Origin of the sequence: Rhizobium sp. Root1204, from assembly GCF_001424965.1 — a bacterium.
Taxonomy (GTDB): Bacteria; Pseudomonadota; Alphaproteobacteria; order Rhizobiales; family Rhizobiaceae; genus Pararhizobium.
In genome coordinates this window covers 499,488-556,415 of record NZ_LMCZ01000034.1, presented here as the reverse complement: position 1 = coordinate 556,415, position 56,928 = coordinate 499,488, and the positions used below count along the sequence as shown (strand labels likewise).

The window sequence follows — 56,928 nt, the reverse complement described above, 5'->3', positions numbered from 1 at the left end:
CTCGAGGAAAAGATCGCCGAGGCCGATGCGTTCATCATTGTCACGCCGGAATACAATCACGGCTATCCGGCTCCGCTCAAGGAGTTGATCGACAGTTGCTATGAGCCCTGGCACGCAAAGCCGGTCGGTTTCATTTCCTATGGTGGCGTCTCGGGTGGGCTGCGGGCCGTCGAGCAGTTGCGCCAGGTCTTTGCCGAATTGCATACGGTCACCATCCGCGACACGGTCAGTTTTTCCAATGTCTGGGCGCAGTTTGATTCGGCCGGCAATCCCTTCAAGGCGGCGGAAGCCAAGGCCGGACTGATGGTGATGCTGCGGCGGCTGAAATGGTGGGCGAGGGCGCTGAAGACTGCCCGGGCCGAAAACACCTATAGCGGAGTGGCGGCGTGATGTCAGGCCGGCAAGTCTAACCGTTGACCTGCCGGATCGCTTCACCGGCGATCATTGCCACCGACATGGCGACATTCAGCGACCGCTGCCCCTCGACCATCGGCACGATAATGCGTCCATCGGCCTTGTCGTGAACGTGATCCGGTACGCCTGCGCTTTCGCGGCCGAAAAGCAGGGTATCGTTCGGCTGGAACGCAAAGCGGGTGTAGCGCTCGGCGGCCTTGGTGGAGGCGAGCACCAATCGACGGCCCTGCGCGAGCCTCTCAGCTTCGAACCGCTCCCAGTTGACGTGGCGTGTCAGCGTAACCGCGGCGATATAGTCCATGCCGGCGCGCTTGAGGTTCTTGTCCGAGAGATCAAAGCCCGCGGGCTCGATGATATCGACGGCTAGTCCCAGGCATGCGGCAAGGCGCAGGATCGTCCCGGTATTGCCGGGAATATCGGGCTGGTAAAGGGCGATGCGGAGCGAATGTGGCGACATATCAACAAGTCTTATGGGGTTCATCAATGGCCGTAATCAATCTGTGCCGTAATGGCAACAGAATCCTGATTGAGACAAAAATGACGAAAAAAACGCCAGCGGCAATCTGGCGTACAGGCGCAAATCACTCTATGTCTTGCTGCATCTGCAACGCGAACCATAGGAGGCTTACATGGATATTCGAATGACCAACAGCCTCCAGGCTGTGCCTCCAGTCCTCTTGGACTGACCGGTTTCGCGCTTTTCCTTTTTTGCACTATTGCGCACGACCGCCCGCTTTCCGGACGAACACGTCTCGTGTGCAAGATTGAGCTGTTTTCCGGTTTTTAATTTCTGATCGATGAATGCGGGTCTTCCCGCCTTCCTTCACTGGATTCCTGAAGGAGCTTATAATGTTCGGCTGGTTTGAATCCCGCCTCAATCCCTATCCCGTCGAGGAGCCTACGGTTCCGCCTCAGGGGCTATTTGCATTCTGCTGGCACTATACCAAGCCGGCGGCCCCCTGGTTGCTGACCATGTCGGTTTGCACCATGCTGATCGCGATCGGCGAAGTGGCGCTGTTCCAGTTTCTCGGCAATGTCGTCGATTGGTTGTCATCGGCCAAGCAGGATACGTTCCTGCAAAGCGAAGGCACCAAACTGATCTGGATGGGCGCGCTCATCCTGATCGGCCTGCCGACGGTTGTCGCCATCGATTCCGTCATCATGCACCAGATTCTGCTCGGCAATTATCCGATGATCGCGCGCTGGCAGATGCATCGTTATCTGCTGCGGCAGGGCATGACCTTCTTTGCCAACGAGTTTGCCGGCCGTGTCGCCACCAAGGTGATGCAGACGTCGCTTGCCGTGCGCGAAACGGTGATGAAGATCCTCGACGTCTTCGTTTATGTCGTTGCCTATTTCATCTCAATGCTTGTTGTCGTTGCGGCGGCCGACTGGCGGCTGCTTGCGCCTCTGGTCATCTGGATCATCATCTACGTCTGCATCGTCACGTACTTCGTGCCGCGCCTGCGCAAGATCTCCAAGGATCAGGCGGATGCGCGCTCGATGATGACCGGCCGCGTCGTCGACAGCTATACCAATATCGCCACCGTCAAGCTGTTCTCGCATGCCGGCCGCGAAGAGGTGTATGCCAAAGAAAGCATGGATGCGTTCCTGCAGACTGTACATCGGCAGATGCGCAAGGTGACGCTGTTCCACGTTCTCGTCTATACGAACAACTGCATCGCGCTGTTTGCGATCTCGGCGCTTGGCATCTATTTTTGGATGACCAGCGGCATGTCGGTCGGCTCGATCGCCATTGCCGTGTCGCTCGCCATGCGTATCAACGGCATGTCGCAGTGGATCATGTGGGAAGTCTCGGCGCTGTTTGAAAACATCGGCACCGTCTATGATGGCATGAGCATGATGACCAAGGCGCATGACATCGTCGACAATGACGATGCCAAAGTGCTGAAGGCGCCGCAGGGGGCCATCGCGTTCGAAAACATCGGTTTCCACTACGGCAAGAACAAGGGCGTGATCGAAAACCTCTCGCTCGCTATCAAGCCGGGTGAGAAGATCGGTCTGGTCGGACGCTCAGGCGCCGGCAAGACGACGCTGATGAACGTGCTGTTACGCTTCTACGATCTTGAATCCGGCACGATCCGCATCGACGGGCAGGACATTTCCAAGGCAACGCAGGACAGCCTGCGCGCGCAGATCGGCGTGGTGACGCAGGATACGTCGCTGCTGCACCGGTCCATCCGTGACAACATTGCCTATGGTCATCCGGAAGCCGACGATGCAGCCATCATCGCCGCCGCCAAGCGGGCCAATGCCTGGGACTTCATCGAGTTGCTCGAGGATAACCAGGGCCGCAGGGGGCTCGATGCGCAGGTCGGCGAACGCGGCGTCAAGCTCTCGGGCGGCCAGCGCCAGCGGATCGCGATTGCTCGTGTCTTCCTGAAGGACGCGCCGATCCTGATCCTCGATGAGGCGACCTCGGCGCTCGATTCGGAAGTGGAAGCCGCGATCCAGGAAAACCTGTTTGCCCTGATGAAGGGCAAGACGGTGATCGCGATCGCTCACCGCCTGTCGACGCTGACGGAGATGGACCGGCTGGTCATTCTTGAGGCCGGCAAGATCGTCGAGACCGGCAGCCATGCCGAGCTGGTCAGCCATAGCGGTCTTTATGCCGATCTCTGGTCGCGGCAGTCCGGTGGCTTCCTCGCCGAGGATGGGGATGCGGCAAACCAGAAGGAGGAGGCGGCCGAATAGGCCGCCTTCGAACTTTCCACATGGTATCTCCCGGAACGATCGGCGTGAGCGATATCGGTTTTGAATTTGACATCCTGATCCAGGGTGAGCGAACGGAGGCTTTCGATGCCTTCGCCGCTGCCAATCCGGACTGGGGATGCCGCTACGGAAAGAACGGCGGGTTCCTCGCCGAACCGCCGCAACTGGCCACCGGCGAGCCGTGTGCGCGTACGTATGTGGCGCTGCATGTCGATGCCTATGCGGCCCAGATTTCGGCACTGCGGCCTCTCGGACATGGCCACGCTATTCGCATCGCTGTGTATTTTGACAGTATGACGGTGCCGCCCTTGTGCCTTGGCCTCAAACCCTCGACCATGGCGCTGGTTTCAGCGCTTGGCTATGAAGTCGAATTTTGCCTTTATCCTTGTGCAGACCACGATGACGACGGAAAATCAGACCTCAATCCCACCTTGGGAACATGACGGATTTGTAATCGAAATCACCGGCGCCTGCGGCCGATTAGCGATTGCCGTACGCGCGAAACCGCCTATATCGGACATATGTTCTTGCGCGCCCTGTTTGCCACTTTCGAAAACTGGATACAGCCTTTCGCAGCGCGCGACAGCCTGCAGCCGCCTGAACGGCTGATCCCGTATATCTGGTTCTATATCAGGCAGGCCAAGGCACCGTTCATTGCCATGCTGGTTCTCGGCGGCATGACGGCGGCGATCGAGGCGACACTGTTCTGGTTCGTCGGCCGCGTCGTCGATATTCTTGCAACCGTCAAACCTGGCGACGGCTGGAGCGGGCTGCTTGCGGCACACGGCACCGAGCTGTTCGGCATGCTCGTCCTGATCGGTGTCGTCCGCTTCGTCGTATCGCTGCTGATGTCCCTGGTCGATCAGCAGGTGATCACGCCGGGTTTCTACAATCTGGTGCGCTGGCAGTCCTATTTGCATGTGTCGCGGCAATCGTTGTCTTTCTTCCAGAACGATTTTTCCGGCCGCATCGTCACCAAGGTCTGGTCGGGCGGGCAGGCGGTCGGCGATGTCGTCACGTCATTGATGGAAAGCGTCTGGTTCGTCGGCATCTATTCGGTCTCGACACTGGTGCTGGTTGGTCAACTTGACCTGTCGCTCGCGGTGGTCGTGTTCTTCTGGCTGGTCGGCTTTGGCTTCCTTGCCCGCTATTTCGTGCCGCGTATCCGTCAGCACTCCAAGGAGACGGCCGAAGCGTCCTCGATGCTCAGCGGCCGTATGGTCGACGCCTACAGCAACATGCAGACGCTCAAACTGTTTGCCCGCGACGAGGAAAACGACCGCTACATGCGGCAGGGCTTCGATATCTTCCAAGATACGATCATCCGCTTCACCCGGTTCATTACCGGCGTGCGTGCCTCGATGGCGCTTCTGTCGGGGATCATGATCGTTACCATGGCGGCGATGAGCATCGACCTGTGGCTGTCCGGCGCGATCAGCTCGGGTGCCGTCGCGTTCACAATGGCGCTGATCCTACGGCTGAATTTTCTGTTGAGCCGGATGATGGTGCAGTTCAACGGCATCATGCGCAATATCGGCACGATCCAGAACGCCGCCGAAATGATTTCCCAGCCGGTGCAGCTTGTCGATCAGCCGGATGCGCCAAGCCTCGTCGTCAACAGCCCGGCGATCCGTTTTGACAATATCCGGTTCCATTACGGCAAAGGGCAGGGCGTCATCGATAACCTGTCGCTGACCGTCAAGCCGGGTGAAAAAATCGGTATTGTCGGCCGCTCAGGGGCTGGCAAGACGACACTCGTGAATCTGCTTCTACGCTTTTACGACCTGGAAGCCGGCCGTATTCTGATCGATGGGCAGGACATCTCGATGGTGCGGCAGGAAACGCTTCGCATGCAGATCGGTGTCGTCAGCCAGGATACATCGCTGCTGCATCGATCGATCCGAGACAATATCCTCTTCGGCCGTCCGGATGCCGACGAACACGGCCTGCGCGAGGCGGCCGAAAAGGCCGAAGCTCTGGATTTCATTGAGAGATTGCAAGACCAGCGCGGCCGCTGGGGATTTGACGCCCATGTCGGCGAGCGCGGCGTCAAGCTGTCGGGCGGACAGCGGCAGCGCGTGGCGATTGCGCGGGTGATGCTGAAGGATGCGCCGATCCTGGTGCTTGATGAAGCGACCTCGGCACTCGATTCGGAGGTCGAGGCTGCCATCCAGTCCAATCTTGACCGTTTGATGCATGGCAAGACCGTGCTGGCGATCGCCCACCGGCTCTCCACCATCGCCGCACTCGACCGCCTGATAGTCATGGATCAGGGCCGGATCGTCGAAGACGGTACCCATGAGCAGCTCATCGCGGCAGGCGGTCTCTATGCCGATCTCTGGCTGCGGCAATCCGGCGGATTTCTCGCCCGCGAGGCTGCGGCCGAATAACGCACCCAGGTGTCGCCAGACGGCCTTGTGATGCCGTGTTTTGATCATGCCGGGCGGCGAAAAGCGGTTTGCGAACATTGGCTTCGGTTTTCCCGCGACAATGTGGCTCACCTCTTGCGCTCAAGGCTAGACATCCCCAACGATCAAGCATAGAACGCGCCGGAATGCCGGGGGAATCTGCCGTTTTTTGGGATGGGCAAGGTTTGCCCGGTTTTGGTGCATGAGCGCGGAAGGCGAAAGTTTTCTTCGAATCGTGCATAGAGGCTTATTGATTTGGCGCTGTTCTTTCGCTCAAGTGTCAGCACGGGGCGCGGATCGACGCCGGGGACAGTGCGGTTTCCGCATACATTGCGTGAGAGGATGGTTTAGCCGTGAGCGAACACGAGATATCAAGCGAAACCTCGGGCGAGCCCACTCGCCGCGATTTCCTGTACTTGACCACCGGCATGGCCGGTGCGGTCGGTGCGGCAGCCGTTGCATGGCCGTTCATCGACCAGATGCGCCCTGACGCCTCGACCTTGGCACTCGCTTCGATCGAAGTCGATGTTGCCAGCCTTCAGCCGGGGATGTCGCTGACGGTGAAATGGCGCGGCAAGCCGGTGTTCATCCGTAACCGTACCGACAAGGAAGTCGAGGAAGCCAATGCTGTTGCGCTTGCCGACCTGAAAGACCCGGTTGCGCGCAATGCCAACCTCCCGGCCGATGCGACTGCGACAGACCTTGATCGCTCCGCCGGCAAGGAAAAAGAAAACTGGATCGTCATGATCGGCTCCTGCACGCATCTCGGTTGCGTTCCGCTCGGCCAGGCTGGCGATTTTGGCGGCTGGTTCTGTCCCTGCCATGGCTCTCACTACGATACGGCCGGCCGTATCCGTAAGGGCCCGGCACCGCAGAACCTCGCCGTACCGACCTTTGCGTTCGCTACCGACACAGTCATCAAGATCGGTTGAGGGGAATACTGATTATGAGTGGTGATCATTCAACCTATACGCCGACGTCCGGTATCGAGAAATGGGTGGATTCGCGCCTGCCGCTGCCGCGGCTCGTGCATGACAGCTTCGTTTCCTATCCGGTTCCGCGCAATCTGAACTACGCCTACACATTCGGCGCCATGCTTTCGGTCATGCTGATCATCCAGATCCTGACCGGCGTTGTTCTCGCCATGCACTATGCCGCAGAAACGACGGTTGCCTTCAACTCCGTCGAAAAGATCATGCGTGATGTCAATCAGGGTTGGCTCTTGCGCTACATGCATGCCAACGGTGCGTCGTTCTTCTTCATCGCCGTCTACCTGCATATCGGCCGCGGTCTCTATTACGGCTCGTACAAGGCTCCGCGCGAAATCCTCTGGATCCTCGGCGTTGTCATCTACCTTCTGATGATGGCTGCCGGCTTCATGGGCTACGTTCTGCCCTGGGGTCAGATGTCCTTCTGGGGCGCCACGGTTATCACCGGCTTCTTTTCGGCCTTTCCGCTTGTCGGCGAATGGATCCAGCAGTTCCTGCTCGGTGGCTTTGCCGTCGATAATCCGACGCTCAACCGCTTCTTTGCGCTGCATTACCTCTTGCCGTTCATGATCGCCGGTGTCGTTGTCCTGCATATCTGGGCGCTGCATGTCGTTGGCCAGACCAACCCGACCGGTGTTGAAGTCAAGACCAAGACGGACACGGTTGCCTTCACGCCTTATGCGACCCTCAAGGACGCACTCGGTGTATCGGTGTTCCTGCTGTTCTACGCCTGGTTCGTCTTCTACATGCCGAACTTCCTCGGTCATCCGGACAACTACATTCCGGCTAACGCGCTGAAGACCCCGGCTCACATCGTCCCTGAATGGTACTACCTGCCGTTCTACGCGATGCTGCGCGCCATCACCTTCAATGTTGGCCCGATCGACTCCAAGCTTGGCGGCGTTCTGGTGATGTTCGGTGCGATCATCATCCTGTTCTTCCTGCCCTGGCTCGATACGTCGAAGGTTCGCTCCGCCGTCTACCGTCCCTGGTACAAGCTGTTCTTCTGGCTCTTCGTCATCAATGCCATCCTGCTCGGCTGGCTGGGCTCGCGCCCTGCTGAAGGTCTCTATGTCGTGATGTCGCAGCTCGGCACTCTCTACTACTTCGGCTTTTTCCTCGTCATCATGCCGGTTCTCGGCCTGATCGAGACACCGAAGCGCATCCCGAATTCCATTACCGAGGCGGTTCTGGAAAAACAGGCTGCGAAGAAAAAGCCTGTTGCTGCGTGATGTCTGCGAAGATCAAGGAACCCAAAACAATGAAAAAGCTTGTTACAGGCATTCTTTCGCTCGCAGTCGTCGCCGGACTTGGTGCAGGCATGGTGTTCGCCGCTGAAACCGGTGAAGCCAAGCCTGCTGGTGCTGCCGCCGAGGAAGAGCACGCTGGCGCTACGCCGCACTACCCGATCCACAAGCCGGAGCAGGAAAAGTGGTCTTTTGCCGGACCGTTTGGTCACTATGACAAGGGCCAGCTGCAGCGCGGCCTGAAGGTCTACACTGAAGTCTGTTCCGCCTGCCACTCGATGAACCTTGTGTCCTTCCGTACGCTGGAAGGCCTCGGCTATTCGCCGGCCCAGGTGAAGACCTTTGCCGCCAACTACGAAGTCCAGGACGGCCCGAACGCCGACGGCGAGATGTATACCCGCAAGGCCGTGCCTTCGGACCATTTCCCGTCGCCGTTCCCGAACGCCGAGGCTGCTGCTGCTGCCAACAATGGCGCGGCACCGCCGGACTTCTCGTTGATCGCCAAGGCACGCGGCATCGAGCGCGGCTTCCCGACGTTCATCTTCGACATGTTCACCCAGTATCAGGAAGGTGGCCCGGATTACATCCACGCGCTGCTGACCGGCTACCAGGACGCGCCGAAGGGTGTCGAGATTTCCGAAGGCACGCATTACAACCCGTACTTCGCCAATGCTGCGGCTCTTGCGATGGCAAAGCCGATCTCCGACGATCAGGTCACCTATGACGACGGTTCGCCGCAGACAGTCGAGCAGTATTCGCGCGACATTTCCGCGTTCCTGATGTGGGCCGCAGAACCGCACCTGGAAGCCCGCAAGCGTACCGGTTTCATGGTCATGGTGTTCCTGCTGATCTTCACCGGTCTGATCTACCTGACGAAGAAGTCGGTCTACGCCAACAAGGAACATTGATCGGCGGCCGGTCATCCGGCACTGCATCGAAAGGCCCGGTTCACTCGATGAACCGGGCCTTTTCTTTTTGGTTGCGAGCCTGCATTGCAGGTTGCAATGATGAGCAACGGCGATAGTCTGTCGGCCATATCCTATGGAATAAGAAGGAGGTTTTGTTGCAACTGAACCGTTTCGTTTCCTGGCTCGCGGTGACGGCAGGCTTCATGGCATCATCCCTTGCAGCCGCTGATTTCGATCAGCAGCGTTTCCCGGATGAAAAGGAGTGGCGGGTAATCGTCAGCCCGTATGTCTGGGCCGCATCGCTCAAGGGCAATGCTTCGCTCGCGGGTTTTGACACCGATGTCGAAGTTCCATTCTCCGACACATTCGATCATCTCGATTTAGCCTTCATGGGCAATGTGGAGGTTACCAACGGCACGTGGGGTGCATTCATCGATCTCCAGCACGTGAAGACGAGTCAGGGTGAGGAGCTCCAGTCGCAACAGCTGGATCTCGGCATAACCATGAACACCGTCGAGGGTGGTATCTATTACCGTGCTTACGAGGCGGCGCTTGGTGGTGAAACGGTGTTCGGCCAGCCGCGGCGTCTATCGGTCGAACCGCTGATCGGTGTGCGCTGGAGCCAGCTCAAGGGAACGGTCGAGGCGCTTGGACGAAAAGTGGAAAAGCAGTCGGACTGGTGGGATCCGTTCGTCGGGTTGAGGGTCAATATCGATCTGAGCGACCGCTGGAACCTGTTTACCGAAGCAGATATCGGTGGTTTCGATGTCGGATCGAAATTTACCGTCAATGCCCAGAGCTATCTCGGCTACCGGACAATGATGCTCGGTCAGCCGACCATCCTGCGCGCCGGCTATCGCGTGCTTTATCAGGATTACGAAACCAACGATTTCACCGGTAATCATTTCCGCTGGAATGTTACCCAGCATGGACCCGTGGTCGGTCTTTCCATGCAGTTCTAGTTTTTTATAACGATCGGAGATGATCATGATCGATGGACGTTCAACGTTGATTACCACTATCCTGTCTGCCGTTCTAGCTGGTACGCTTGCAATGGCGCCCGTCGCCGAAGCCTGCACGCGGCTTGTCTACCTGGGGCCGGAAGGCAATATCATTACGGCGCGTTCCATGGACTGGAAGAGCGACGTTGCCACCAATCTCTGGATTTTGCCGCGCGGTATCGAACGAAGCGGGCAGGCCGGTGAAAACTCGATCAAATGGAAGGCGAAATACGGCAGCGTGGTTGCGACCGGCTATGATATTTCGACAACCGATGGCGTCAACGATGCGGGGCTGATGGCCAATGTTCTTTGGCTGGTCGAATCGGAATATCCCAAGTTCGACGGCCAGAGCAAACCCGGCTTGACGATTGCCGCCTGGGCACAGTACGCGCTTGATAATTTCGCCACCGTGGCCGAGGCCGTCGAGGCACTTGAGCGCGAGCCTTTTATGATTGTAACCGACAATGTGCCCGGGGAAAACCGGCGGACGACGCTGCATCTGTCGCTGTCGGACGCGACAGGCGACAGCGCCATCATCGAGTACATCAAGGGCAAACAGGTCATCCACCATGACCGTAAGTATCAGGTGATGACAAACTCTCCGACGTTTGACGAGCAACTTGCGCTGAATGCCTACTGGAAAAAGATCGGCGGCACCGTGATGCTGCCCGGAACCAACCGCGCGGCGGACCGGTTTGCGCGTGCTTCCTTCTATGTCGATGCCATTCCCAAGGAGGAGGACGCAAACCGGGCGCTCGCCAGCGTCTTCAGCGTCATCCGCAACGTCTCGGTCCCCTATGGTCTGAATACTCCAGAGGAGCCGAATATCTCCTCGACCCGTTGGCGTACTGTCGTCGATCACAAGCGCAAACTCTACTTCTTCGAATCTGCGCTGACGCCCAATACCTTCTGGGTCGATCTCAAAACCATCGATTTTTCTGCCGAGACTGGCAAGGTCAAGAAACTCGACCTTGGCGAAAACCAGGATCACACCTATTCGGGCGACGCGACCCCTTCGTTCAAGGACGCCAAACTGTTCCAGTTTCTCGGCCTCTGACCACGATAAACTCGCTGCATCAGCTTAAGGTCACAAACGCAAAACGCCTTCAGGTTATCAGCCTGAAGGCGTTTTTATTTTGGCTTTTACGGCCCGGTACCCGGGCTTAGCTGAAGCGTCCGGCGGCGTGTGCCAGCATCGTGTAGACCTTGCCGGTATCCGACGTGAGGTAGGTCTGGGTCATTACCTTGTCGCGGTCATTGCGGGCGACGTCGCCGAGCAGCTTTTCGAAGTCGGCGATGTAGCGGTCGACTGCCGTGCGGAACTCCGGCTCGCGATCGTACTTGCGCTTGATCTCGTCGAAGGTCTGCTGGCCCTTCAGCGTGTACAGGCGGCGTGTGAACACGTCGCGCTCGCCGCGCTGGTAGCGGCGCCACAGATCGACCGAGGCATCGTGGTCGATTGCGCGGGCGATGTCGACCGACAGCGAATTCAGCGATTCCATCACGTGGCGCGGGTTGCGGGTGTCGCCAGATCTGGTTGCGGCTGCAGGCTGCGCTTCGGCGGCACGCTGCTGGACTGGTGCTGCGGTTGCAGGCTCCTCTTCGCGCGAGGCGCCGCGCAGCAGGTCACGCATCCAGCCGCTGCCTTCTTCGGTCCGCTGACGGGTGGCCGCCTGTGGCTCGGGCTGACGGGCAACCGGCTGCTGGACGGCAGGCTGCTGGGCGGCGGGACGCGGCTGCTCGATGCCGAGGCTACCGCGAAGGGCAGGCTCCGGGCGGCGTTGCTCGACGGCAGGCTGCTGGGTGACGGCGCGGACCGGGGCGGGCGCCACGGCCTGTTGAACCGCCTGCTGCGCCGCTGTCTGCTGACGGACGACTGGTTGGGCGATCTCGAGCTGGCCGGAAGACTTGCCGATGATGTCGGAAAGCTCCTGCAAGGCCTTGATCTGCTCGGCGACCGCACGGCGCATGACCGAGGCATTTTCCTTGGCTTCTTCCGGCAGGTCGAAGGCACCGCGCTTCAGTTCTTCGCGGGTCATGTCGAGTTCCTTGCGGATCTCGTGGGCCGAGCGGCGGATCTCGTCGGTGGCGCCGCTGAAGCGGCTGACCGCTTCTTCGACGGCCTGGCGGATGGCTGCACCCATGTGCTCGGCTGTACCGTCGGACTTCTTGCTGGTTTCGGTCATCAGGCGGTCGATGTCCGACAGCGAGGCGCCGACACTGCCACGCAGACGCGAAGCCACTTCCTTGGAGCGTTCCTCGGCGCGGACGAAGGCACCTTCGACGGAGAGGCTGGCGTCTTCACCAGCCTTGGTAACGGCGGCGCGCATGGCTTCGCTGGCCGACGCGGCGCGGGCTTCGGCTTCCGACAGCGTCTTGCTGACATTGGCGAAGGACGACTGGACGCCGGCACGCAGGTTGCTGGCGATCTCGTTGGAGCGTTCTTCTGCCCGCACGAACACCGATTCCACCGACATGCTGGCTTCGTCGCCGGCCTTGACGACGGCATTGCGCATGGCTTCTGCTGCCGATGCGGCGCGCTGTTCGGCTTCGCTCAGAATGCGGCCGACATCGCTGAAGGACGACTGGATGCCCGAGCGCAGGTTGCCTGCGACCTGGGCCGAGCGGTCTTCGGCGCGCTGGAAGGCGCCATCGACGAAGCCTTCAAGCGCGTGCATGGTCTTTTCGATTTCTTCCGAGCGGCTGACGAGGCCGATGGAGAGCGTGCGCAGCGCATCCTGGCGTTCTTCCAGCGTGCTGACCAGATTGGACTGGGCGGCAGCGAGAAGGTCGGATGCCTGGCCGAGAACCTTGGAGTGATCCTCAAAGCGGCCGACGATGCCGCCGATCTGCGACAGGGTCGAGCCCGAGATGTCGGCGAGCTTGTCAACCTTGCCTTCGAGAAGGCGGGTCGAGGTCGACAGCATGTCGGAGGCGCGGTTGGCGGATTCCGAGAACCGCGTAGTCGTCGATTCCAGCTGCTCATCCATGGCGCCGAGATTGGCGCTGGCCTGCTCGATGACACCGGCAATCGAGCTGTTGCTTGCCGACAACTGGTCGATCAGGCCCATCGCCGTCGATTGCAGACGGTTTTCAACCATCTTCATCGCCTTGGCCGTCTCCTCGGCGCGGGTCGAGATCGCATTCAGCGTTTCGCCGGTGCGGGCGGTCAGGCTGTCGAGCAGCGTGGCATTTTCGGCGCGCAGGCGGTCAGCACTCTGCTGTGCTACTTCGCTGATCCGATCGGCCGCTTCCTTGCCGGTTGCGGCGTACTGATCGATGATCGGGCGGGCCTGTTCGTCGATGATGCGGGACAGTTCGGCGGAGCGGCCGGCCAGCATCGAGTTGAGCTCGCGGGTGCTGTCGTCGAGCGTGGTGCGGATCGTATTGCCACGGGCCTCCAGGGCCTTCTCGACGTCCGTAAGGCTTTGGGTCAGCGACGATGCCTGTTCGGCGACGCGCGATTGTGTCTGAGCAATTCGGGCCGCTGCGCCATCGGATGCTTCGCCGACGGAACGGGCAAGCTCGGCGCTGCGCATGGCTGCGGTCGCGGCCGTCTGTTCCACGGCCGTCTGGAAATCGGCCTGCCGTGCAGCCATCGCCTGAGCGAAGTCTTCACCAGCCTTGGCCAGCAGTTCGGCAGAGCGCTGCGCTTCCGCATCGATGCCCTGGGCTGCTTCGCCGACGGCGCCGCGCAGGTTGGTGACGAGGCCTGCGGCCTTGCCCTCGATCGTGCGGCTGACATTGTCGAGACCGATCGAAAGGGCGCGGTCCATGGTGCCGAGACGTTCTTCGATGCGGCCGGTACCGCCTTCGATGCTGGCTTCGATCCGTGTGGCGGCGGCTGCCGTGACGCGGTCGAGTTCGGCCGTGTGGGTGGTCAGCGTCTCGGTGATACGATTTGCTGCTTCGCCACTGATGCGGTCGATCTCTTCTGTCCGGCCTGCAAGGCTATCGGTGATCATGGCAGCTGCTGCCGTGCTGATCTGATCGAATTCAGCCGTATGGGCAGACAGTGTCTCGGCAATACGTGCTGCGGCAACGCCGCCGATACGTTCAATTTCGTCGGTGCGGCCGGCAAGGCTGTCGGCGATGCGCGCGGCTGCGCGGTCGCTGACCTGATCCAGTTCGGAGACCTTGGCCGACAGGGTATCGGCGATCCTCTGGCCGGCATTGTCGACAAATTCACTGACGCCGCCAACGCTTTCGCGGATGCGGCTTTCCAGCACGCCGAGGCTGCTTTCGATGCGTGCGCCGGTCTCGTCAACACTGCTGTTGATATTGGTGAGCGAGGTGTCCATCCGGTGCGTCAGCGTGTCGGCGGCGCGGCTGATCTGATCTGCCGTCTCGCCAAGCTGAGTGGCAACGTGGCTGGTGCTGGCAAGCATGCGCTGTTCAAGCGCGAGCGCGCTCTTGTCTATGGTGCCACCAAGTTCCGCCTGGCGCTCGTCCAGCGTCATTTCCAGCATGCTGGCGCTGGTGGCCAGCGTCGTGGCGATCGACATCGACTGTTCGGCCAGCACGTCCGAAAGCTGGTCGGTTCCGTGGGCAACCGCGACATTGATCGCGTTGATCCGGTCGTCGAGCGTTGCCCTGATCTGGTCATGCGTGGATGCAAGCGATGTCGACAGCTGGTCGGCGCGGCCGGCAAGTGTCTGCTCGATATCGGCGGCCCTGCCGGTCATGGCGAGCGCCAGTTCGGAAGCATGGCCGGAAAGGGCGCTGGCAATCTCTGCAGATGTGCTGGTCATGGTGCCTGCGATATCGCTGACACGGCCGGACAGATTTTCGGCGATCTCGGCAACACGGCCGGAAAGCTGTTTTTCGATATCCCCAACCCGGTCGGCCATCGTTTCGGCAATGGCGCTGGCCCGGTAGGACAGGCTGTCGGCAATTTCTTCTGTATGGCTGCTGAGCGTATCCGTCATTTCGGTCGCGCGCGCAGACATCGTGCCGGCGATTTCAGCCGAGCGTTCGGACAGAAGCGTGTCGAGGCTGGCCGTCTGGGTAGCGAGGGTGTCGCCAAGCGCACGGCCATGTTCGGACATCAAGCTATCCAGGCGCTCGGTGGTGCCGCCGATGGCCTGTTCGATTGCTCCAGCCGAGGAGGTCAGAACGTTGGCAAGCGCGCCGGTACGGTGAGACAGGATCGTATCAAGTCGCTCTGCCGTGCCATCAAATGCACCGTCGATGGCCGTTGTCGATGAAGACAGGACGTCTGCGAGGGCACCTGTACGCTGCGACAAAATGGTATCAAGCCGCTCTGCCGTGCCATCGAATGCGCCGTCGATCGCCGTTGTCGACGACGACAATACGTTTGCAAGGGCGCCTGTACGCTGTGACAGGATGGTGTCGATCCGTTCTGCCGTGCCATCGAATGCGCCGTCGATTGCCGCTGTCGAGGAGGTCAGGACGTCTGCGAGGGCGCCGGTGCGCTGTGACAGGATGGTGTCGATCCGTTCTGCCGTGCCATCGAATGCGCCGTCGATGGCTGCCGTCGAAGAGGACAGGACGTTTGCAAGGGCGCCTGTACGCTGAGACAGGATGGTATCGATCCGCTCTGCGGTGCCTTCAAAGGCGCTGTCGATGGATTCCGAGCTTGCGGCGAGCAGGCTCGAGAGTTCGACGGTGCGCTCGGACAGTGTGTTGTCGAGCCGCAACTGGCTGGCGGCGATCGACGTGGTGATTTCGTCGGCGCGGTTGGTCAGTGTCTCCTCGATACGGCCGTGGATCGCCTGCAGGCCGTCGATGAAGCCGGTCGTGTGCGTATCCAGGTTTTGAGCAAGCTGCTGGTTGCTTGCAGCAATCGCACTGGTCCGGGCGTCAAGCGTTTCGGCAAGCCGCTGCTGGCTTTCGGTGAGGGCTGTTTCAAGCGAGATCGCGCGGTGGGCGAAGCCGTTCTCAAGCCGGTCCTGCGCCGCTGTCAGTGCGCCCATCAGGCTGCCGGAGCGTTCCTGCAATACGCTGTCGATGCGGACATGCGCGTTGCCGATGGCATCGCTGAGTTCAGCCGTCTTGCCGCTGATAGTCTGCTCGATGAAGTCCTGCGTCGTGCCGAGGGTCGTCGCCAGTGTCAGTGACTGATCCGACAGGGCAGACTCAAAGCGCTCGATACCGCCGTCAAGAATGCTGCCGATGGAATCCGCGCCGCCGTTGACCGACTGGTTGATGCGGGCGAGGCTTTCCATCAGCTTGCTATCGAGCAGGCCGGCACGCTTGTCGAAGGCATTGGCAAACTCGTGGAACCGGCTGTCGAAGGCGGTTGCCAGATGACCGACGGTCGTCTGCAGCTTCTCGTCGAAGAATCCGGTGCGCAGATCGATATCCATGATCATGTCGTCGGCGCTGGATTTCAGGCTCTGGCGGAAGCTTGCGCCCTTTTCGTCCAGCGTCGCGTTCAGCGTGTGGAGAATGTCGTCGAGGCCGCCAGTGATGGCTTGCTGGCCAATGTTCAGGCTCTCGTTGAGATCACGCGTGCGGGCGATCAGCGTCTCGTTCAGCTGGCGGGCGCGTTCGTTGAGGGCTGCGTTCAGCTTTTCGGTATTGGCGTCGAGCGAGGAGGCGCGGGTCTCGAACTGACCGAGCAGTTGCTGGCCGCGCTTTGCGAGCGTCTGGCTCAGATTGTCGAGACGGGTATCGAATTCGTTGCTGAGCGAAACGCCAGCGGTCGTCAGGCCCGAGAGCAGGGCATCGGTGCGGGTCGACAGCATGGCGCCGATCGTCTGGGTGGCGCTGTTTGAGCGCTCCATCAGGGCTGCGGCACGGGTCTCGATCATCGATGCAAATGCCTCGCCGGACGTGGCGATGCGGTTGGAAATATCGTCACCGGCAAGTGCCAGTTCGTCCTTGAGCTGGGTATGGGCGCCGGAAATCGATGAACGGATGCGTTCGGCATGGCCGACGATGGATTCGCGCTCGAGGCCGAGCTCCTGAACCAGCGTGCGGACGCGCAGTTCGTTGTCGCTATAGCTGCGCTCCAACGCGTTGACTTCGGAATGAACCAGGGTTTCCAGTTCGGTGGCACGGGCGATCGTCCGCTCGATACCTTCGTTCATTGCCGAAACTTCGCGGCGGACGGCCTGGCCGACCGTCATGATGCGTTCGGAGGCTGCGGTTTCCGGCTCGGCCAGGCGCAAGGCGACTTCGGCCATGGAGCGGGCGGCGCTGCGCAATTCCTGGGCGCGCGAAATCATGATGGCAAAGGAGAAAAACAGCATCACCGGCAGGATGATGAAGATCGCTACACCGATGGCACCCGGCATGGCCGACAGGTCGGTAAGCGAGCGGATTTGCCAGATTTCCGGGCCGTAGAGAAGATTGGCGACACCAAGGCCACCGATGATCCACAGGGCGGAGACTGCTGCAGCGATGCGCATCGCCGAGCGGCTGGAGCGGACGTCCAGCGATCGCAGGATCGCGGCCGGAGTCTTGCGGCCATCGTCGTTTGCTGGCGCAAAAGAGGGTGCCTTGGGGGCTGGCTCCGGAGACAGGTTTCTTTGGGTTTCGGCAGCGCGGGCAGCCTTGGCTGCCTGTTCCTGCTGGGCTTTTTGCGTCTTCGCCTGGCTGAGTGCAGGTGACTGTTTGGCCGGCTCCGACACTTTCTCCTCTGGATGATCCAGCGAAGTCTTGTCGTTGAGGGCAGACTTAAGCTCGTCAAAATCGATTTTCAGAGCGTCTTCCAACGCCTGAAATGCCTTGTCGTCGATCGACTCATTGCTTTTATTTGTCGCCATGCGGATACGCCTCGTTACCAAACTGTCCTTTCGGAAGGATCCGCCGCAACACCGCCTGCATTGGGAACACCTCCGAAACTCGGACGGTGACATGAGGATACGCGCATCACATTTACGCAGAACCCTGACATGCACCCATTTCAAACACGCACCGGCGGACAACGCATTGAGACCCGTAGGTACTTCATTCAATACAGCTTTCCGCCAGGACCCGATTACACCCGGAGATGTAAACATATCCCTCAACGTACCGTAGTGACACATTCACCGGTTTCTTACAATTAAGCCCCTCCGGCATTCGTTAAAATCCTAACAAGTTCTTAATGAAAATTGGAGGCGTTTTGGCCAAAAACCCTTGTAATCAGGCGGTTTAATGGCCGTTAACTATGACAAGCGAAAGCTGCCCGCATTGCGCCGCGTTTTAATCAGATAGCAGCGACGCTCCGGCTTAATCAGCTTCAGAGGTAATGCAAATGGCGGCTTTGCAGGGCGGGTGACCATACGGTGCGCGCCATCTTGAAGCCACATAATAGGTAGACGGGTCAGGCACTTCCAGACAAATCCGGGCAATCCGGGACGTCATGGAAGAGCGAACCGGGTAAAAACGGGACGACCGGTTGCGAGCCGGTGCGTCAGAAAAAAACACAACAAGGACATTGGCACATGGCGGCTCTCAAGATCGCATTCGAAGCACCTGACAATTTCGGGGGCGCTTGCCCTTCCACGTCGAGGCCCATCGATCTCGTGCATCTGGCGACGCAGACGATGGGTGACAAGCTTCTCGAAATCGAAGTGCTGCAAATGTTTGCCCGCCAGACCCGGCAGTTGATGAAGGACCTTTCGTCCGACAGCGCCGACGCCAGGCTGGCGACTGCCCACCGGCTGCGTGGAGCGGCGCTGGCCGTTGGCGCTTTCGGTGTGGCCGAGACCGCCGCCGCGGTTGAAGCGGCGCCGCAGGATGCCGGCAATCTCGCCGCCCTCGGCGCGGCCGTGCTTGAGGCCGAGCTGTTTATCCTCAAACTCTGCCGGTAGTTCATGGCAATGGCCGCTCCGGCAAATGCCGCAGCGACAAAGGGCCACGGGTGCTGCTGCTCCAGGCCCGAACCCCTTCGAGTTGACTGGCGAAGGGATTTGTTGGAAGAAATCGGATGAATTCGCCGCGTTTCAACGCCGCTCCAGTTTCGGGGCGGCGCTGTTTTTCCTGCGGCTAGCCGAAACAACGCCAAGCATCCGGAAGAAACAATGCCAAAACTGAGTATCATCGCCTTTGACGGCACGCGCCACGATCTTGAGGTTCAGGCCGGCTCCACCGTCATGGAGAACGCCGTACGCAACTCGGTGCCCGGCATCGAAGCCGAATGCGGCGGCGCCTGTGCCTGTGCTACCTGTCATGTCTATGTGGATGATGAATGGTCGGCGAGGGTGGGTGCGCCGGAAGCGATGGAAGAGGACATGCTCGATTTCGCCTATGACGTGAAGCCGACCTCGCGGTTGTCCTGTCAGATCAAGATGAGCGACGGCCTGGACGGGCTCGTCATTCATGTTCCCGAGCGTCAGGCCTGAGTTTCTGGCGAATTCCGGTTGTGATGACCAAAAAAAGCCCCGCTGTCGCGATCGACCTGCGGGGCCAGGAGGGCGCATCGCATGCAGATGAGGGAGGGAACATCTGCTGCATCAAGATACGCCAGGAGAACACAACTTGCCTGATGGCTCCGGCCGGTCGAACATCAATCCGGAACGGGACAGTCAAGCACAAGACAATACTTCCGGTTTGGCGCAGTCCACGCGGTGGCGCATTCAGTAATCCGGAGCGGAGTGAGGTCAGCTTGTTTTTCTGCTCTTCACTCTATGCTTTCACTGTACATCAACTTTCCACGTTGTTGTATCGCTAGAAATCACCAATGATATACTGTTGACGCGCAAGCTGCGTGGTTTCTCAATTCGGACTGTTTGAGGCAGCGATTCGGCGGCAGGGGCCGCGTTTACTGCTTTTTCAGTGTATCAAGCCGGTACTGCAGCAAACGGATCATCCGGCGGTCGAAATTGGCGGCTTCCATCCTGTCGAAGCGTGCCTGATCGCGGTCATGATCCTGGATCGCGCTTTCGCTCAGCCGTGCAACACGGGCTTGCATGCGCTCGCAATCAGCCTCCGGTCTCAGCGACAGGAAGTCCTTTTCCAGCTTGCGGGCATGATTGCGGGCAATTTCGGCATGGCGCTCCTCGTGGCGCTTGATGTCACTCGACAGCGTATCCCAGACGAGGGCGAGGTCGCGGTTTGCCTTGTTACGATTTTTCCAGCGGGGCAGGATCAACCTTGTGCTGAGTGTGACTTTTGCACTGCCGACTGCGCAGCGATTGCCGTGCTTCACATAGGTCACCGTACCGCCAAACTTGATCTTGGTGGCGCCAGGATGGCGTGAACCGCTGCTCTTCATCATCGGTCCGTTTTCCGACAGGGCCTTGTCCAGCTCCTCCGCCGTGCGGCCACCGATCGAGAAATACGTGATGCTCTTGTTCACTACGGTTTCGGCATGGGCTATCGAAGAGGAACTCGCCACGACGCTTGCTATCAGAAGCGCGGCGAATGAAATGCGGCCAGTTGGCATATGTTTACAGGTCTCGGCAGTTGAACTTCTCAAGAGCTTGGGGCATAGCCAGCCGGAGCGCAACAGCAAATAGGCAACAGCCCCCGGTAAACCGGAAAAGCCAATGTATTTCGGGTATTTGCGGTTAGACAATTCTGTTTGCACCTCTGGTGCTGCCAAATGCTCGCCGATCTGCAAGCCGTGTGCAAGAAAGGGAATGAAACAGTCATGACCGATCCTTTCCAGCCATTCGAATGGGTGTTGGCGCATGGCCGTTCATTGACGCTCGGTCCGAAAGGGCGATTGATGGCGATTATCAACGTGACTCCGGATTCGTTTTCCGACGGCGGCAGCTATAGCGAAACAGAGGCAGCGGTATCGCAGGCGCTGCATTGCATCGAAAACGGCGCCGAAATCCTCGATATTGGCGGTGAATCAACCCGTCCTGGCGCCGCCGTGGTGACGGCTGCGCAGGAGCAGGACCGTGTGCTGCCCGTGATCGCCGCTCTTGCCAGCCGGACTGACGTGATCATTTCCGTGGATACATACCGCGCCGAGACGGCCAGCCTCGCGATTGCGGCAGGCGCCCATATCATCAACGATGTCCACGGGCTGCAGCGTGAGCCTGACCTTGCCAATGTTGCGGCGGCGACCGGCGCGGGCCTGTGCATCATGCACACGGGCCGCGACCGCGAGAAGCTCACTGATGTGGTCGCCGATCAGTATCATTTTCTTGAACGGTCGCTGGAGATCGCGGCAGCAGCCGGTGTCGACCGTCAGCGGATCGTGCTCGATCCGGGCTTTGGATTCGCCAAGGATACAAACGAGAATGTTGCATTAATGGCGCGGTTTGACGAGTTGTCGGGTTTCGGTCTGCCGCTTTTGGCGGGCACCTCGCGAAAGCGCTTTCTCGGGGCCATTACTGGCCGGGAAGCGCCGGAGCGGGATGCTGCTACCGCCGCAACAACGGCGCTGCTGAGAATAGCAGGCGCTGCGGTTTTCCGGGTACACGATGTCGCAATCAACAGGGATGCGCTTCTGGTGGCTGATGCTATGCTGGCCGCAAAAAGAAACATGACGGGACGGCCTGGGAAGGAAAATCGACTATGAAACCGATCTACACGATCACCCTGAAGAACTGCGCCTTCTTTGCGCGCCACGGCGTCCATGACGAGGAGGAATTCCTCGGGCAGCGTTTTTTCGTCGATGCGGAGCTGGATGTCGAGCAGGGGACAGCGCTGATTGAAGATTCTATCGATGATACAGTGCATTACGGCATTGCCTTCACCGAGATCGAGAAGATCATTACTGGCCGTCGGCGCTACCTGATCGAGGCTTTGGCACTGGAAGTGGCGACCACGCTCTGTTCGGTTTTCCCGCAAGTCCGCCGGGCAAAGATATCGATCCGTAAGCCGAATGCGCCGGTTCCCGGTGTGCTCGACTATGTCGAAGTCACGGTTGAGCATTTTGCCTGATATGGACGGGCATCTGGCGACGCTTGGCCTCGGTGGTAATATCGGCGACCCGGCCGTGTCGATGGCGCGCGCGCTCGTCCTTCTGGACACGCGGGCCGATTGCGCGGTGGCGCATGTATCCAAACTCTATCGAACGCCGCCCTGGGGAAAAATCGATCAGGACTGGTTCTTCAATGCCTGTGCTGCGGTGAGGACCACGCTGTCTCCGGAGGATCTGCTCGATGCCTGCCTGTCGATCGAGCGCCAGATGAAGCGGGAGCGGCTGGAGCGCTGGGGGCCGCGGACGATCGATATCGACGTGCTGACCTATGACGGCCGCACCCAACATTCGCAGACGCTGGAAATACCGCATCCGCGGATGACCGGGCGTGGATTTGTCCTGAAGCCGCTTGCGGATTTCGCGCCGGATCTGGCCATTGCCGGCCGCACCGTTGCGGAGTGGCTGGCGGATGCCGATGTGGTGGGCATCGAAATTGCTGATCCACGCAGCGACTGGTGGCGACAAATTTCGGCAGCGGCGTCACCGTGAACGCAAAAGAGCCGGACAAGCCGGCTCTCTGAAGGTGTTTTACAGGTAAGTTTTACTCGATCGAGCCGACAGCCATGTTGTCGACCTGGCGGTTAAGGCTGACGCCGATCAACGGAACCATCGTGTCTTCGACCTTGACCGAGATGGTGATGTTGAGGGTGGACGGATCCTGCAGCCGGGCGATCATCGCGCCGTTCAGCTTCTTGCGATTGATGCCGACGACGACCTTGTCCTTGGCGACGTTGCCCGAGACAATATCCAACCCCTTGCCATTAGCGCCGTCGAGGAACTTGCCGGTATAGGTCTTGCCTTTCTGAGTGATCAAAGCTGTCATCGGCTGCTTGAAAACGCCGACGCGGCAGGTACCATCGAGTTTGATGCCTGCGGACGCGCCTTCCGCCGGTTCGCCGATCAGGTCGCAGGTGAATTTCGTCCCCTTGTACTTACCGGCGACGATTTCGCCAGGGCCTTTCCATTGACCGGAAACCTGTTCGAAAAACGCCTTGTCATCGCCCGAAAAAGCGGGCGACGCTGCGCAGGTCAGGGCTGCGAGTGAGGCTGCGGCAACGCCGCGAGCGATCAAAGAAGGGCGCGAAAACATGAACGATCCTTGAAGGTCGATGTCAGGAATGTGAGGCTACATTTGCACTTAAATGGTTAATGGAGCGTTGCGTCGGTCTGCTGGATGATGGTGAAAAGAGCCCGCGGAATGTTTTGTCAGGATGTTTCCACGCAGTTGAAACCATTGGAAATGCTGATTTTTCACGCGGGATCACCATGACGTGTGCAGCGGTGACCGGATGTGCTTTTGAAACCGCTGCGCTGTTTGTTACGTAGTTGCGCATATAAAGGGAGGTTCGGGATGACCATCATGGACGATATCGAGTCGCGCCCCGCGCCGCAGAATGACGAAAAAACCATCATATACCGCCACCGCATCGCCACGCGCATAACCCACTGGATCTGGGCGATTACGCTTTTCTTTTTGTTGTTGAGTGGGTTGCAGATCTTCAACGCCCATCCTCAACTCTATATCGGCAATCAATCCGGCTTCGAATTCGAAAACAGCGTCCTCTCAATGCGTGCAATGCAAGCCGCCGACGGGACGGTTGGGGGGTACACGACAGTTCTTGGTCACAGTTTCGATACGACCGGCGTGTTCGGCATGAGCGGCCCGGCCGGTAACCCATCCTATCGCGGTTTTCCCGCATGGGCGACGCTGCCTTCCTACCAGGATCTGGCGACTGGCCGCGTCATACACTTCTTCTTTGCCTGGCTCTTCTCCGCCGCCTTCCTTGTCTGGTTCGCTAGCAGCCTGATCAGTGGGCATCTGACGCGCGATATTCTTCCCTCCGTCGCCGATATCAGGTCTTTGCCGCGTAGCATCGTTGATCATCTGCGCTTCCGGTTCCATCATGACGGCCGTTACAACGGGCTGCAGAAATTGGCCTATGCTGGCGTGTTGCTGGTGATCTTTCCGCTGATCATTGCGACCGGTCTGACAATGTCTCCGGGTATGAATGCGGCGTGGCCGTGGCTGCTTGATATTTTTGGCGGCCGCCAGACGGCGCGGACCATCCATTTCCTCTGCATGGCAGCGCTGGTGGCTTTCTTCGTCATTCATATCCTTATGGTGATCGCGGCAGGACCGCTGAATGAAATGCGCTCGATCATTACCGGCTGGTATCGCGCAGACAAGAAAAACGAGGAGCATTCGGCATGACCCGGTTTATCATCAACCGCCGAAAGTTCCTGACCCTTGCAGGCGTCGCCGCGTCTACCGTTCCGCTTTCTGGCTGCGATGCCTTTGACAGCTTTCTCTCAGGTCAAAGCCCGGTGCGCGAGTTCCTTGCGTCGGCAAACGGGCTGACCTACCGCGCCCACCGCGCGCTGATTGGCGCCGACACGCTGGTGCCGGAGTTTGCAGCCAGCGAAATCCGTCAGGGCCAGCGGCCGAACGGCTCCACCGACCCGACTGATGCGGATTATCTTGCGTTGAGGGAGACGAGTTTTTCCAACTACCGGCTGGTAGTCGGCGGGCTGGTCGAAAAACCGCTCAGCTTCAGCCTCGATGAACTGCGCAATATGCCGGCGCGTACGCAGATCACCCGCCACGACTGTGTCGAGGGATGGAGCTGTATTGCCAAATGGACCGGCGTGCCGCTCCGCCAGATTCTCGATGAGGTCCAGGTGAAACCGGAAGCGCGTTTCGTGGTGTTTCATTGCTACGATACGATGGACCTCGGGCTGCAGGGCGCCGTGCCTTACTACGAATCGATCGATCTCATCGACGCGCGCCATCCGCAGACAATTCTGGCCTATGGCAATAACGATAAGCCGCTGGCGATTGCCAACGGCGCGCCGCTGAGGGTGCGTGTCGAACGGCAACTCGGCTACAAGATGGCGAAATACATCAAGGGTATCGAGCTTGCATCTTCGCTGGCGCCGTTCGGCGGCGGCAAGGGCGGCTTCTGGGAAGATTTGGGTTACGACTGGTATGGCGGCATCTAGAGGTGCTTCATCGTCAAACGGGAACGCTTTATCCGTCGCCTTCCGGTGTCTTCGTCCTGGATGATCCGGGCGTCAGATCGCCGATGAAATCGCCGATGCCGGGGCGTTTCAGCGCCCGGAACGGCATCGGCCGGCACAGGTCCATCGCGGCAATGCCGATGCGCGCGGTCATCAAGCCGTTGATGACGCCTTCACCAAGCCGCGCCGATAGTTTCGAGGCAAGGCCATGGCCAAGCACTTGTTGAATGAGGCTGTCTCCGGCGGCAATCGATCCGGTGACCGCCAGATGAGCAATGACGTCGCGCATCAGCCGCAACAGCCCCAGTGTACCCGGCCGGCCGCCATAGAGGTCGGCCATTGCCCGGATCAACCGCGCCGACTCATAAATCACATAGCCGAGGTCGACGAGGGCGCGCGGGCTGACGGCGGTGACGATCGAAACGCGCTTGGAGGCATTGAGGATCAGGCCTCGGGCTTCGCGATCAAGCGGCGTCAGCAGCTCGCGCTCGGTCAGATCAAGCAGGTGAGGACCGTCGATAATCTCCGTTTCGGTTTCCTTCAACCGAAGCCGGCCCCGCGCCGTCTGCGGCTTGCTGGCCAGCAGATGGACGAGATGGGCCATGACCTGCCGCGCCGGTTTTGCCGTTTGAGACAAGCTGGCATCGATTGTTTCCTGTTTCAGGGCCTGTACGGCATTCAGCCGCATCAGGCCCGACAATTCGCGGGCGATGATAACCAGGAAGGCGATCAAGCCGATGGCGGCAGCGGCGATGGCGAGATAACCGAGCCAATCCGACCGGGTGAAGAGATCGCGTATAAGGCTATCGACCCAGAGGCCGACGGCCAGCGATACGAGAACGCCTGCAGCGCCGACCGCAAGCTTGGCAAAGGAGAAGCGGCGCTTGCGCGGTGCCGCCTCCGGCGTGTCGGGCAAAGCGGTCGTCGTCGCCGCGAACGGATCATCCGCGTCCGCCGTCATGACGATCTTGTCGTCGAAACTGGCCGGTGGACGTCTCGTCGGAGCCTGCTTTTCGGCAGAGGTGGGATCATTGCTGATCGTGAACACAGCGGGCTTGCGCTGCGGAAACTTGGGTGTGTCGCTCATGCCAGCCGGTCTCCGAACAGGAACTGCATGGCCCGGTCGAGCCGGATGTGCGGGACGGACAGTTTCAGGCCGCCGCCGGTCTCCTCGATATGCGGTGGCCGGAAGCGGACGAAGCTCAGCTCGGGTACCAGGCTTTCTTCCGGCTTTGCCTCAAGATCTTGAAAAAGCTCATCAGGATTCTTCGGTAAGTCACCGGTAAATATAGCTGTTTTCCGTTCTCCATCGAAGGTTTCGCCATTGATTTTTTCGCCGGCGATCGGTGTACCCACGATGACTGGTAGCGTGTGCCCGTCATGCTCGACGGTCGCCTCGCGGGTCGCCCTGACAGAGGCAATGGCCATGACTTCAAGGCCTGCTCCACTCATGCCGATGCGCTCGACGGCGCGCCGGACAAGGCGCTCGGTGATCCGCTCGAGCCGGTCGTGGCTCTCATGGTGCAGATGGTCAGCCTTGGTGGCGGCGATCAGCACCTTGTCGATCCGCTTTGTGAGGAAGGACGACAGGAAGGAATTGGTTCCGGGCTGGAAGCTCGCCAAAACGTCGGCCAGCGCGCTTTCCAGATCCTGCAGCGATTCCGGGCCGCGATTGATCGCCTGCAGGGCGTCGATCAGCACGATCTGCCGGTCGAGCCTGGCGAAGTGCTCGCGAAAGAACGGTTTGACCACATGGGTCTTGTAGGCCTCGTAACGCCGCTCCATCATCGCCCAGAGAGAGCCTTTTGGCGCACGGCCTTCGGGTAGGGATGGTAGCGGCGAGAAGGTCAAGGCTGGTGAGCCTTCGAGATCGCCGGGCATCAGGAACCGGCCGGGTGGCAGGGTAGATAGGGAACGTTCGTCCGACTTGCAGGCCTGGAGATAGCGGGTGAAGACTTCTGCGAGTGCGCGCGCATCCGTCTCGGAGGCGGCGGCGGTCACATCCAGCGACGAGGCCAGCGACAGCCAGGCCGCTGACAGTTCTGCGCGAACACCGGTTCGGGCGCGATCTGCCGTGTGTCGGCTGAATGTGCGAAAATCCTGGGTGAGCAAGGGGAGGTCGAGCAGCCATTCGCCGGGATAGTCGACGATGTCGATCGACAGCCTGCCGGGTGAAAAGACCCGGTTCCAGCCGCTGGCGCTCTCATAATCAAGCGTGATGCGCAATTGCGAGATCGCCCGTGTCGAATCCGGCCACAGCCGGTCGCGAACAAGTGCTGCAATATGGTCTTCGTACTGGAAGCGCGGCACCGCATCATCCGGCTGCGGCTCCAGCCGGATTTTCGAGACACGTCCGGAGCGGACGGCTTCGAAGACCGGCAAGCGGCCGCCATTCAAAAGATTGTGGACCAACGACGAGATGAACACGGTCTTGCCCGCCCGGGAAAGACCGGTAACGCCAAGGCGCAAGGTTGGATTGACAAAACCCGATGCGCGGTCGGTCAACGTGTCGAGCGCAAGTTTTGCGTCGTCTGTGAAGCGGGTCATGAATGGCGGCAAGATTTCGGGCCTCGGATATACGTGCGATATGGCTTTCCTGCCATGTCTGTCGTTTGCGATATAGTGCGCCGGGGTGGTCGAATAAAGGTTGCAACAGGCGGGTGGTGCGCAGAGTTCACCGGCTATGAGTGTCCGGATCTAACCATGCGGCTAATATCCCAAGCGGTAGCCTGGTATCGGAGGGGCGCACCTCGAAGTCGATGACAGCAAGCGCACCTGCAGGATAGCCGGCCGGGGCAGCTTTGGTTGCGGCCTCTTCGCCGAGAACCTCATTCAGGATCTCCTCGATCACCGGATTATGCCCAACCACCATCAGCGCTGAAAGGGCCGGGGCCTGGCTGCTGATAATGTCGCGATAGACATTCGCTCCGCCGGCATAGAGCCCGTCGATATAGCGGATCTCGAGGTCTTCTGACATTGCGCGCCGGAGAGCATCCGCCGTCTGGCGGCAGCGCACGGCGGTTGAGCAAAGAACAATATCTGGCCTTAGGTCCTGATCTGCCGCCATGTCTGCGAGGACTTCGGCATCGGCAAAGCCCGCATCGTCCAGCGTCCTGTCGAAATCCTTCTGGCCCGGGAGGGCCCACGCGGCCTTGGCGTGCCGGAGAAGGAGGAGACGGAAAACCGGGGCAGACGCAGCGGGCATGGTAAATTTCCTGGAAATGGCATCGCCACCCGAACCATCAATCCCGGTAGCGGCATCGATGGTTCGGCTTTGTATGCGTTTTGTCCGCCGGGACTGCCGAAAGATCAAGCCGTGACGCCCCGTTTTCCAAAAGGGCCTCGTCCAGGATTGGATTGATCGGTTCGAGCGGGAGTACAGCGAAGGGGGCTGGCGCAAATGAGGAAGAGAAAACTCTGCCTATTTGTTGTGCTGCGGAGAACTCGAAAAAAGCCGGATCCGAACCTTTGCTCCGCCCAAGTTGCAGTTTTGGTCACAGATGCTGAACATCGTGCGCAAGACAATTTCGAGAAAAATCCCAAATCTGTAATTTTGATGAAATATTAGCCTGTTAGCCTGTCAAGTAAGCAAGGCTTAAAAAACGGTGGGCTGTTTTTCAAAGACTTGAAACGGCGCGTGCATGGGTCTATACACCGCCGCACATGAGATGTTCTTCAGGAGAATCGCGTTGAGTGAGAAGATCGATCTTAGTTCCTTTGTCTTGTCTGAGACCGAGGAATTCATGAATACCAACCAGCGTGCATATTTTAGAGCAAAGCTGAACGCCTGGAAAAATGATATCCTCCGCGAGGCCCGGGAAACACTCGGACACCTGGCTGAGGAAAGTGCAAACCACCCTGATCTTGCAGACAGAGCATCATCGGAAACCGACCGGGCCATCGAGCTTCGCGCACGGGACCGGCAGCGCAAGTTGATCTCCAAGATCGATGCGGCCCTTCAGAGAATTGATGAGGGTACGTACGGATACTGCGAAGAAACCGGTGAACCGATCGGGCTGAAGCGTCTTGACGCAAGGCCGATTGCAACCTTGTCGATCGAGGCTCAGGAGCGTCACGAGCGGCGGGAAAAAGTCTACCGCGACGAGTAATCTTTTCAGTCACAAACATAAAAACGGCGCGAGATGATCGCGCCGTTTTTGCTTTGTGGCCATTGTCATTTGTGCTTGAGCCGAATGCCTGCAGCAGGTCGGTTCAGTTTTTGCGGTTTGCGGCAATCTCGTTCAGCATCCGGTTCATCTCGTCCTCAAGCGAAGGCTCTGTGCGGCCGCCCTGCGCCGGGCCAAGGCGTGGTTCCTGACGGATTGCCGGGTTGGGCGTAGCGGCGTACGCACGCGTTTCGCTATCGACGCGGACGGGGTCGGCGGTCAGCTTGCCAAGGTCACCGGTGATCTGGGCATCGAGAATACGTTCAAACTCGAGGGCGCTTGCGTCCTTCTGTGCTTGAGTATCTGGCAGGCTTTGCACGGCTTGTACTTGCGTTGCAGGGGTAACTGCAAGGGCAGGCGTCTGGGGCAAGGGCCGCTCTGTGGTGACGGATTGATTGGCTGCCAGCACCCGCGAACGCGCAGCATCCAGGATATCCTCCGGAGACCTGGCAGTCTCGATTGCGACAGGCGGCGGCGTGTTCGACGCGACGGGTTGCGGGCGAATTTGAGCCTGGGCTGGAATGGCCCGATCAAGAGGAGTCTGGCGTGGCGCGATGCTATCGGTTCGGGTTTGCACCGGCTGGACGGTTCTGGCCGGTGGCGTAGCAGCATCGGCGCTTTCACCATACAGAACTTGGCCCATGGCTGACACCGGTGCCGATTTGACCTCGGCCTGCGGGGTAGGGGCGAGGCGGCGTTCCGTGACGGGACGCTCTGCTGGTGGGCGCTCGGTGAGTGAGCGCTCTGCCGCTGGGCGTGCGGCAATGGCTGCATCGGCTGGTGGCTGTGCGATAGCAGCCTGCATCTGTGGCTGGGCGGTCGATGCAATGCGGCTTTCGATGACCACATCGGTCGGTCCGCCGATCATGATCAGGTGCTCGACATCATCGCGGCGCACCAGCACCAACCGTCTGCGTGTATCGATTGCCGCTGCATCGAGAACCGCCAGCCGCGGCTGCCGGTTCTTGCCGCCACGGATGAAAGGCGAGGAGGGTCTGTTGCGCATGAACCGCAGCACGGCGACCAGGCAAAGCAGGCCGAGAGCAACAGCGCCCGCTGCAATAATGAAACGGGTACCGTTGTTGCCAACGATATCTTCGATCATATGCTGTACTCCTTCGTAAACCCGCGCCTTATGCCGAATTGACGGCTTTTTTCCGGTCGCAACAAACAGTGCCCGTCATTGTCGTAGCGCCAATGTAGCGCTGTTTCCAGCTTCGGCGAGGTTTTGCAGGACATTCCCTGTGAATTGACCGCAATGCCTTTCATAGAGATGCTTTCTGCTCTTCCCTGCGGCTGTTAAAGATGATTCTTGCTTGGTGTTTCGCGGGCCCGCCGGCGCGGGTGCAGATTTGCCCCGGCTACCGTTGAGACGAGCATGAAGACCAAACCCGCACGCTCATACCGGACGTGCATGGCACGGTTGAAAAACGAGGGCCTTATGACGAAATTGCGGCAGGCAGGTGACTATCACATGCCGATTGTAGACCGTGGGACGCGGCCGGGAACGGTGCTGCGGATCATTCTGCTCGCCATCGTGCTGACAGCGTCCGCTGTCGCTTTCGTCCTCTTTAAGGATCAACTGGAAAACCAGATTGTCCTCGGTATTCTCGGCGTGCTGGCCATGGTCGGCATCTTCTTCCTGGTCTCGTCGGTCATCGGCTTTATCGAGGTGATGCCGCAATCGCGCCCGGACGAGTTGGCGCGCGCCTTCCTTGACGGTCATCAGGACGGCACGCTGGTGACCGACCGCAAGGGCCGGATCATCTACGCCAATGCGGCTTATGGTGCGCTGACCGGCGCCACCAAGGCCACCGAAATCCAGTCGCTGGAAACGATCCTGTCGCGCAACCGCGAGGCGACGGAAGCGATCTACCGGCTCACCAACGGTCTGCACGAGGGCAAGGCCGGCCATGAGGAGTTCCGGCTTTTGAAGCCGTTGCGCTCGGGCGGCGGTTCGGCAGGTTCCGGCGCCCATTGGTTCCGTTTGAAGGCACGCGTCCTGCCGCTCGAGGACGGTGGCCACAACCCGTTCTATATCTGGCAGATTTCCGACATCACCTCCGAGCGCGATGACCAGGAGCGCTTCTTCAAGGAACTGCAGAATGCGATCGATTATCTCGATCACGCGCCGGCCGGTTTCTTTTCGGCAGGCAAGAAGGGCGAGATTTTTTACGTCAATGCGACGCTTGCCGATTGGCTTGGTCTGGATCTGACCAAGTTCCAGCCGGGATCGATGACGATCGCCGATCTCGTCGCAGGCGAGGGGCTGGCATTGGTCCAGTCCGTGCAGGCCGAGCCCGGCCTGAAAAAGACCAAGACGCTCGATCTCGATCTGCGCAAGGTCAATGGCCAGAGCTTTGCCGTGCGCATGGTGCACCGGGTTTCCTCTGCCCGCGATGGTGCTCCCGGCGAAAGCCGCACGATCGTTCTTGCCCGCTCCAACGACGATGAAAGCGATCAATCGGCCTCGATCGCGGCGATGCGATTTACCCGCTTCTTCAACAATACGCCGATGGCGATCGCCTCCGTTGATGGCGACGGCCGGATTCTGCGTACCAACGCGCCGTTCCTCAAACTGTTCTCCGCCGTCGTTTCGCAGGATGACATGGAACATGGCGCGCTGCTGGAGGCTTTCGTTCACGGGACCGACCAGACGCGGCTGCGCGATGCGCTGGATGCTGCCAAGGACCGGCAGGGCGATATCGCGCCGATCGATTCGCTTCACCCGACCGACGAGGCGCGGCATTTCCGCTTCTATGTAAACGCGGTCATCGACCAGAGCGATCAGGCGCCGGAAGAGGCCGCGATCGTCTACGCGGTCGAGATTACCGAGCAGAAAGCGCTCGAAACCCAGATGGCGCAGACGCAGAAGATGAATGCTGTCGGCACGCTGGCGGGCGGTATTGCGCATGACTTCAACAACGTATTGACGGCGATCCTGCTGTCGTCCGACCATCTGCTTTTGTCGGCAAGACCAGCGGATGCGAGTTTCGCCGATTTGATGGAGATCAAGCGCAACGCCAACCGGGCTGCCGTGCTGGTGCGTCAGTTGCTTGCGTTCTCGCGCAAGCAGACGATGCGGCCGACCGTGCTGTCGATGACCGATGTCGTTGGCGACTTGCGCATGCTGGTCGACCGGATGACAGGAACCAATGTCAAGCTTGAGGTTGACTACGGCCGCGACCTCTGGCCGGTGCGCACCGATCTTGGCCAGTTCGAGCAGGTTGTGCTCAATCTCGCGGTCAACGCGCGTGACGCCATGCCCAATGGCGGCGTCATCACGCTGCGCACCCGCAATCTGCCCGCAGCCGAAGTTGCAGCGCTTAATCTGCGCGAGCTTCCGGAAGACGACTACGTGATGGTTGAAGTGGCGGATCAGGGGACCGGCATCCCCCCGGAAATCCTCGACAAGATTTTCGAACCTTTCTTCACCACCAAGGAAGTCGGCAAAGGGACCGGGCTTGGACTATCGATGGTCTATGGCATCATCAAGCAGTCCGGCGGCTACATCTATCCCGAATCCGAGGTCGGCAAGGGAACGACGTTCCGTATCCTGCTGCCGCGCTATATCGAAGAGCCGGCATTGCCGGGCGAAGCCGGCGAGGCGCAGGCCGCCGCAGCGCTCGCTGCAAAGGCCCCCGCCAAACCGGAACCGACGGACCTGACCGGAAATTCGGCGGTGGTTCTTCTGGTGGAAGACGAAGAGGCCGTGCGCCGCGGTGGCAAGCGCATGCTGGAAACGCGCGGCTATACCGTTCATGAGGCCGGCTCCGGCGTCGAGGCGCTCGAAGTCATGGAAGAGCTGAACGGTGCTGTCGATATCGTCGTATCCGATGTCGTCATGCCGGAAATGGATGGGCCGACGCTGCTGCGTGAAATCCGCAAGACCTATCCGGACCTCAAGTTCATCTTCGTCTCCGGTTATGCGGAAGATGCCTTTGCCAGAAACCTGCCGGCCGACGCCAAGTTTGGTTTTCTGTCCAAACCCTTCTCGTTGAAGCAGCTTGCTGTTGCTGTCCGGGAAATGCTTGACAGCTGATCTGTAACCGCTGGCCATAGATAGATAGCAGATCAGGCACTTTCGAGCTCGGAATGCTGCCACAAACCGGCCGGGCGGCCGCCGCGTTAACCGTCCGCCGAGATAATTTTGGCGGGTCTTCCGCTGTCCTAAAAAGGCCTGTTTCGCGATTGCATCTACGGGTGTCCCGCGCTGCGCTCATCGTTCGAAGGGGTTCGCCCTCTGGTTCAAGCGTAGCGTTCAATCTCCCGATTTTGCGAGCGCACGAATGAATTCAAAGCTAAGGATTGCAGTTCTTTTTGGTGGCCGTTCTGCCGAACATGATGTTTCGATTCTGTCGGCACGCAACGTATTCAAGGCGCTCGACACTGAAAAATACGATGTCGTGCCCATTCTGATCGACCATCAGGGAAAATGGCTCCTGCATGAGTTGCTCGACAGGGGCTTGCCCCATCCGCTCCCCACAGTGAACACGCAGGTTTGCCTTTTGCCCGGCGGCCGTGGTCGGCTTTTCGCCGTTCCCGAAGCTGGAAGTATCCGTGAACTGCCACCGGTCGATATCCTGTTTCCGGTTTTGCATGGGCCGCATGGCGAAGATGGCTCAGTGCAGGGGCTTGCCGAGGTCGCGATGGTGCCGTTTGCCGGCTGCGGCATTCTGGGATCGGCGACTGCAATCGACAAGGATGTGGCCAAGCGCCTGTTAAGCGAAGCGGGATTGCCGGTGGCGCGTTCACTGACGTTCCACCGGGGCGACGCACCCTCTTTCGATGAAGTCGTTGCAGCGCTAGGGCCGACGGTTTTCGTCAAGCCCGCCCGGCAGGGGTCGTCGGTGGGTGTCAGCAAGGCTCGAACGCAAGACGATTTCCGGACAGCACTCGCGGAAGGCTTCCGCCACGATCAGAAAATCCTCGTCGAGGAGTTCATTCAGGGGCGGGAGATCGAATTTAGTGTTCTTGAGCAAGTTGACGGCACGCTGATCGCCTCGCTTCCAGGAGAAATCATCCCCGCCGGCGGCCATGGCTTTTATAGCTACGATGCCAAATACATCGACCCCGACGGTGCCATTCTCAGTATTCCGGCTCTGTTGCCGGACGAAATCGCTGAAAAGCTGAGATCAATGGCGCAAGACGCTTTCAGGGCGCTTGGCTGTGACGGCATGGCCCGTGTCGATTTTTTCGTGCGGGCGGATATGAGTGCTGTCATCAACGAGGTCAACACTATCCCCGGTTTTACCGATATCAGCATGTATGCCAAGGCTTTGGCCGCAAGCGGAATTGCCTATGCCGAAATCATCGACCGGCTGATCGCGCACGGGCTGGCTCGGGCAGGGCGGCAGGGCTGACGCATCGGGGGCCGGTAGCCAGCCCCCGATTTTTCCGATGATCGATTTGACTCAGACCAGTGCGACGGCAATCTCGGCTGCAAGCCGGGCATTGTTTTCGACCAGCGCGATATTGGTCTCGAGGCTGCGGCCGTCGGTCAGGCCGAAAATGCTGTCGAGCAGGTAAGGCGTGACCTTCTTGCCGGAAATCTCGTCGCGCTCGGCATTGTCGAGCGCCCGGGTGATGTAGATTTCCATCTCGTCGCGCGGGATTTCGCTGGCCTCCGGCACCGGGTTGGCAATCAGCATGCCGCCGTCGACGCCGAGCAGGTCGCGCATTTTCTGGAAATTGGCAATCGCGGCCGGGCTGTTGAGCATCAACGGGCTTTTCAGGCCACTATCGCGCGACCAGAAAGCCGGGAAGATTTCGCTGTCATAGGTGACCACCGGAACCCCGCGTGTTTCCAGAACTTCCAGCGTCTTTGGAATATCGAGGATGGCTTTTGCGCCGGCGCAGACGACGATGACGCCAGTGTGGGCGAGCTCATCGAGGTCGGCAGAAATGTCAAAGCTCTCTTCGGCCTTGCGATGCACACCGCCGATGCCACCGGTGGCAAAAACGCGGATACCGGCACGGGCAGCCGCGATCATTGTCGCGGCAACGGTGGTGGCACCGGTGCGGCGCTCGGCGATCGCAAAGGCGAGATCGGCGCGCGACAGTTTCATCGCCCCTTCCGTCTGTGCCAAAGCCTCCAGTTGTGCATCTTCAAGGCCGATATGCAGGACGCCGTCGATGACCGCGATCGTGGCCGGTACGGCGCCTTCCTCGCGGATGATCGCCTCGACGCTGCGGGCCATGTTGAGGTTGCCGGGGAAGGGCATGCCATGGGTGATGATGGTCGATTCCAGGGCGACGATGGCTGCGCCGCGGGCCTTGGCGGCCGCGACTTCGCTGGAATATTCCATCGGAAGCAGGGGGGAGAAGGGCTTGGTCATCGCAGATCCTTTTTGGCGTTTTAAGGCGCGTTCATGACAGGATTTCGGCTGGTGGCACAAGCCGAATCGCTTCATCGAGCATCGGCCGCGACATTTTTTCCGATACGGCAAGCGGCGAACGCACGGTGATACCGGCGGCGGCAACACCGGAGCGAAGGCATATGTCGAGCGCTTTGCCTTCGACATAGGCCGACAGGAAACCGGCCGCAAGCGAATCGCCGGCGCCCGTGACGTCGGCAAGTGCATCAAGTTGTGGTGGTGCCACCGTCACCGTTCGCCCGTCCTGAAAGGCAATCGCGGGCTTGCCGCCACGAGTGATGACGCCGCCGGACAGGCCGGCCGCCTGGAGCATAATGGGCCATTCCGCCGCCGCCTCACTATCGCGGCCCGTCAACGCACGCGCCTCTGCCTCGTTCATGAAGAGAAAGTTGAGCCCTGGCAGGCTTTTCACCAGCCGCGTCACTTTCGCCGGCGAAATGGCGATGGCGGCGACCGGTTTTGATTCGGTATTCGCACGGGCAACCAGAGCGGTCAGCGTCTCCTCGGGGAGGTTCGCATCTGTGACGATCAGATCGCTCGACGAAATAATCTCGCGCATGGCTTTCTGCTGCAATCGCCTTGGAGAAAACAGCCGGTAAAGCTCCATGTCGGCAAGCGCGATCACGAGATTACCGTCGTTCTCCAGAATAGCCGTGTAGCTTGGCGTCTTGCGGTCAAGGAAGATGAACGGGCAATCGATAACTCCGGCTTCGTTCGCTGCCCGGGCGACCATTTCGCCAACGGCATCGCCGCCGCGCGGGCTGATCATACGTACGTCAAGTCCAAGCCGCGCAAGGTTGCGGGCGGCATTGAACCCGCCGCCGCCGGCCTCTTCGAACCAGCTGCCGGGATTGCTTGATCCCGGCACGGTAGTGCCGAAAATACGAGCCCGGCGATCGATATGCGCGCCGCCAAAGATGGAAACTTGTCTGCCTGTCATGCGTTTTCCTGTGTGCCGCTCCTAAGCGATTCGGTGGGCTGCGAGGTTGATATGTCTTTAGTTTCAGTTATTTCTGCAGAATACGAAATTCCCGGAACAAGAAAAGAACATGCATCCATTTATGTTGTCGATTCAAGTCGATAGATAACTCTTGCGAAATGAGAACAAAAAGTGTACATAGCTTTCATCGGCAGCTTCATTGCCTCGGCAGGCTCCATAACCTAAAGGTGGATCACATGGCACAAAACTCTTTGCGGCTTGTAGAGGACAAATCGGTGGATAAAAGCAAGGCACTTGAAGCGGCACTCTCCCAGATCGAACGCTCGTTCGGCAAGGGATCGATCATGAAGCTCGGTGGAAAAGACAGCATAGTCGAAATCGAAACCGTTTCGACGGGCTCGCTGAGCCTCGATATTGCGCTTGGTATCGGCGGACTGCCCAAGGGGCGCGTCATCGAAATCTACGGACCGGAAAGCTCGGGCAAGACGACGCTGGCACTGCAGACGATTGCTGAAGCCCAGAAGAAGGGCGGCATTTGCGCCTTTGTCGATGCCGAACATGCGCTCGATCCGGTCTATGCCCGCAAGCTTGGCGTCGATCTCGAAAATCTTTTGATCTCGCAACCGGATACCGGTGAGCAGGCTCTGGAAATCACCGATACACTGGTGCGTTCCGGCGCCATCGACGTTCTCGTCGTCGATTCGGTCGCAGCCCTTGTACCGCGCGCTGAAATCGAAGGTGAAATGGGCGACAGCCTGCCGGGTCTGCAGGCCCGTCTGATGAGCCAGGCGCTGCGCAAGCTGACCGCGTCGATCTCGAAGTCGAACTGCATGGTCATCTTCATCAACCAGATCCGCATGAAGATCGGCGTGATGTTCGGTTCGCCTGAAACGACGACAGGTGGTAACGCCCTGAAGTTTTATGCCTCCGTTCGCCTCGACATCCGCCGCATCGGCGCCGTCAAGGAGCGTGAGGAAGTCATCGGCAACCAGACGCGCGTCAAGGTCGTCAAGAACAAGATGGCGCCGCCCTTCAAGCAGGTCGAATTCGACATCATGTATGGTGAGGGCGTGTCCAAGACCGGTGAACTGGTCGATCTCGGCGTCAAGGCCGGCATCGTCGAGAAGTCGGGTGCGTGGTTCTCCTATAATAGCCAGCGGCTTGGTCAGGGCCGCGAGAACGCCAAGTCGTTCCTGCGTGACAATCCGGATACGGCAAGGGAGATCGAACTGTCGCTGCGCCAGAATGCCGGCCTGATCGCCGAAAAATTCCTGGAAAATGGTGGCCCCGAAGCCGGTGACGACGACGATGATGCCGCTCTGGCATAAGATTACCTGATTTCGACTTGATGTTGGCCGGCCGCTCCTTAATCCGAGCGGCCGGTTTTCTTTTGCCGTCTGGACAGGGATTGGCCCGGACGATAAAAGCCTGTGTTCCAATGGGGCGGGAGAGGGTCGGCGGATGTCCGGTGATCCGCGATTTTCAAAAGTTTTCCGGTTCGCGGCTCAGTCAGGCAGGCTGCGGACGGTCCGATGCAAGAGATAAGGGCGCAATATGAGCGGCGTGAATGAAATCCGGTCGACGTTCCTCGACTACTTCAAGAAGAACGGCCATGAGGTTGTATCGTCGAGCCCGCTGGTTCCGCGCAACGATCCGACCCTGATGTTCACCAATGCCGGCATGGTTCAGTTCAAGAACGTTTTCACCGGTCTGGAGCAGCGCCCCTATTCGACGGCTGCGACCGCGCAGAAATGCGTGCGCGCCGGGGGCAAGCATAATGACCTCGACAATGTCGGCTATACCGCGCGCCACCACACCTTCTTCGAAATGCTCGGTAATTTTTCCTTCGGCGATTATTTCAAGGAGCGGGCGATCGAGCTTGCCTGGAACCTGATCACCAAGGATTTCGGCATCGATGCCAAGCGGCTTTTGGTCACCGTTTACCACACCGATGACGAGGCTTTTGGCCTGTGGAAGAAGATTGCCGGCCTGACTGACGACCGGATCATCCGGATCCCGACCAGCGACAATTTCTGGGCGATGGGCGATACCGGCCCCTGCGGGCCATGTTCCGAGATCTTCTACGATCACGGCGATCATATCTGGGGTGGACCTCCCGGTTCCAAGGATGAAGACGGCGACCGGTTCATCGAAATCTGGAACCTTGTCTTCATGCAGTACGAGCAAGTGACGAAGGAAGAACGGGTCGATCTGCCGCGTCCGTCGATCGACACCGGCATGGGCCTCGAGCGCGTTGCTGCTCTGTTGCAGGGCAAGCATGACAATTATGATATCGACCTGTTCCGCGCCTTGATCGCTGCCTCGGAAGAGGCGACCGGCGTCAAGGCTGAAGGCGACCGCCGCGCCAGCCACCGCGTCATCGCCGACCATCTGCGGGCGTCCGCATTCCTGATCGCCGATGGCGTTCTGCCGTCGAACGAAGGCCGTGGCTATGTGCTGCGCCGGATCATGCGCCGTGCCATGCGCCACGCCCAGTTGCTGGGTGCCCGTGACCCGTTGATGTGGCGGCTGCTGCCGGCGCTGATCGGCCAGATGGGCCGTGCTTACCCGGAACTCGTTCGGGCGGAATCCCTGATTTCGGAAACCTTGAAGCTGGAAGAGACCCGGTTCCGCAAGACGCTGGAACGCGGCCTCGGCCTGTTGTCGGATGCCACGCTCGATCTTGCCGAGGGCGACCAGCTGAACGGCGAGACGGCCTTCAAGCTCTACGATACGTACGGCTTCCCGCTTGACCTGACGCAGGATGCCTTGCGTAGCCGGGGTATCGGCGTCGATACCGAGGCGTTCACGGCGGCCATGGAGCGCCAGAAGGCTGAAGCCCGTGCGTCCTGGTCCGGCTCCGGTGACAAGGCAACGGAAACGATCTGGTACGAGCTGAAGGAAAAGCTCGGTGCCACAGAGTTCCTCGGTTACGACACCGAGACGGCAGAAGGTGTCGTCCAGGCGATCGTGCGCGATGGCAAGGCGATCGACACCGCCTCGAAAGGCGATACGGTCCAGCTGGTTCTCAACCAGACACCATTCTACGGCGAATCCGGCGGCCAGATGGGCGATACCGGCGTAATCTCCACCGATCATGCAAAGCTGACGGTCACCGACGTGCAGAAGCGCGGCGAGGGCCTGTTCGTGCATTCCTGCGTCGTTGAAGACGGCACGGTCAAGGTTGGTGACGCAGCGGCACTGAACGTCGACCACGCCCGCCGTTCGCGCCTGCGCGCCAACCATTCGGCCACTCATCTGCTGCATGAAGCGCTGCGCGAAGTGCTTGGCACCCATGTGGCGCAGAAGGGCTCGCTGGTTGCGCCGGAGCGCCTGCGCTTCGACGTTTCGCATCCGAAGCCGATGACGGCCGAAGAGCTGAAGATCGTCGAGGACATGGCCAACGAGATCATCGTGCAGAACGCGCCAGTCACGACGCGGCTGATGAGCGTCGATGATGCGATTGCCGAAGGCGCGATGGCGCTGTTCGGCGAAAAATACGGCGATGAAGTGCGTGTCGTGTCGATGGGGCAGGGCATTCATGGCGCCAAGGCCAACCGTCCTTACTCGGTTGAACTCTGCGGCGGCACCCATGTCGGCGCCACCGGCGAGATCGGCCTTGTGCGCATCGTCGGCGAAAGTGCCGTTGGTTCCGGTGTTCGCCGTCTGGAAGCCCTGACCGGCGTATCGGCGCTGGCTTACCTCAACGAGCAGGACGAGCGGGTCAAGACACTGGCAACAACGCTGAAGGTTCAGCCTGCAGACGTTCTGACCCGCGTTGAAACGCTGATGGACGAGCGCCGCAAGCTGGAGCGCGAACTGAACGAGGCCAAGAAGAAGCTGGCGCTCGGCGGTGGCGATGCCGGTGGTTCTGCCGATCAGGTGCAGGATATCGGCGGCGTCAAGTTCCTTGGAAAGGTTGTTACCGGTGTCGAGCCGAAGGACCTGAAGAGCCTTGCCGACGATGGCAAGACGAGCCTCGGTTCTGGTGTTGTTACCTTCGTTGGCGTCTCTGCGGATGGCAAGGCAAGCGCCGTAGTGGCCGTAACCGACGATCTGACGTCGCGTTTCAGCGCCGTCGACCTCGTTCGGATTGCCTCGGCAGCGCTCGGCGGCAAGGGTGGTGGCGGCCGCGCCGACATGGCGCAGGCCGGCGGTCCGGATGGTGACAAAGCTGCGGAAGCGATCGCGTCGGTGAGCGCCGCACTCGCCGGATAATCCAGTTTCCGTCTCATTGCTTATATTTGAAAACCGGGCTGAATGGCCCGGTTTTTCTTTGGCCAATTGCTTTTCCCGTGTTGAAATCGGTGCAGCCAACTTCGCAGGATTTGTCAAATCTGGATGTGGTTCTGTCCGTTTGTTCGGCTTGTATGAGGATCGGCATGAAGGAAGACAGCATCTGGGCGGTTTACGAACAGCGTTTGCGGCGCGTATCGGCCTATATTTACGATCACCTGGACGAAGAGCTCGATCTTGATCGGCTCTCGGATATTGCCTGCATGTCGCCGCATCACTGGCACCGGGTCTACCGGGCCGTGCACGGCGAAACGCTGGCAACGACCGTCAAGCGGCTGAGACTGCATCGGGCGGCGGGTGATCTGGTGCAGACGAGCCTTTCTGTCGAGGAAATCGCAAGACGGACCGGCTATCCCAATCTCCAATCCTTCACCCGGATTTTCAAATCGGTGTTCGGCATGCCGCCGGCCCGGTACCGGAGAGAGGGCAGCCATACTGTCTTTCAATCGGCAAACGGCAAAGGATTTGGCGAAATGTACAATGTGACGATGAAAACGATTGCCCCGCGTGAGCTCACCGGGGTCAGCCATACCGGTTCCTATATGGGTATCGGCCGTGCTTTCGAAACGCTCGGCGGCACGCTGCAGGCACGCAAGCTTTACCGGCAGGACATGAAGATGGTCGGCATCTATCTGGATGATCCGGATCTGGTGGCGGAGGATAAGCTGCGCTCCTTTGCCTGTGTAACAGAAGGGCAGCACGTTCCGGCTGATGAGCCGCTGGTGCGAAAGCATCTGGAGGGTGGCGAGTATGCGGTGTTGCGGCACAAGGGGCCGTATGCCGATATGCACAAGGCCTATCAGTGGCTGTATGGCGAATGGCTGCCATCATCGGGCCGGGAGGTCCGCGATACGGTGAGGTTCGAGGAATACATCAACAATCCCCGGGATGCTGCTCCGAAAGAGCTGTTGACGGACATCTATCTGCCCGTGAAGTAAATTGTCGTGGATACCCGGTGGAAATTCGCTGCCGGGTATCGTTTTTCCATAAGCCGGCTAATGGATTAATTGTAGACGTTGCTTGATTCCATCAAGGCGTGCTGAAAAGCCCCCAATGCTGCAGGCCTTCCAGCACGCCATCGGCAAATTTTCCGCTGCTGCCATAGATATCCGGGCGGTCTCCGGCGATGGATTTCAGCTCATCCAAGGCGTTACCCACCACGATGCCGCGAGCACCGAGAAGCGCAAACATGCTGCGGTCATTGTCGGTATCGCCAGCCACCACCACGTCTTCATGCGACAACCCGAGCTGGCGGCATAGCCAGGAGAGGGCGGCGCCCTTGTCAACACCGTCAGGCAGGATGTCGAGGTCTCGTTTGCTGGAGTAGACCAGGCGGGCGGCAATTCCGGCGCCTGCCAGTTTTTCCTCTATGCTGGCCAAGGTCGCAGCATCGGCATCGTGCAGATACCAGCTGGATTTCTGGGCGTGCTGATACATGTCCGGCTGGAAGATGATGTCCGGAACACTGGATAACGCCCTGTTGATCCGTTCATGGTCAAACCCGGCGCCGATGGCGCGCGAATAAAGCGCCGCATGAGATGGTTCTTTCGCGTTGTCCAGCATCGTTCCCACTCCGCCGATATAGATATCGGGCCGTGGCAATGCCGTGGTGGCGACAAACGCTTTTTGATCGTCGATCAGCCGGCCGCTGTTGAACACCAGTAGTGGCCGTTTGTCTGGCGCAAGACCAAGCCAGGCATCGCGAAATCGCGCTTCAGCCTCTCTGTTTCCTGCCAACGTGCCATCGATGTCGCTGCAGAACAGCCGAATCGGCCTCAATCTCCGTCCGTCCATGGTTCCGCCCATTCATTATCATCCATTGCCTGCGGCATCGGCCGTCCCTCGACGACACCGATGAGCTGCTGGGCAATGCCGGTCCAGGTAAACAGGCTGCGTGCCTTGTGGGCGCCCATGCGCGACAAACGGCCGTAGAGCCGCTCGTGTTTCAACGGCTTCATCATCGTGATGCCAAGATCGTATTTGTCGAACGGATCGGCAAACAACGCATGCCGGCCATAGCTGACGGCGCGGAACAATCCGCCATGAACCGTAATGATGGTCGGGGTGCCGCTGGCCATCGCCTCGATCGCAGTCATGCCGAAGGGTTCGTAACGGCTGGATAGGACGAAGATATCGGCGGCACGGTAAAAGTCGGGCAGATCGTCATCAGCGACGAAACCGGAAAACACCACCTTGCCGTCCAGTCCAAGGGCTGCCACGCGTTGCTTCAATTCATCAAGAATACCCGCCTCCTGCGGGTCCATGTTTTCGCCGCCGACTGCCAGATGCAGGCGCGCTTCCGGCTCGCGCTCGGCCAGCACGGAAAAACCGTCGATCAGAAGATCATACCCCTTGTTCGTGGCCAGGCGGCCCATGGCCATCACCACCTTGCCTTCGAAGCCGAACCGCTGGCGGGCCATTTCGCGCGTTGCCCTGGAAACGGGAAAGAAGCGGTTGTCATCATAGCCGGGCGGAATCATATGCACACGGTCGCGCGGCAGATTGTAGTCGTTGACCAGCATCTCTACCTGGATCGGCGTCGTGGCGATCACCATGCTGCAGGAGCGATAGATGATCAGTTCATGCTTGATGCGCTCGGAAAAATTGAATTCCTTGTCGAACTCCGCCGCCTTGTCCGGATAGTCCGTCTCCATCTGGCGCTTCTTCCACAGGCCAAGCGAATGCGGCGTGTGGATATGGGTGACACCGAGCGCTTCGGACATGCGCTGGCCGGCGATACCCGCGTCCCAATAGTGGCTGTTGATCAGCGTATAGGTGAAATCGTTCCTGCGAACGAAACGGACGGCATTTTCGCACCATTCCATCAGGTGTTTGTAGAGATATTCCTTCGGTATGAAATCGTTGCCGCCGCAGGGGATGCGGATTACCCGCACACGCTCGTCAACTTCGTCAAACTCCGGTTGGTCCTCGAACCGGCGTGTATAGATGTCGACCTCATGGCCGAGCAGCGCCAGCTTGCGGGCGAGTTCGATGACATAGACCACCTGACCGCCGGTATCGGCGGCACCCAGCGGCGGTTCGGCGGCGACATAGCCATGAGTTGATACCAGGGCAATGCGGGGAAGGTGGCTATGGGGTTTGTCGGAGGAACTGTTCATTGATCTGCGGTCACAATCTTTTGGAAGGAGGGTGCGTGCAGTGCAGCATGCGGAAGGGCTCACTTCGCGAACGGTTCGCTGACGAAAAGGTTCCAATAAAAAACCCGGCACATGGCCGGGTTTCTCAGTTCATTCCAGTGTGGCTTGATCAGGCAACCATTGCCTTCTTCAGGTTCTCGTCGATCTTGTCGAGGAAGCCGGTGGTCGAGAGCCACGGCTGGTCTGGGCCGATCAGCAGCGCCAGATCCTTGGTCATGAAGCCGCTCTCGACGGTGTCAACGCAGACTTTTTCCAGAGTGTCAGCAAAGCGGGCGAGTTCCGCGTTGTTGTCGAGCTTGGCGCGGTGAGCAAGGCCACGGGTCCAGGCGAAGATCGAGGCGATCGAGTTGGTCGATGTTTCCTCGCCCTTCTGGTGCTGGCGGTAGTGACGGGTCACCGTGCCGTGGGCGGCTTCGGCTTCGACCGTCTGGCCATCCGGCGTCATCAGAACCGAGGTCATCAGGCCGAGAGAGCCAAAACCCTGTGCGACGATGTCGGACTGAACGTCGCCGTCATAGTTCTTGCAGGCCCAGACGTAACCGCCGGACCACTTGAGCGCCGAAGCGACCATGTCGTCGATCAGGCGATGTTCGTACCAGATCTTGGCTTCCTTGAACTTGTCGGCGAATTCGGCGTCGAAGACAGCCTGGAAGATATCCTTGAAGCGGCCGTCATAGACCTTGAGGATAGTGTTCTTGGTCGAGAGATAGACCGGAACGCCGCGCTGCAGGCCGTAGTTCAGCGATGCGCGGGCGAAATCAGTGATTGATTCGTCAAGGTTGTACATGCCCATGGCAACGCCGGCTGCCGGGGCGTCATAGACTTCGTGCTCGATTTCGGTGCCGTCCTCGCCGACGAACTTCATCGTCAGCTTGCCCTTGCCGGGGAACTTGAAGTCGGTGGCGCGGTACTGGTCGCCGAAGGCGTGACGGCCGACGATGATCGGCTTGGTCCAGCCCGGAACAAGGCGCGGGACGTTCTTGCAGATGATCGGCTCGCGGAAGATAACGCCGCCCAGGATGTTGCGGATCGTGCCGTTCGGCGACTTCCACATCTTCTTCAGGCCGAATTCCTCGACGCGGGCTTCGTCCGGGGTGATCGTTGCACACTTGACACCGACACCGTGCTTCTTGATGGCATTGGCGCTATCGATCGTCACCTGATCGTTGGTCGCATCGCGGTTTTCCATGCCAAGGTCGTAGTATTCCAGATCGATATCCAGGTACGGATGGATCAGCTTTTCCTTGATGAACTGCCAGATGATGCGGGTCATTTCATCGCCGTCGAGCTCGACGACTGGATTGGCGACCTTGATCTTTGTCATGTTGCAAACCTCTGCATGGGGTTGGATGGAAACGGGTTGGCGCCCCTATAGCATCCAGTTCACCACAGGCAAAGACATACACGCGTGATTCCGCGTGCGTTTCCTTCCGATTGCAAAACCTGTGTTCAATGGCCGCGGATAGCGCGCGGGAAATCCGCGGCGCGGGGCTTTGCATAACATCTTTCCTCGCGAACAAGGATGCTTTCCGCATCGAGCGCGGCAATGGGCGTATGCCGGTCGGTTGGCACCAGGCCATCAAGCTGCAGGGCGAGATAGCGGCCGCAGCAAACCCGCAGGAAGGATGTGAAGTTTTCCGGTGGATGGCCTTCGCCGAGCGATTCGATATAGAGCCGCCCGATCAGGCGGCCGACCGACATGCCGTCGCGGTCGCCGATATCGTCGAGGATGGACCAGAAGAAGCTTTCAAGCCGGATGCTTGTCGCCACGCCATCGATCCGCACCGAGCGGGTCACACTTTGCCAGAGCGCCGGGTCGGCGCCGATGAATAGTCTGCACATCCGTTCCTCCCAGAACTCCGGCTTGAAATGTTCACCCTTCGATGCGGTTTGGCAAGACCGATGTCAGGCAGCCGAGCGCGTCAATGGCGTATTGTGGCGAATCTCGGTTCCCAGAACAGTCAGGAACTGACCGATCCAGGCCGGATGCGCGGGCCAGGCGGGTGCCGATACCAGATTACCGTCAGTCACAGCCTGATCGACCGGGATTTCGGCATAATGACCACCGGCAAGCTCAACGTCGAAACGGCAGGCGGGGTAGGCGGAGCATGTCCGGCCCTTCAGCACGCCTGCGGCCGACAGCAATTGTGCGCCATGGCAAATGGCAGCCACTGGCTTGTTCGCCTCGAAGAAGTGGCGGACCATGGCGATGACGTTCGCATCGAGCCGCAGATATTCCGGCGCCCGGCCACCGGGAATGACCAGCGCGTCGTAGCTCTCGACCTTGGTGTCGGCAAAGGTCGCGTTCAGGGTAAAATTGTGACCACGCTTTTCCGAGTAGGTCTGATCACCTTCGAAGTCATGGATGGCCGTGGCAATCTGCTGGCCCGCCGTCTTGCCCGGGCAGATGGCATGAACCGTATGGCCAACGGCGAGCAACGCCTGGAATGGCACCATCGTCTCGTAGTCCTCTGTGAAATCGCCGCAGATCATTAGAATTTTCTTGCCGCCCATCGTATCCTCCATCGGGTTGCTGACGATGTCAGGATGCCACGGCCGGTCTCTGGCAAGGTATTAGCCTGATACTACATTGACCAACCCCTGACGATGATTGGTACACCGCATCATTGCGGCCTCGCGTGTCGAAGCGAATTTGATTATGAGCAGACGCAAATTCTCTGGCGCCGGAGCGCCGGTCGCGCATCTGAAATGTCGTGCATCTGAGATCAGGAGATGATGGATGAAACGGTTCGCACTTGTTGTTCTGGCTTGCTGCACGTTTTCGGCTGCGCACGCAGGCGACCCCGCAGCGCCGGTCAATGAAATCATGCAGGAAGCCGTCAAGGGCTGGGCGGAGGAGGCACAGCCGGGCGAGGATTATTTTTCCGAGGCGCGTCTTGGCCGTATCTACAGCCAGGATTTCGTCAAGGCCTATCGCGAGGCGGCAAAATTCCCGGCCTATGACGAAGGCGATTCGCCGTTTGATTATGATGTGATCGTCAGTGGTCAGGACAGCTGCTCGATCAAGGATCTGTTGGTCGTTGCCGGCCCGGAGACGGACGGCAAGAGCGATGTCACGGTCACCTTCGACAATACCCATTGTTTTGGTGAGCGCGCAGCCGACTGGAAGCCGAGCGAACTGCATTTCATGGTGATCGAGGAAGGCGGCAAGGCCGTCATTGACGACATCATCCGCGCCGGTGAAACTGGCTCGCTCAAGAGCGAGTTGCAGGCGATTGCCAGCCAGGGCGCCAGCACGCCAGAATAGACCGTTGTGGGCTGCGGCTTTCAAAATCCGCGCATCTGTGCAAGGAAGCGCTGAAATCCAGACGCAAAACAGAGACGAAAGTACCGGAATGGCAGGAACCAACAGCGAGCGCGTGCTTCTGACCGAAGGACCAGCAATCATTCTGGTGCATCCGCAGCTTGGCGAGAACATCGGCATGGTGGCGCGTGCCATGGCCAATTTCGGGCTTTCGGAACTGCGTCTGGTCAGTCCGCGCGATGGCTGGCCGAGCGAAAAGGCACGTTCTGCGGCGAGCCGGGCCGATCATGTCATCGATGCGGCCAAGGTCTATGACACGCTGCCGGAAGCAATTGCCGACCTCAACTTCGTCTACGCGACGACGGCTCGCGACCGCTACGGCTACAAGCCGGTGCGCTCGCCGCTGATTGCCGCCGAGACGCTGCGCAGCCGTTTCAATATGGGCGAGGCGACCGGCATCCTGTTCGGGCGCGAACGTACCGGTCTTACCAATGAAGAAGTGGCGCTCGCCGACGAGATCGTCACGTTTCCGGTCAATCCGGCCTTCGCCTCGCTTAACCTGGCGCAAGCCGTGCTCCTGATGTCCTATGAATGGCTGAAGACATCGATGGAATCGCGGGAGGAAACCTCGTTCCAGGCGCTGTCGCAGAACCCGGCAACCAAGGAACAGTTGCAGGGCATGTTCGATCATGTCGAGGAGGCGCTGGAGGCGCGCGGCTACTTCCGGCCCGTCGCCAAAAAGCCGAAATTGGTCGACAATTTGCGCGCGGTCCTGACCCGCCCCGGCTTTACCGAATCCGAAATCCGGCTGGTGCGCGGCATCATCTCATCGCTCGATCGTTTCACCCGCGAGGCGCCGCGCGGTGCCGGAGCGCCGGAAAATTCGCGTGCCAAGAAAGTTGACGATGCCGGTGACGACAGCTGAGCTGAAGCCCATCCTCGTTTTCGACAGCGGTATCGGCGGGCTGACCGTGCTGCGCGAAGCCCGCGTGCTGATGCCGGAGCGGCATTTTATCTATGTCGCTGACGATGCGGGCTTTCCTTATGGCGGCTGGGGAGAGGAGGCGCTGAAGGAGCGCGTCATCTCGCTGTTTGGCAGATTGCTGGCTGAGCACGATCCTGAAATCTGCGTCATCGCCTGTAATACCGCGTTCACGCTGGTTGGCGCCGATCTGCGCGCAGCGTTTCCTCAGATGCGCTTCGTCGGCACGGTACCGGCGATCAAGCCTGCGGCGGAGCGGACGCGCTCCGGCCTCGTTTCGGTGCTGGCGACGCCAGGAACCGTCAAGCGTGCCTATACCCGCGATCTGATCCAGTCTTTCGCTACGCAATGTCATGTCCGGCTCGTCGGTTCGGAAAATCTGGCCCGCATGGCGGAGGCCTATATTCGTGGCGAGGCAATCGATGACGCTGCGGTTCTCTCCGAAATCGAGCAGTGTTTTGTCGAGAAAGATGGTCGCAAGACCGATATCGTCGTGCTGGCCTGCACGCATTATCCGTTCATGGCCAACGTTTTCCGCCGCCTGGCCCCTTGGCCGGTGGACTGGCTCGACCCGGCCGAGGCGATTGCCCGGCGGGCGCGCAGTCTTGTGCCGCTGCCGGATGGTTTTGAGCCCTTGAACGGCATTGATCCCGCGATCTTCACCTCCGGACACCCGGATTTCACCACGCGCCGCCTGCTGCAGGGGTTTGGGCTGACGGTGTCGCAGGCCGGTTGACGGGATGGAAATCGTACCGATTACGCCTGCGTTCGATGGTTTCGATGCTTTGCGGGAGGCCAGCATCGGCGAGGGACATCGTATGCTTGTCCGGTTGCAGGAAAACTGGATTTCCGGCCTGAACCGGTTTGAGCGTCCAGGCGAAATCCTTGCCGGTGCCATTGTGGATGGCACGCTTGCCGGCGTTTGCGGCCGCAACATCGATCCGTTCGCGGGCAATGCCGCCGCTGGCCGCGTTCGCCATCTCTATGTGGCGCCGGATCATCGGGGCAGGGATATCGGCAGCCAGCTGGTTCGCTTCATTGTCCGTGACGCAGCCGATTTCTTCAGCTTTTTGAACACAAGGGCACCGTCGCAAGCGTTCGCATTCTACGAGCGCCTTGGGTTTTCACCGGTTCTGGAAAACAGCACAGTCACGCACAGGCTTTATTTCTGAAGATGTGGCCGTCTTAGCTGTGGGTTTTGCTGCGATTGCCGCGCAAAACATGGGCTTTAATGATACGGGTCAACGCTTGCGGGTTCGTGGCGGCGCATCCGACATGGCAATTTAAACGAGGTGGATATGAAAGTCGGCATCGACATGGGGACGGCGTCGGACGGCGCATCCGTTCCGCTCGATATCGAGGAGCTTCTCGCTACGCGTCTTCTGGTGCAGGGTAATTCCGGCTCCGGAAAGTCGCACTTGTTGCGCCGTCTGCTCGAACAGTCCGCCCCGTGGGTGCAGCAATGCATCATCGATCCAGAAGGCGATTTCGTCACGCTGGCCGACAAGTTCGGCCATGTGGTGATCGAAGGCGAGCGGACCGAGGCCGAACTGATCGGTATTGCCAGCCGTATCCGCCAGCATCGCGTTTCCTGTGTTCTGTCGCTGGAGGGGCTGGATATCGAGCAGCAGATGCGCAGCGCCGGTATCTTTCTCAATGCGATGTTCGATGCCGATCGTGACTACTGGTATCCGGTGCTGGTCGTTGTCGATGAGGCGCAGATGTTTGCGCCATCGGTCGCCGGTGACGTCTCCGAAGAGGCGCGAAAAGTCTCATTGGGCGCGATGACCAACCTGATGTGCCGTGGCCGTAAACGTGGACTGGCGGGCGTCATCGCCACGCAGAGGCTGGCAAAGCTTGCCAAGAACGTTGCAGCCGAAGCGTCCAACTTCCTGATGGGCCGCACGTTTCTCGATATCGATATGGCCCGTGCCGCCGATCTGCTCGGCATGGATCGGCGCACGGCGGAAATGTTCCGCGACCTGAAGCGCGGTTCGTTCGTAGCGCTCGGCCCGGCTTTGTCGCGCCGTCCGCTGCCGGTGACCATCGGTCATGTCGAAACCTCGGCCCGCTCGACCAGCCCCAAGCTGACGCCGCTGCCGGAAGCCGTCGCTGATGTCGAGGACCTGATCTTCACGCCGGATCCGGAAGAACTCATCCGCCCGATCATGCGGCGGCCCGGCGCCCAGCCGCGCCCCGCCACCGATATTCTCGCCGAGCTCTCACGGCCACGCCCCGAGCCAATCGGCCTTTCGGAGCCGAAAGCGCCGGTGCCGGAAATGCCGGTTCAGGAGCGCGAAGCGCTGCTCGACGGTCTGCTTGCAGAGATACTGGAGCATCCCGAGGCAGCGTTCCGCGCCGATGCCGAACTGTTTCAGGATTTCCTCGTGCGCTGCCGTATCCGTCGTGTGCCCGGCGCACCGCTGTCGCTCAGCGCCTTCCGCCGCAAGATGGCCGTTGCGCGCTCCGGCGTCGATGCCGAGACGGCCGCGACCGACATCTGGGCGTCGGCTTTGAGCCTGTCGCGCAATGTCACCGATGATCTGCAGGGCGTGTTCCTGCTTGTGGCGCAGTCCGCCGTGCGTAATCTGGCATGCCCCTCGGATGCAATGATCGCGCGCGCCTATGGCACGCACTCGGCCCGCCGCGCCCGCCGCCTGCTCGGTTACTTCGAGGAGCAAGGCCTGATCGTGGTTCACAGCGATCTTTCCGGCAAGCGGATCGTGGCGTTTCCGGACCTGCAGGTGGAGACAGCGCCGGGTGCTGCCGATGCTGTCTATGATGACGCCGGAAACCGCAGTGCTGCGGAATAGACGTGGATCCCACTTTGGGGCGTATCAGATCCAGGTCTGGATGACGCGCTCTGAGGCGTGAATGCAGGTGAGTTCCAGCCTGTCCGGCCCGGTATTGACGAAACGATGCGGCGTCTGAGCCGTGACCACGATGATATCGCCCACAGCCGCGTCGAGTGTTTCGAGCCCGACCGTGAATTGCGCGTGGCCGGACCGGACGATCCAGGTTTCGCTATAGGGATGGGTGTGCAGGGCAGGCCCTTGGCCAGGTTCGTTGTCGACCAGAAAAATGGAAATCGGCGTGTCGTACTCAGCGCCCTCGAACAGGACAGTTCTGTTTGACCGCTGATCCTGATTGGTGCGGGGAATGACATGATACATGCAGGCCTCCATTAGTATCTGGTGAATGGACGAAAGGCGATATATCTTCTTGCGAAGATAATTACCCAAAACTATCTTCTCGTCAAGATAGTTTGTTTTTGGAAAGGCACGGCATGGCGCAAAGCATTGAAAAGGCGGATCACGTGGATCGGTTGCGCGGCCAGTGGGACAGGGAATTGCCGGATCTCGATACCGAACCGATGGCCATACTCGGTCGGGCCTACCGGCTCGCCAATCTGGTGCGTCCGTCGATTGAGGCAACATTTGCGTTCTTCGGCCTCGACCGTGGTGAGTTCGATGTCATCTCGACGCTGCGGCGGTCAGGGCCGCCTTACCGGCTAACGCCGACGGAACTCTATACGTCCCTGATGATCTCTTCCGGCGGGCTGACGCACCGGCTGGACCGGCTGAAGAAGTCGGGACTGATCATACGCGAGCGTTCGCAAGAGGATGGGCGCAGCACGGCCGTTGGCCTGACAGACGAAGGTATACGGCTTGCCGAGGCTGCGTTTCGCGTCGATATGGCCAGCGAAGCATCCTATTTGACGGATCTGAGTGGAGAGGAGCGAACGGAGCTGGCGGGGTTGCTGCGCAAGTTGCTGGGCTCCTTGGAGCGGCGGGTGGAAGGTGATAAGAGTTAGATTGCAGGCGGAACTTAGCAAATTCGTTTGACAATCAGGGGCGAAGCCACTAAAGCCGCCTCAACGCCGGGCCGAAATGCCCGGTGTTTTATTTGACATGTCCCGTGGATTCTCCGTTAGCTTAATGTGAGAAACCTGTCAGAGCTCGCAAAATCGGGTTCAGAGGAGGGCGTGTTTCCTTCATCCGGTTTGGAAACAGACCGGTGCAACGTTCTGAAAGGAAATGCGATGAGCAAGCGCGAATCGTCCAAGTACAAAATTGACCGCCGTATGGGCGAGAACATCTGGGGCCGTCCGAAGTCCCCGGTAAACCGCCGCGAATACGGTCCTGGCCAGCACGGCCAGCGCCGCAAGTCCAAGCTTTCCGACTTCGGTGTGCAGCTGCGCGCCAAGCAGAAGCTCAAGGGCTACTACGGCGACATCCGCGAAAAGCAGTTCCGTGCGATCTTCGCCGAAGCTGACCGCCGCAAGGGTGACACTTCCGAGAACCTGATCGGCCTGCTCGAATCGCGCCTCGACGCGATCGTGTACCGCGCCAAGTTCGTTCCGACGGTCTTTGCTGCCCGTCAGTTCGTCAACCATGGCCACGTCAAGGTCAACGGCGTTCGCGTCAACATCGGTTCGTACCGCTGCAAGGCTGGCGACGTTATCGAAGTTCGCGAAAAGTCCAAGCAGCTCGTTTCGGTTCTCGAAGCCGTTTCGCTCGCTGAACGCGACGTTCCGGATTACATCGAAGTCGATCACAACAAGATGGTTGCGACCTTCGCTCGCGTTCCGGCTCTGACCGACGTTCCGTACCCGGTCATCATGGAACCGAACCTCGTCGTCGAATTCTATTCGCGATAATTTCTTCGGGCTCCGGCCTTGTGAAATTCGAAAAAGCCACTCAGAAATGGGTGGCTTTTTTGTTGCGCTGCACACATGCGGAGAATGACGAATGCCCGGCCCTTTGGACCTGCAGTCGATAGTCGATGATATCCACCGCGAGCTAACCCCACGGCTGGGTGAAGGCAAGGTGGCCGACTATATTCCGCAGCTCGCCCGCGTCGATCCCAAGAGTTTTGGCATGGCCATCGTTACCGTCGATGGCGATGTTCACATGGCCGGCGATGCCGGGGTGCCATTCTCCATTCAGAGTATTTCCAAGGTTTTCACGCTGACTTTGGCGCTCGGCAAGCACGGTGAAACCATCTGGAAGCGCGTCGGCCGCGAACCCTCCGGTTCCGCCTTCAATTCGATCGTCCAGCTCGAACATGAACACGGCATTCCGCGCAACCCGTTTATCAATGCCGGGGCTATCGCGATCACGGATCTGGTGCTTGCTGGCCATACGCCGAGGGAGGCAATCGGTGAGATCGTTCGTTTCGTCCGCTACCTCTCCGACGAGGAGGACATCCTGATCGATCAGGACGTGGCCAAATCGGAATCGGCGACCGGTTACCGTAACTTTGCGCTCGCCAATTTCATGCGTTCCTTCGGCAAGCTCGATCATCCCGTCGAGCATGTGCTTGGTGTCTATTTTCATCAATGCGCGCTGGCGATGAGCTGCGTTCAACTGGCCAAGGCCGGCCTGTTTCTAGCTGCGTCCGGCACCAATCCGCTGACCAAACATTCCGTCGTTTCCAAGCAGCGGGCGCGGCGCATCAATGCGCTGATGCTGACCTGCGGCCACTATGATGGCTCGGGGGATTTTGCCTATCGCGTCGGCCTGCCGGGCAAGAGCGGCGTTGGCGGGGGCATCCTCTGTGTCGCGCCGGGTAAGGCTGCGGTTGCGGTCTGGTCGCCCGGGCTCAATCACAACGGCAATTCGCTGCTCGGTTCGCTGGCCTTGGAAATGCTCGCCAGCCGCACAGGATGGTCCGTATTCGGCGCCTGAACCGGCGTTACGGAAGTTTCACATCACGCCCGGCGCATTTTCCTTGATCTTGCTGCTTTAGACGGGCAAGTGCAGGGCATTGTTTTTGCGCGCCGCCTTCGTGCTCTGCGCCCTCCATCCGGGACTTTGTCATGGATATTGCCATTCAGCCGCCGGCCGCCGGCCTCGAAGATCTTTCGTCCAGCCTGGATCAATCCGGCAACGAAGCTATGCACCCGATTTTTGCAAAAATGCCCAATTCCGTCTCGTTCAACAAGCTGCGCAAGCGGTTGCTGCGACAGGTCCGTCAGGCGATCGAGGACTTTGGCATGCTGAACGGCCAAAAACGCTGGCTGATCGGTGTTTCCGGCGGCAAGGACAGTTATAGCCTGCTGGCGCTGCTGATGGACCTGCAATGGCGCGGCCTGCTGCCGGTCGAACTGGTCGCCTGCAATCTCGATCAGGGCCAGCCGAATTTTCCAAAGCATATCCTGCCGGAATATCTGTCGTCGATCGGCGTCAAGCACCGGATCGAATATCGCGACACCTATTCGATCGTGAAGGAAAAGGTTCCGGCCGGTGGCACCTATTGCGCGCTCTGTTCGCGTCTGCGCCGCGGCAATCTCTACCGAATCGCTCGAGAAGAAGGCTGCGATGCGCTGGTGCTGGGACACCACCGCGAAGACATTCTCGAAACCTTCTTCATGAACTTCTTCCATGGCGGCCGACTGGCGACAATGCCAGCCAAGCTCCTCAATGACGACGGCGATCTGATGGTGCTCAGGCCTCTGGCCTATGTGGCGGAAGACGATCTCGCCAAATTTGCCGCAGCGATGGAGTTTCCGATCATCCCTTGCGACCTCTGCGGTACGCAGGACGGGCTTGAGCGCAATGCCATGAAGGCGATGCTGTCGGATATCGAGCGCCGCATGCCCGGCCGCAAGGACACGATGCTGAGGGCGCTCGGTCACGCCAATCCGTCGCATCTGCTCGACCCAAAGCTGTTTGATTTCCAATCTCTCTTCGCGGAGCCCAAAGCATGACATCTGCCATCGATATCGCTGCCATCGCCAATGTCCTGCAGGAGGCAGCCTTCAAGGAAATCCTGCCGAAATTCCGCAATCTGGGTGACGGCGACGTGCGGATGAAGTCGGAGGCGATCGATCTGGTCACCGAGGCGGACGAAGCCGCCGAACGGTTGATCAAGGCACGGATGGCGGAAATCGCGCCGGACGCTTTGTTCGTCGGCGAAGAATCGGTTGCCGCCAATCCGGCACTACTCGGCAGTTTGGCCGGAGCTGACCTTGCCATCGTCGTCGATCCGATTGACGGTACGTTCAACTATGCGGCGGGCATGCCGCTGTTTGGCGTCATGGCCGCCGTGGTTTCCAAAGGCGAGACGGTTGCAGGCCTGATCTACGATCCGATGGGCAATGACTGGGTGATCGCCGAAAAGGGTTCTGGCGCCTGGTTGTGCAAGGCTGACGGGTCGCAGGAGCAGCTTTCGACGGTTCCGTCCGTACCGTTGGAAAGCCTGGTCGGCTGCGCCTCGACCGGCTTCTATTCCCCGGAAAATCGCCGCATCGTCATGGGCAACATGGCCAAGGTCCGCATTGCCACCAGTTATCGCTGCGCAGCGCACGAATATCGCGGCTTTGCCGGGGGCCATTTCCACTTCCTGATGTATCAGAAGCTGATGCCATGGGATCATCTGGCCGGTACGCTGATAGCGCAGGAAGCAGGCGCCTATGCCGCGCGATTCGATGGATCGCCCTATCTGCCGCATCATGTCGATGGCGGCCTGCTTCTGGCTTCCGACAAGGAGTGCTGGGAGATGCTGCGCCGCGAAGTGTTTACGGTCTAGGCTGCGGCCAGAGTGTTGCTCACAGCTTGCGGATGATCGCGGCGGCAACGGGCGGGGCAATGAACTGCAGCAACCGCAGCAGCTTCACCTTGCCGACGTGAATGCGCGCCTGCCGGGTGGAAAGCGACCCGGCAATCGCAGCAGCGGCGGCGGCTGCGCTGATCTTGCCCCGGCCGCGTCCCGCCGACATCGGCGCATCAACCATTGGCAAGACGATATCGACGGCCCGCACGGATGAACCATTGAATTGCGCGGTGATGGCGTCGGAAAACATCCGCAGGCCCGCTTTCGTTGCGCTGTAGACGGCCGACGTTCTTTTGGGATAGCTGGCAAGGGCAGAGCCGACATTGACAATGACAAAGGCGCGGCTTGGCACATCCGGAAGCAACAGCCGCGACAGGATCAGCGGCGCAACCAGGTTGGTTTCGATCTCGGCCGCGATCTGATCAATGCCATAACCGGGATCGTCGAACCTGAGATTGTGCTGGATAGCCGCATTGTTGATCAGGCCGTCAGCCGGACCTTGTGCCTTCACCGAGGCTGCAAAGGCGGAGATCGCTGCCCGGTCGTTTAAGTCAAGCGCGTGAACATCGATGCGCTGATCCCGCTGTTTGAGGGCGTCAAGCCGGATGCGATCACGTCCGAGCGCGATGACATCGTGTCCCGCGCGGGCTAGCTGCAGCGCAATTTCCCATCCGATTCCCGAACTTGCCCCAGTGACGACATACCGTGCCATGCTATCTATTCCCCTTGTTGGAGATGTGAGCATGCTGCAGGGGGACGGGAATGGCATTAACCGGGTTAACAGGTCGGGTCAGGCGGCGATTGCGCTGTTTGAGCGTATTACCGGAGAGCCGCTGGCGCAGACGGATCGTTTGACCGGCGCGATCCAGCTTTGTCTGGTGAAACCCGGCGAAAGTATCTTCAATCAGGACGATCCGCACCCGTATCTCTATGTTGTCGAGAGCGGCCTGTTGAAATTCACATATCTGCGATCGGACGGCGAGGAATGGATCAAATCTTTTATTGTTGAAGGCCAATTCTTCGCCAGCCTGTCAGCGCTTGCGCCGGCCGGGCGCGCGAGCTTTTCGGCAATTGCGATCGAGGCCTGCCGGCTGGAACGCATTCCGTTCGTGGCACTCAGAGACCTCGCAGATACCGATCTTGGATGGTCGCGAATGATCCGGACTGCCTTGATGATTTTTGGAGAACGCAAGGAGCGCCGCGAGCGCCAGTTTTTGACGCTTGATCGCGAAGAGCACTATCGCTCGCTGGTCGACGAGGAGCCGGACCTGGTTGCGCGGGTGCCGCAGAAGGACCTCGCGAGCTATCTCGGCATTACCGCCGTTGGCCTCAGCCGTATTTCCGCACGTGTCCGGGCCGACGCCTCGCGTTCGACTTAACCCGGGTTAATGCGCAGCAACCCACGATGGGAGATACCGGTTTTCGTTCAAAACGGGAGCCCAAACCTTGACCAACAGCAATACCGCATCGGACACGATGCTATTTTTCCGCTCGTGGCTGACAAGGCCGCTGGAGGTTGCGTCGATTGCGCCGTCAAGCAAATGGCTTGCTGCCGCGATGACCGCCGAAGTCGGGCCGGTGCCTGGCGGCGTGCTTGAGCTTGGGCCGGGCACTGGCATCTTTACCCGCAGGCTTC

Annotated in this window: 51 protein-coding genes (2 of these 51 running past the window's edge); 34 read left to right on the top strand and 17 right to left on the bottom strand. The window is 59.6% G+C overall.

Annotation, left to right across the window (positions count from 1 at the left end; all coding sequences use genetic code 11):
• Positions 1–390: the 3' portion of an NAD(P)H-dependent oxidoreductase gene (locus tag ASC96_RS23970; protein WP_060505651.1), read on the top strand. It extends 180 nt beyond the left edge of the window; only the last 390 of its 570 coding nucleotides appear in the window; its start codon lies beyond the left edge, outside the window; its stop codon occupies positions 388–390.
• Between the two features lie 16 nt (positions 391–406).
• Here the strand turns inward: ASC96_RS23970 and ASC96_RS23965 are convergent, their stop codons facing one another.
• Complete coding sequence (locus ASC96_RS23965; protein ID WP_060505566.1) at positions 407–871, bottom strand: tRNA (cytidine(34)-2'-O)-methyltransferase; 465 nt, start codon at positions 869–871, stop codon at positions 407–409.
• 392 nt (positions 872–1,263) lie between these two features.
• Between ASC96_RS23965 and ASC96_RS23960 the strand changes: the two genes are divergently transcribed.
• From ASC96_RS23960 to ASC96_RS23925, 8 genes are all read left to right on the top strand, one after another.
• Entirely contained in the window at positions 1,264–3,129 is a 1,866-nt protein-coding gene (locus tag ASC96_RS23960; RefSeq protein ID WP_060505565.1) for an ABC transporter ATP-binding protein, read from the top strand.
• A 44-nt stretch (positions 3,130–3,173) separates the two neighbouring features.
• On the top strand, positions 3,174–3,590 hold the full coding sequence (locus ASC96_RS23955) for a hypothetical protein (protein ID WP_156397711.1): 417 nt from the start codon (positions 3,174–3,176) through the stop codon (positions 3,588–3,590).
• Between the two features lie 78 nt (positions 3,591–3,668).
• Positions 3,669–5,537, top strand: coding sequence for an ABC transporter ATP-binding protein (locus tag ASC96_RS23950; RefSeq protein ID WP_060505563.1), 1,869 nt, complete (start codon positions 3,669–3,671; stop codon positions 5,535–5,537).
• 371 nt (positions 5,538–5,908) lie between these two features.
• Positions 5,909–6,487 (top strand): ubiquinol-cytochrome c reductase iron-sulfur subunit, encoded by a 579-nt coding sequence (gene petA, locus ASC96_RS23945; protein WP_037095693.1) that lies wholly within the window; start codon positions 5,909–5,911, stop codon positions 6,485–6,487.
• A 14-nt stretch (positions 6,488–6,501) separates the two neighbouring features.
• Entirely contained in the window at positions 6,502–7,776 is a 1,275-nt protein-coding gene (locus ASC96_RS23940) for a cytochrome b N-terminal domain-containing protein (protein ID WP_060505562.1), read from the top strand.
• A gap of 29 nt (positions 7,777–7,805) precedes the next feature.
• Complete coding sequence (locus ASC96_RS23935; RefSeq protein WP_060505650.1) at positions 7,806–8,699, top strand: cytochrome c1; 894 nt, start codon at positions 7,806–7,808, stop codon at positions 8,697–8,699.
• Between the two features lie 155 nt (positions 8,700–8,854).
• Complete coding sequence (locus ASC96_RS23930; protein WP_244482280.1) at positions 8,855–9,661, top strand: hypothetical protein; 807 nt, start codon at positions 8,855–8,857, stop codon at positions 9,659–9,661.
• Positions 9,662–9,686: 25 nt separating this feature from the next.
• Positions 9,687–10,757, top strand: a complete 1,071-nt coding sequence (locus ASC96_RS23925; protein ID WP_060505560.1) for a linear amide C-N hydrolase — start codon at positions 9,687–9,689, stop codon at positions 10,755–10,757.
• Positions 10,758–10,863: 106 nt separating this feature from the next.
• Here ASC96_RS23925 and ASC96_RS23920 read toward each other — a convergent pair whose 3' ends face one another.
• Positions 10,864–17,433: a kinesin gene (locus ASC96_RS23920; protein ID WP_060505559.1), complete on the bottom strand. Its 6,570-nt coding sequence runs from the start codon at positions 17,431–17,433 to the stop codon at positions 10,864–10,866.
• A 663-nt stretch (positions 17,434–18,096) separates the two neighbouring features.
• Here ASC96_RS23920 and ASC96_RS23915 point away from each other — a divergent pair.
• On the top strand, positions 18,097–18,465 hold the full coding sequence (locus ASC96_RS23915; RefSeq protein ID WP_060505558.1) for an Hpt domain-containing protein: 369 nt from the start codon (positions 18,097–18,099) through the stop codon (positions 18,463–18,465).
• Between the two features lie 210 nt (positions 18,466–18,675).
• Positions 18,676–18,996, top strand: coding sequence for a 2Fe-2S iron-sulfur cluster-binding protein (locus ASC96_RS23910; RefSeq protein ID WP_060505557.1), 321 nt, complete (start codon positions 18,676–18,678; stop codon positions 18,994–18,996).
• Positions 18,997–19,415: 419 nt separating this feature from the next.
• On the opposite strand, the gene ASC96_RS23905 is transcribed toward ASC96_RS23910, so the two are convergent.
• Positions 19,416–20,039, bottom strand: coding sequence for a DUF922 domain-containing protein (locus ASC96_RS23905; protein ID WP_060505556.1), 624 nt, complete (start codon positions 20,037–20,039; stop codon positions 19,416–19,418).
• 207 nt (positions 20,040–20,246) lie between these two features.
• On the opposite strand from ASC96_RS23905, the gene folP reads away from it, so the two are divergent.
• The 3 genes from folP to folK are packed head-to-tail and all read left to right on the top strand — an operon-like array spanning position 20,247 to position 22,022.
• Entirely contained in the window at positions 20,247–21,128 is an 882-nt protein-coding gene (gene folP, locus ASC96_RS23900) for a dihydropteroate synthase (RefSeq protein WP_060505555.1), read from the top strand.
• Positions 21,125–21,493 (top strand): dihydroneopterin aldolase, encoded by a 369-nt coding sequence (folB, locus tag ASC96_RS23895; protein WP_060505554.1) that lies wholly within the window; start codon positions 21,125–21,127, stop codon positions 21,491–21,493. Before folP ends, folB begins: the two co-directional genes overlap by 4 nt.
• A gap of 1 nt (position 21,494) precedes the next feature.
• On the top strand, positions 21,495–22,022 hold the full coding sequence (gene folK / locus ASC96_RS23890; protein WP_060505553.1) for a 2-amino-4-hydroxy-6-hydroxymethyldihydropteridine diphosphokinase: 528 nt from the start codon (positions 21,495–21,497) through the stop codon (positions 22,020–22,022).
• A 52-nt stretch (positions 22,023–22,074) separates the two neighbouring features.
• Here the strand turns inward: folK and ASC96_RS23885 are convergent, their stop codons facing one another.
• Positions 22,075–22,623 carry a hypothetical protein gene (locus ASC96_RS23885; RefSeq protein ID WP_060505552.1) on the bottom strand — a complete coding sequence of 183 codons (549 nt, stop codon included), beginning with the start codon at positions 22,621–22,623 and terminating at the stop codon, positions 22,075–22,077.
• Positions 22,624–22,884: 261 nt separating this feature from the next.
• Here ASC96_RS23885 and ASC96_RS23880 point away from each other — a divergent pair, with 261 nt between their 5' ends.
• A complete protein-coding gene (locus ASC96_RS23880) occupies positions 22,885–23,745 on the top strand; it encodes a cytochrome b/b6 domain-containing protein (protein WP_112834667.1) in 861 nt (286 codons plus the stop codon).
• Positions 23,742–24,533, top strand: coding sequence for a molybdopterin-binding protein (locus tag ASC96_RS23875; protein WP_060505551.1), 792 nt, complete (start codon positions 23,742–23,744; stop codon positions 24,531–24,533). Before ASC96_RS23880 ends, ASC96_RS23875 begins: the two co-directional genes overlap by 4 nt.
• Before the next feature lie 28 nt (positions 24,534–24,561).
• Here ASC96_RS23875 and ASC96_RS23870 read toward each other — a convergent pair whose 3' ends face one another.
• From ASC96_RS23870 to ASC96_RS23860, 3 genes are all read right to left on the bottom strand, one after another.
• Entirely contained in the window at positions 24,562–25,638 is a 1,077-nt protein-coding gene (locus ASC96_RS23870; protein WP_060505550.1) for a TIGR01620 family protein, read from the bottom strand.
• Positions 25,635–27,110, bottom strand: coding sequence for a YcjX family protein (locus tag ASC96_RS23865; protein ID WP_060505549.1), 1,476 nt, complete (start codon positions 27,108–27,110; stop codon positions 25,635–25,637). Before ASC96_RS23865 ends, ASC96_RS23870 begins: the two co-directional genes overlap by 4 nt.
• Before the next feature lie 115 nt (positions 27,111–27,225).
• Positions 27,226–27,756, bottom strand: coding sequence for a histidine phosphatase family protein (locus ASC96_RS23860; RefSeq protein WP_060505648.1), 531 nt, complete (start codon positions 27,754–27,756; stop codon positions 27,226–27,228).
• 484 nt (positions 27,757–28,240) lie between these two features.
• Here ASC96_RS23860 and dksA point away from each other — a divergent pair, with 484 nt between their 5' ends.
• Positions 28,241–28,660, top strand: a complete 420-nt coding sequence (dksA, locus tag ASC96_RS23855) for an RNA polymerase-binding protein DksA (RefSeq protein ID WP_037096519.1) — start codon at positions 28,241–28,243, stop codon at positions 28,658–28,660.
• A gap of 103 nt (positions 28,661–28,763) precedes the next feature.
• Here the strand turns inward: dksA and ASC96_RS23850 are convergent, their stop codons facing one another.
• Positions 28,764–29,822 (bottom strand): flagellar biosynthetic protein FliO, encoded by a 1,059-nt coding sequence (locus tag ASC96_RS23850; protein WP_060505548.1) that lies wholly within the window; start codon positions 29,820–29,822, stop codon positions 28,764–28,766.
• A 336-nt stretch (positions 29,823–30,158) separates the two neighbouring features.
• On the opposite strand from ASC96_RS23850, the gene ASC96_RS23845 reads away from it, so the two are divergent.
• Positions 30,159–32,759 carry a PAS domain-containing sensor histidine kinase gene (locus tag ASC96_RS23845; RefSeq protein WP_060505647.1) on the top strand — a complete coding sequence of 867 codons (2,601 nt, stop codon included), beginning with the start codon at positions 30,159–30,161 and terminating at the stop codon, positions 32,757–32,759.
• 247 nt (positions 32,760–33,006) lie between these two features.
• Positions 33,007–34,080 (top strand): D-alanine--D-alanine ligase family protein, encoded by a 1,074-nt coding sequence (locus ASC96_RS23840; RefSeq protein WP_060505547.1) that lies wholly within the window; start codon positions 33,007–33,009, stop codon positions 34,078–34,080.
• Positions 34,081–34,131: 51 nt separating this feature from the next.
• On the opposite strand, the gene ASC96_RS23835 is transcribed toward ASC96_RS23840, so the two are convergent.
• Together ASC96_RS23835 and ASC96_RS23830 are read right to left on the bottom strand one after the other, a co-directional pair.
• Positions 34,132–35,055 (bottom strand): pseudouridine-5'-phosphate glycosidase, encoded by a 924-nt coding sequence (locus tag ASC96_RS23835; protein ID WP_060505546.1) that lies wholly within the window; start codon positions 35,053–35,055, stop codon positions 34,132–34,134.
• 31 nt (positions 35,056–35,086) lie between these two features.
• On the bottom strand, positions 35,087–36,034 hold the full coding sequence (locus ASC96_RS23830) for a carbohydrate kinase family protein (protein WP_060505545.1): 948 nt from the start codon (positions 36,032–36,034) through the stop codon (positions 35,087–35,089).
• A 236-nt stretch (positions 36,035–36,270) separates the two neighbouring features.
• Here ASC96_RS23830 and recA point away from each other — a divergent pair, with 236 nt between their 5' ends.
• The 3 genes from recA to ASC96_RS23815 all read left to right on the top strand — a co-directional run bounded on the left by recA (position 36,271) and on the right by ASC96_RS23815 (position 41,268).
• The gene (gene recA / locus ASC96_RS23825) at positions 36,271–37,362 is read left to right on the top strand and encodes a recombinase RecA (protein ID WP_060505544.1); all 1,092 of its coding nucleotides are present in this window, start codon (positions 36,271–36,273) and stop codon (positions 37,360–37,362) included.
• Positions 37,363–37,588: 226 nt separating this feature from the next.
• Entirely contained in the window at positions 37,589–40,252 is a 2,664-nt protein-coding gene (gene alaS / locus ASC96_RS23820) for an alanine--tRNA ligase (RefSeq protein ID WP_060505543.1), read from the top strand.
• Between the two features lie 164 nt (positions 40,253–40,416).
• Positions 40,417–41,268, top strand: a complete 852-nt coding sequence (locus ASC96_RS23815) for an AraC family transcriptional regulator (RefSeq protein WP_060505542.1) — start codon at positions 40,417–40,419, stop codon at positions 41,266–41,268.
• Between the two features lie 91 nt (positions 41,269–41,359).
• Here ASC96_RS23815 and ASC96_RS23810 read toward each other — a convergent pair whose 3' ends face one another.
• From ASC96_RS23810 to ASC96_RS23790, 5 genes are all read right to left on the bottom strand, one after another.
• Positions 41,360–42,109, bottom strand: a complete 750-nt coding sequence (locus ASC96_RS23810) for an HAD-IIB family hydrolase (protein WP_060505541.1) — start codon at positions 42,107–42,109, stop codon at positions 41,360–41,362.
• Positions 42,106–43,449, bottom strand: a complete 1,344-nt coding sequence (locus tag ASC96_RS23805; RefSeq protein WP_060505540.1) for a glycosyltransferase family 1 protein — start codon at positions 43,447–43,449, stop codon at positions 42,106–42,108. The genes ASC96_RS23810 and ASC96_RS23805 overlap by 4 nt, the downstream gene beginning before the upstream one ends.
• A 148-nt stretch (positions 43,450–43,597) precedes the next feature.
• On the bottom strand, positions 43,598–44,812 hold the full coding sequence (locus ASC96_RS23800) for an NADP-dependent isocitrate dehydrogenase (RefSeq protein WP_060505539.1): 1,215 nt from the start codon (positions 44,810–44,812) through the stop codon (positions 43,598–43,600).
• A gap of 125 nt (positions 44,813–44,937) precedes the next feature.
• Positions 44,938–45,330, bottom strand: coding sequence for a ribbon-helix-helix domain-containing protein (locus tag ASC96_RS23795; RefSeq protein WP_060505538.1), 393 nt, complete (start codon positions 45,328–45,330; stop codon positions 44,938–44,940).
• A 63-nt stretch (positions 45,331–45,393) separates the two neighbouring features.
• The gene (locus tag ASC96_RS23790) at positions 45,394–46,002 is read right to left on the bottom strand and encodes a DJ-1/PfpI family protein (protein ID WP_060505537.1); all 609 of its coding nucleotides are present in this window, start codon (positions 46,000–46,002) and stop codon (positions 45,394–45,396) included.
• Positions 46,003–46,228: 226 nt separating this feature from the next.
• Between ASC96_RS23790 and ASC96_RS23785 the strand changes: the two genes are divergently transcribed.
• From ASC96_RS23785 to ASC96_RS23765, 5 genes are all read left to right on the top strand, one after another.
• Complete coding sequence (locus tag ASC96_RS23785; RefSeq protein ID WP_060505536.1) at positions 46,229–46,756, top strand: hypothetical protein; 528 nt, start codon at positions 46,229–46,231, stop codon at positions 46,754–46,756.
• Between the two features lie 88 nt (positions 46,757–46,844).
• Positions 46,845–47,678, top strand: coding sequence for an RNA methyltransferase (locus ASC96_RS23780; RefSeq protein ID WP_037095636.1), 834 nt, complete (start codon positions 46,845–46,847; stop codon positions 47,676–47,678).
• Entirely contained in the window at positions 47,665–48,471 is an 807-nt protein-coding gene (murI, locus tag ASC96_RS23775) for a glutamate racemase (RefSeq protein ID WP_112834688.1), read from the top strand. Before ASC96_RS23780 ends, murI begins: the two co-directional genes overlap by 14 nt.
• A gap of 4 nt (positions 48,472–48,475) precedes the next feature.
• A complete protein-coding gene (locus tag ASC96_RS23770) occupies positions 48,476–48,907 on the top strand; it encodes a GNAT family N-acetyltransferase (RefSeq protein WP_060505534.1) in 432 nt (143 codons plus the stop codon).
• A 126-nt stretch (positions 48,908–49,033) separates the two neighbouring features.
• Positions 49,034–50,548, top strand: coding sequence for an ATP-binding protein (locus ASC96_RS23765; RefSeq protein WP_060505533.1), 1,515 nt, complete (start codon positions 49,034–49,036; stop codon positions 50,546–50,548).
• Positions 50,549–50,572: 24 nt separating this feature from the next.
• On the opposite strand, the gene ASC96_RS23760 is transcribed toward ASC96_RS23765, so the two are convergent.
• Positions 50,573–50,908: a cupin domain-containing protein gene (locus tag ASC96_RS23760; RefSeq protein WP_112834668.1), complete on the bottom strand. Its 336-nt coding sequence runs from the start codon at positions 50,906–50,908 to the stop codon at positions 50,573–50,575.
• 113 nt (positions 50,909–51,021) lie between these two features.
• Here ASC96_RS23760 and ASC96_RS23755 point away from each other — a divergent pair, with 113 nt between their 5' ends.
• The 5 genes from ASC96_RS23755 (at position 51,022) to ASC96_RS23735 (ending at position 55,268) form a co-directional block, all read left to right on the top strand.
• The gene (locus ASC96_RS23755) at positions 51,022–51,549 is read left to right on the top strand and encodes a MarR family transcriptional regulator (RefSeq protein WP_060505531.1); all 528 of its coding nucleotides are present in this window, start codon (positions 51,022–51,024) and stop codon (positions 51,547–51,549) included.
• Positions 51,550–51,777: 228 nt separating this feature from the next.
• The gene (gene rpsD, locus ASC96_RS23750; RefSeq protein ID WP_037095627.1) at positions 51,778–52,395 is read left to right on the top strand and encodes a 30S ribosomal protein S4; all 618 of its coding nucleotides are present in this window, start codon (positions 51,778–51,780) and stop codon (positions 52,393–52,395) included.
• A gap of 91 nt (positions 52,396–52,486) precedes the next feature.
• On the top strand, positions 52,487–53,425 hold the full coding sequence (locus ASC96_RS23745; RefSeq protein ID WP_060505530.1) for a glutaminase: 939 nt from the start codon (positions 52,487–52,489) through the stop codon (positions 53,423–53,425).
• Positions 53,426–53,634: 209 nt separating this feature from the next.
• Positions 53,635–54,447 carry a tRNA 2-thiocytidine(32) synthetase TtcA gene (gene ttcA, locus ASC96_RS23740; protein WP_244482299.1) on the top strand — a complete coding sequence of 271 codons (813 nt, stop codon included), beginning with the start codon at positions 53,635–53,637 and terminating at the stop codon, positions 54,445–54,447.
• On the top strand, positions 54,444–55,268 hold the full coding sequence (locus tag ASC96_RS23735) for an inositol monophosphatase family protein (RefSeq protein ID WP_060505528.1): 825 nt from the start codon (positions 54,444–54,446) through the stop codon (positions 55,266–55,268). Before ttcA ends, ASC96_RS23735 begins: the two co-directional genes overlap by 4 nt.
• A gap of 19 nt (positions 55,269–55,287) precedes the next feature.
• Here ASC96_RS23735 and ASC96_RS23730 read toward each other — a convergent pair whose 3' ends face one another.
• Positions 55,288–56,004, bottom strand: a complete 717-nt coding sequence (locus tag ASC96_RS23730; RefSeq protein WP_060505527.1) for an SDR family NAD(P)-dependent oxidoreductase — start codon at positions 56,002–56,004, stop codon at positions 55,288–55,290.
• Positions 56,005–56,035: 31 nt separating this feature from the next.
• Between ASC96_RS23730 and ASC96_RS23725 the strand changes: the two genes are divergently transcribed.
• A complete protein-coding gene (locus ASC96_RS23725) occupies positions 56,036–56,671 on the top strand; it encodes a Crp/Fnr family transcriptional regulator (RefSeq protein ID WP_060505526.1) in 636 nt (211 codons plus the stop codon).
• 67 nt (positions 56,672–56,738) lie between these two features.
• On the top strand, positions 56,739–56,928 hold the 5' end (the start) of the coding sequence (locus ASC96_RS23720; RefSeq protein WP_060505525.1) for a methyltransferase domain-containing protein. It continues 305 nt past the right edge of the window; only the first 190 of its 495 coding nucleotides appear in the window; its start codon is at positions 56,739–56,741; its stop codon lies beyond the right edge, outside the window.

What these genes read in the sequence shown, in the direction of transcription:
- ASC96_RS23965 (WP_060505566.1), bottom strand. Translation starts at nt 871, where the DNA reads ATGTCGCCACATTCGCTCCGCATCGCCCTTTACCAGCCCGATATTCCC.
- ASC96_RS23960 (WP_060505565.1), top strand. Translation starts at nt 1,264, where the DNA reads ATGTTCGGCTGGTTTGAATCCCGCCTCAATCCCTATCCCGTCGAGGAG.
- ASC96_RS23950 (WP_060505563.1), top strand. Translation starts at nt 3,669, where the DNA reads ATGTTCTTGCGCGCCCTGTTTGCCACTTTCGAAAACTGGATACAGCCT.
- ASC96_RS23940 (WP_060505562.1), top strand. Translation starts at nt 6,502, where the DNA reads ATGAGTGGTGATCATTCAACCTATACGCCGACGTCCGGTATCGAGAAA.
- ASC96_RS23935 (WP_060505650.1), top strand. Translation starts at nt 7,806, where the DNA reads ATGAAAAAGCTTGTTACAGGCATTCTTTCGCTCGCAGTCGTCGCCGGA.
- ASC96_RS23925 (WP_060505560.1), top strand. Translation starts at nt 9,687, where the DNA reads ATGATCGATGGACGTTCAACGTTGATTACCACTATCCTGTCTGCCGTT.
- ASC96_RS23920 (WP_060505559.1), bottom strand. Translation starts at nt 17,433, where the DNA reads ATGGCGACAAATAAAAGCAATGAGTCGATCGACGACAAGGCATTTCAG.
- ASC96_RS23915 (WP_060505558.1), top strand. Translation starts at nt 18,097, where the DNA reads ATGGCGGCTCTCAAGATCGCATTCGAAGCACCTGACAATTTCGGGGGC.
- ASC96_RS23910 (WP_060505557.1), top strand. Translation starts at nt 18,676, where the DNA reads ATGCCAAAACTGAGTATCATCGCCTTTGACGGCACGCGCCACGATCTT.
- ASC96_RS23905 (WP_060505556.1), bottom strand. Translation starts at nt 20,039, where the DNA reads ATGCCAACTGGCCGCATTTCATTCGCCGCGCTTCTGATAGCAAGCGTC.
- folP (WP_060505555.1), top strand. Translation starts at nt 20,247, where the DNA reads ATGACCGATCCTTTCCAGCCATTCGAATGGGTGTTGGCGCATGGCCGT.
- folB (WP_060505554.1), top strand. Translation starts at nt 21,125, where the DNA reads ATGAAACCGATCTACACGATCACCCTGAAGAACTGCGCCTTCTTTGCG.
- folK (WP_060505553.1), top strand. Translation starts at nt 21,495, where the DNA reads ATGGACGGGCATCTGGCGACGCTTGGCCTCGGTGGTAATATCGGCGAC.
- ASC96_RS23885 (WP_060505552.1), bottom strand. Translation starts at nt 22,623, where the DNA reads ATGTTTTCGCGCCCTTCTTTGATCGCTCGCGGCGTTGCCGCAGCCTCA.
- ASC96_RS23880 (WP_112834667.1), top strand. Translation starts at nt 22,885, where the DNA reads ATGACCATCATGGACGATATCGAGTCGCGCCCCGCGCCGCAGAATGAC.
- ASC96_RS23875 (WP_060505551.1), top strand. Translation starts at nt 23,742, where the DNA reads ATGACCCGGTTTATCATCAACCGCCGAAAGTTCCTGACCCTTGCAGGC.
- ASC96_RS23870 (WP_060505550.1), bottom strand. Translation starts at nt 25,638, where the DNA reads ATGAGCGACACACCCAAGTTTCCGCAGCGCAAGCCCGCTGTGTTCACG.
- ASC96_RS23860 (WP_060505648.1), bottom strand. Translation starts at nt 27,756, where the DNA reads ATGCCCGCTGCGTCTGCCCCGGTTTTCCGTCTCCTCCTTCTCCGGCAC.
- ASC96_RS23850 (WP_060505548.1), bottom strand. Translation starts at nt 29,822, where the DNA reads ATGATCGAAGATATCGTTGGCAACAACGGTACCCGTTTCATTATTGCA.
- ASC96_RS23845 (WP_060505647.1), top strand. Translation starts at nt 30,159, where the DNA reads ATGACGAAATTGCGGCAGGCAGGTGACTATCACATGCCGATTGTAGAC.
- ASC96_RS23840 (WP_060505547.1), top strand. Translation starts at nt 33,007, where the DNA reads ATGAATTCAAAGCTAAGGATTGCAGTTCTTTTTGGTGGCCGTTCTGCC.
- ASC96_RS23835 (WP_060505546.1), bottom strand. Translation starts at nt 35,055, where the DNA reads ATGACCAAGCCCTTCTCCCCCCTGCTTCCGATGGAATATTCCAGCGAA.
- ASC96_RS23830 (WP_060505545.1), bottom strand. Translation starts at nt 36,034, where the DNA reads ATGACAGGCAGACAAGTTTCCATCTTTGGCGGCGCGCATATCGATCGC.
- recA (WP_060505544.1), top strand. Translation starts at nt 36,271, where the DNA reads ATGGCACAAAACTCTTTGCGGCTTGTAGAGGACAAATCGGTGGATAAA.
- alaS (WP_060505543.1), top strand. Translation starts at nt 37,589, where the DNA reads ATGAGCGGCGTGAATGAAATCCGGTCGACGTTCCTCGACTACTTCAAG.
- ASC96_RS23815 (WP_060505542.1), top strand. Translation starts at nt 40,417, where the DNA reads ATGAAGGAAGACAGCATCTGGGCGGTTTACGAACAGCGTTTGCGGCGC.
- ASC96_RS23805 (WP_060505540.1), bottom strand. Translation starts at nt 43,449, where the DNA reads ATGAACAGTTCCTCCGACAAACCCCATAGCCACCTTCCCCGCATTGCC.
- ASC96_RS23800 (WP_060505539.1), bottom strand. Translation starts at nt 44,812, where the DNA reads ATGACAAAGATCAAGGTCGCCAATCCAGTCGTCGAGCTCGACGGCGAT.
- ASC96_RS23795 (WP_060505538.1), bottom strand. Translation starts at nt 45,330, where the DNA reads ATGTGCAGACTATTCATCGGCGCCGACCCGGCGCTCTGGCAAAGTGTG.
- ASC96_RS23790 (WP_060505537.1), bottom strand. Translation starts at nt 46,002, where the DNA reads ATGGGCGGCAAGAAAATTCTAATGATCTGCGGCGATTTCACAGAGGAC.
- ASC96_RS23785 (WP_060505536.1), top strand. Translation starts at nt 46,229, where the DNA reads ATGAAACGGTTCGCACTTGTTGTTCTGGCTTGCTGCACGTTTTCGGCT.
- ASC96_RS23780 (WP_037095636.1), top strand. Translation starts at nt 46,845, where the DNA reads ATGGCAGGAACCAACAGCGAGCGCGTGCTTCTGACCGAAGGACCAGCA.
- ASC96_RS23770 (WP_060505534.1), top strand. Translation starts at nt 48,476, where the DNA reads ATGGAAATCGTACCGATTACGCCTGCGTTCGATGGTTTCGATGCTTTG.
- ASC96_RS23765 (WP_060505533.1), top strand. Translation starts at nt 49,034, where the DNA reads ATGAAAGTCGGCATCGACATGGGGACGGCGTCGGACGGCGCATCCGTT.
- ASC96_RS23760 (WP_112834668.1), bottom strand. Translation starts at nt 50,908, where the DNA reads ATGTATCATGTCATTCCCCGCACCAATCAGGATCAGCGGTCAAACAGA.
- ASC96_RS23755 (WP_060505531.1), top strand. Translation starts at nt 51,022, where the DNA reads ATGGCGCAAAGCATTGAAAAGGCGGATCACGTGGATCGGTTGCGCGGC.
- rpsD (WP_037095627.1), top strand. Translation starts at nt 51,778, where the DNA reads ATGAGCAAGCGCGAATCGTCCAAGTACAAAATTGACCGCCGTATGGGC.
- ASC96_RS23745 (WP_060505530.1), top strand. Translation starts at nt 52,487, where the DNA reads ATGCCCGGCCCTTTGGACCTGCAGTCGATAGTCGATGATATCCACCGC.
- ttcA (WP_244482299.1), top strand. Translation starts at nt 53,635, where the DNA reads ATGCACCCGATTTTTGCAAAAATGCCCAATTCCGTCTCGTTCAACAAG.
- ASC96_RS23735 (WP_060505528.1), top strand. Translation starts at nt 54,444, where the DNA reads ATGACATCTGCCATCGATATCGCTGCCATCGCCAATGTCCTGCAGGAG.
- ASC96_RS23730 (WP_060505527.1), bottom strand. Translation starts at nt 56,004, where the DNA reads ATGGCACGGTATGTCGTCACTGGGGCAAGTTCGGGAATCGGATGGGAA.
- ASC96_RS23725 (WP_060505526.1), top strand. Translation starts at nt 56,036, where the DNA reads ATGCTGCAGGGGGACGGGAATGGCATTAACCGGGTTAACAGGTCGGGT.